52 protein-coding genes (2 of these 52 running past the window's edge) are annotated in these 56,921 nt (G+C 59.6%); 18 read left to right on the top strand and 34 right to left on the bottom strand.

The genetic code is table 11. From position 1 onward, the window contains the following. Nucleotides 1–21, bottom strand: the 5' end (the start) of a protein-coding gene (locus tag ACRRSD_RS03225; protein ID WP_435037092.1) for a sensor domain-containing diguanylate cyclase. The gene continues 1,566 nt to the left of window position 1, outside the view; only the first 21 of its 1,587 coding nucleotides appear in the window; it begins with the start codon at nt 19–21; the stop codon falls past the left edge of the window. Nucleotides 22–232: 211 nt separating this feature from the next. On the opposite strand from ACRRSD_RS03225, the gene ycaC (ACRRSD_RS03220) reads away from it, so the two are divergent. Next, a complete protein-coding gene (gene ycaC, locus ACRRSD_RS03220; RefSeq protein ID WP_007915995.1) occupies nt 233–865 on the top strand; it encodes an isochorismate family cysteine hydrolase YcaC in 633 nt (210 codons plus the stop codon). Nucleotides 866–950: 85 nt separating this feature from the next. On the opposite strand, the gene ACRRSD_RS03215 is transcribed toward ycaC (ACRRSD_RS03220), so the two are convergent. Both ACRRSD_RS03215 and ACRRSD_RS03210 read right to left on the bottom strand, forming a co-directional pair. Further along, nucleotides 951–1,973: an alpha/beta hydrolase gene (locus ACRRSD_RS03215; protein WP_435037091.1), complete on the bottom strand. Its 1,023-nt coding sequence runs from the start codon at nt 1,971–1,973 to the stop codon at nt 951–953. 211 nt (nt 1,974–2,184) lie between these two features. Next, nucleotides 2,185–3,441 carry an MFS transporter gene (locus tag ACRRSD_RS03210; protein ID WP_435037090.1) on the bottom strand — a complete coding sequence of 419 codons (1,257 nt, stop codon included), beginning with the start codon at nt 3,439–3,441 and terminating at the stop codon, nt 2,185–2,187. A gap of 265 nt (nt 3,442–3,706) precedes the next feature. Here ACRRSD_RS03210 and ACRRSD_RS03205 point away from each other — a divergent pair, with 265 nt between their 5' ends. After that, nucleotides 3,707–5,254, top strand: a complete 1,548-nt coding sequence (locus ACRRSD_RS03205; protein ID WP_435037089.1) for a sensor domain-containing diguanylate cyclase — start codon at nt 3,707–3,709, stop codon at nt 5,252–5,254. Here the strand turns inward: ACRRSD_RS03205 and ACRRSD_RS03200 are convergent. The 4 genes from ACRRSD_RS03200 to ACRRSD_RS03185 all read right to left on the bottom strand — a co-directional run bounded on the left by ACRRSD_RS03200 (nt 5,216) and on the right by ACRRSD_RS03185 (nt 11,532). Next, nucleotides 5,216–7,678, bottom strand: a complete 2,463-nt coding sequence (locus tag ACRRSD_RS03200) for a PAS domain-containing protein (RefSeq protein ID WP_435037088.1) — start codon at nt 7,676–7,678, stop codon at nt 5,216–5,218. The genes ACRRSD_RS03205 and ACRRSD_RS03200 overlap by 39 nt on opposite strands. A gap of 128 nt (nt 7,679–7,806) precedes the next feature. Then, nucleotides 7,807–9,345, bottom strand: a complete 1,539-nt coding sequence (locus ACRRSD_RS03195; RefSeq protein ID WP_435037087.1) for a cryptochrome/photolyase family protein — start codon at nt 9,343–9,345, stop codon at nt 7,807–7,809. A 280-nt stretch (nt 9,346–9,625) separates the two neighbouring features. Beyond that, entirely contained in the window at nt 9,626–10,750 is a 1,125-nt protein-coding gene (locus ACRRSD_RS03190; RefSeq protein ID WP_435037086.1) for an alkene reductase, read from the bottom strand. Nucleotides 10,751–10,854: 104 nt separating this feature from the next. Next, a complete protein-coding gene (locus ACRRSD_RS03185) occupies nt 10,855–11,532 on the bottom strand; it encodes a type 1 glutamine amidotransferase domain-containing protein (protein WP_435037085.1) in 678 nt (225 codons plus the stop codon). A 212-nt stretch (nt 11,533–11,744) separates the two neighbouring features. Here ACRRSD_RS03185 and ACRRSD_RS03180 point away from each other — a divergent pair, with 212 nt between their 5' ends. After that, nucleotides 11,745–12,329 (top strand): TetR/AcrR family transcriptional regulator, encoded by a 585-nt coding sequence (locus tag ACRRSD_RS03180; RefSeq protein WP_435037084.1) that lies wholly within the window; start codon nt 11,745–11,747, stop codon nt 12,327–12,329. 25 nt (nt 12,330–12,354) lie between these two features. Here ACRRSD_RS03180 and ACRRSD_RS03175 read toward each other — a convergent pair whose 3' ends face one another. After that, nucleotides 12,355–12,675 (bottom strand): hypothetical protein, encoded by a 321-nt coding sequence (locus tag ACRRSD_RS03175; protein WP_435037083.1) that lies wholly within the window; start codon nt 12,673–12,675, stop codon nt 12,355–12,357. Nucleotides 12,676–12,713: 38 nt separating this feature from the next. Between ACRRSD_RS03175 and ACRRSD_RS03170 the strand changes: the two genes are divergently transcribed. After that, nucleotides 12,714–12,968 (top strand): carboxymuconolactone decarboxylase family protein, encoded by a 255-nt coding sequence (locus tag ACRRSD_RS03170; RefSeq protein WP_435037082.1) that lies wholly within the window; start codon nt 12,714–12,716, stop codon nt 12,966–12,968. Nucleotides 12,969–12,980: 12 nt separating this feature from the next. Here the strand turns inward: ACRRSD_RS03170 and paoC are convergent, their stop codons facing one another. Next, a complete protein-coding gene (gene paoC / locus ACRRSD_RS03165) occupies nt 12,981–15,191 on the bottom strand; it encodes an aldehyde oxidoreductase molybdenum-binding subunit PaoC (protein ID WP_435037081.1) in 2,211 nt (736 codons plus the stop codon). A 265-nt stretch (nt 15,192–15,456) separates the two neighbouring features. Here paoC and ACRRSD_RS03160 point away from each other — a divergent pair, with 265 nt between their 5' ends. After that, nucleotides 15,457–17,592, top strand: coding sequence for a TonB-dependent siderophore receptor (locus tag ACRRSD_RS03160; RefSeq protein WP_435037080.1), 2,136 nt, complete (start codon nt 15,457–15,459; stop codon nt 17,590–17,592). 724 nt (nt 17,593–18,316) lie between these two features. Here the strand turns inward: ACRRSD_RS03160 and ACRRSD_RS03155 are convergent. From ACRRSD_RS03155 to ACRRSD_RS03140, 4 genes are all read right to left on the bottom strand, one after another. Next, on the bottom strand, nt 18,317–19,273 hold the full coding sequence (locus ACRRSD_RS03155; protein WP_435037079.1) for a 2-hydroxyacid dehydrogenase: 957 nt from the start codon (nt 19,271–19,273) through the stop codon (nt 18,317–18,319). Nucleotides 19,274–19,305: 32 nt separating this feature from the next. Next, complete coding sequence (locus tag ACRRSD_RS03150; protein WP_435038472.1) at nt 19,306–20,064, bottom strand: SDR family oxidoreductase; 759 nt, start codon at nt 20,062–20,064, stop codon at nt 19,306–19,308. Nucleotides 20,065–20,105: 41 nt separating this feature from the next. Next, nucleotides 20,106–20,798, bottom strand: coding sequence for a fumarylacetoacetate hydrolase family protein (locus ACRRSD_RS03145; protein WP_435037078.1), 693 nt, complete (start codon nt 20,796–20,798; stop codon nt 20,106–20,108). A 99-nt stretch (nt 20,799–20,897) separates the two neighbouring features. Next, entirely contained in the window at nt 20,898–22,247 is a 1,350-nt protein-coding gene (locus ACRRSD_RS03140; RefSeq protein ID WP_123376762.1) for an MFS transporter, read from the bottom strand. Between the two features lie 568 nt (nt 22,248–22,815). On the opposite strand from ACRRSD_RS03140, the gene ACRRSD_RS03135 reads away from it, so the two are divergent. Continuing rightward, nucleotides 22,816–23,748 (top strand): helix-turn-helix transcriptional regulator, encoded by a 933-nt coding sequence (locus ACRRSD_RS03135; protein ID WP_095111883.1) that lies wholly within the window; start codon nt 22,816–22,818, stop codon nt 23,746–23,748. Nucleotides 23,749–23,947: 199 nt separating this feature from the next. Here ACRRSD_RS03135 and ACRRSD_RS03130 read toward each other — a convergent pair whose 3' ends face one another. The 4 genes from ACRRSD_RS03130 to ACRRSD_RS03115 form a co-directional block, all read right to left on the bottom strand. Next, the gene (locus tag ACRRSD_RS03130; protein WP_435037077.1) at nt 23,948–24,946 is read right to left on the bottom strand and encodes an NADP-dependent oxidoreductase; all 999 of its coding nucleotides are present in this window, start codon (nt 24,944–24,946) and stop codon (nt 23,948–23,950) included. A gap of 55 nt (nt 24,947–25,001) precedes the next feature. Further along, nucleotides 25,002–25,832 (bottom strand): alpha/beta fold hydrolase, encoded by an 831-nt coding sequence (locus tag ACRRSD_RS03125; protein WP_435037076.1) that lies wholly within the window; start codon nt 25,830–25,832, stop codon nt 25,002–25,004. A 14-nt stretch (nt 25,833–25,846) separates the two neighbouring features. Continuing rightward, nucleotides 25,847–26,629 carry an SDR family NAD(P)-dependent oxidoreductase gene (locus tag ACRRSD_RS03120; RefSeq protein ID WP_435037075.1) on the bottom strand — a complete coding sequence of 261 codons (783 nt, stop codon included), beginning with the start codon at nt 26,627–26,629 and terminating at the stop codon, nt 25,847–25,849. Nucleotides 26,630–26,690: 61 nt separating this feature from the next. Beyond that, entirely contained in the window at nt 26,691–27,791 is a 1,101-nt protein-coding gene (locus ACRRSD_RS03115) for an alkene reductase (RefSeq protein ID WP_435037074.1), read from the bottom strand. Nucleotides 27,792–27,931: 140 nt separating this feature from the next. Between ACRRSD_RS03115 and ACRRSD_RS03110 the strand changes: the two genes are divergently transcribed. After that, nucleotides 27,932–28,528: a TetR family transcriptional regulator gene (locus ACRRSD_RS03110; protein ID WP_435037073.1), complete on the top strand. Its 597-nt coding sequence runs from the start codon at nt 27,932–27,934 to the stop codon at nt 28,526–28,528. Between the two features lie 128 nt (nt 28,529–28,656). Next, the gene (gene ycaC / locus ACRRSD_RS03105) at nt 28,657–29,289 is read left to right on the top strand and encodes an isochorismate family cysteine hydrolase YcaC (RefSeq protein ID WP_007916011.1); all 633 of its coding nucleotides are present in this window, start codon (nt 28,657–28,659) and stop codon (nt 29,287–29,289) included. Nucleotides 29,290–29,373: 84 nt separating this feature from the next. On the opposite strand, the gene ACRRSD_RS03100 is transcribed toward ycaC (ACRRSD_RS03105), so the two are convergent. From ACRRSD_RS03100 to ACRRSD_RS03090, 3 genes are read right to left on the bottom strand one after another with little or no spacing between them, the layout of a single operon-like run. Further along, nucleotides 29,374–30,612 carry a nucleoside permease gene (locus tag ACRRSD_RS03100; RefSeq protein WP_435037072.1) on the bottom strand — a complete coding sequence of 413 codons (1,239 nt, stop codon included), beginning with the start codon at nt 30,610–30,612 and terminating at the stop codon, nt 29,374–29,376. A gap of 42 nt (nt 30,613–30,654) precedes the next feature. Then, a complete protein-coding gene (locus ACRRSD_RS03095) occupies nt 30,655–31,737 on the bottom strand; it encodes a sugar phosphate isomerase/epimerase family protein (RefSeq protein WP_435037071.1) in 1,083 nt (360 codons plus the stop codon). Then, complete coding sequence (locus ACRRSD_RS03090; RefSeq protein WP_435037070.1) at nt 31,727–32,917, bottom strand: Gfo/Idh/MocA family protein; 1,191 nt, start codon at nt 32,915–32,917, stop codon at nt 31,727–31,729. Before ACRRSD_RS03090 ends, ACRRSD_RS03095 begins: the two co-directional genes overlap by 11 nt. A 177-nt stretch (nt 32,918–33,094) precedes the next feature. Here ACRRSD_RS03090 and ACRRSD_RS03085 point away from each other — a divergent pair, with 177 nt between their 5' ends. Together ACRRSD_RS03085 and ycaC (ACRRSD_RS03080) are read left to right on the top strand one after the other, a co-directional pair. Beyond that, nucleotides 33,095–34,105 carry a LacI family DNA-binding transcriptional regulator gene (locus ACRRSD_RS03085; protein ID WP_435037069.1) on the top strand — a complete coding sequence of 337 codons (1,011 nt, stop codon included), beginning with the start codon at nt 33,095–33,097 and terminating at the stop codon, nt 34,103–34,105. A 171-nt stretch (nt 34,106–34,276) separates the two neighbouring features. Further along, the gene (gene ycaC / locus ACRRSD_RS03080) at nt 34,277–34,909 is read left to right on the top strand and encodes an isochorismate family cysteine hydrolase YcaC (protein ID WP_007916011.1); all 633 of its coding nucleotides are present in this window, start codon (nt 34,277–34,279) and stop codon (nt 34,907–34,909) included. 67 nt (nt 34,910–34,976) lie between these two features. Here ycaC (ACRRSD_RS03080) and ACRRSD_RS03075 read toward each other — a convergent pair whose 3' ends face one another. The 6 genes from ACRRSD_RS03075 to ACRRSD_RS03050 all read right to left on the bottom strand — a co-directional run bounded on the left by ACRRSD_RS03075 (nt 34,977) and on the right by ACRRSD_RS03050 (nt 39,669). Then, nucleotides 34,977–35,897 (bottom strand): LysR family transcriptional regulator, encoded by a 921-nt coding sequence (locus ACRRSD_RS03075; RefSeq protein WP_435037068.1) that lies wholly within the window; start codon nt 35,895–35,897, stop codon nt 34,977–34,979. Nucleotides 35,898–35,990: 93 nt separating this feature from the next. Continuing rightward, a complete protein-coding gene (locus ACRRSD_RS03070) occupies nt 35,991–36,701 on the bottom strand; it encodes an SDR family NAD(P)-dependent oxidoreductase (protein WP_122844663.1) in 711 nt (236 codons plus the stop codon). Between the two features lie 49 nt (nt 36,702–36,750). Further along, nucleotides 36,751–37,407 carry a DsbA family oxidoreductase gene (locus ACRRSD_RS03065; protein WP_435037067.1) on the bottom strand — a complete coding sequence of 219 codons (657 nt, stop codon included), beginning with the start codon at nt 37,405–37,407 and terminating at the stop codon, nt 36,751–36,753. Further along, entirely contained in the window at nt 37,404–37,619 is a 216-nt protein-coding gene (locus ACRRSD_RS03060; RefSeq protein WP_435037066.1) for a tautomerase family protein, read from the bottom strand. The genes ACRRSD_RS03065 and ACRRSD_RS03060 overlap by 4 nt, the downstream gene beginning before the upstream one ends. 181 nt (nt 37,620–37,800) lie before the next feature. Continuing rightward, entirely contained in the window at nt 37,801–38,496 is a 696-nt protein-coding gene (locus ACRRSD_RS03055) for a tRNA (adenine(22)-N(1))-methyltransferase (protein ID WP_435038471.1), read from the bottom strand. Between the two features lie 123 nt (nt 38,497–38,619). Next, nucleotides 38,620–39,669, bottom strand: a complete 1,050-nt coding sequence (locus tag ACRRSD_RS03050) for an NAD(P)-dependent alcohol dehydrogenase (protein WP_435037065.1) — start codon at nt 39,667–39,669, stop codon at nt 38,620–38,622. 188 nt (nt 39,670–39,857) lie between these two features. Between ACRRSD_RS03050 and ACRRSD_RS03045 the strand changes: the two genes are divergently transcribed. Next, a complete protein-coding gene (locus ACRRSD_RS03045; protein ID WP_435037064.1) occupies nt 39,858–40,784 on the top strand; it encodes a Gfo/Idh/MocA family protein in 927 nt (308 codons plus the stop codon). 111 nt (nt 40,785–40,895) lie between these two features. On the opposite strand, the gene ACRRSD_RS03040 is transcribed toward ACRRSD_RS03045, so the two are convergent. Then, nucleotides 40,896–41,822, bottom strand: a complete 927-nt coding sequence (locus ACRRSD_RS03040) for an alpha/beta hydrolase (RefSeq protein ID WP_435037063.1) — start codon at nt 41,820–41,822, stop codon at nt 40,896–40,898. Between the two features lie 120 nt (nt 41,823–41,942). Here ACRRSD_RS03040 and ACRRSD_RS03035 point away from each other — a divergent pair, with 120 nt between their 5' ends. Further along, on the top strand, nt 41,943–42,881 hold the full coding sequence (locus ACRRSD_RS03035) for a LysR family transcriptional regulator (RefSeq protein WP_435037062.1): 939 nt from the start codon (nt 41,943–41,945) through the stop codon (nt 42,879–42,881). A gap of 117 nt (nt 42,882–42,998) precedes the next feature. On the opposite strand, the gene ACRRSD_RS03030 is transcribed toward ACRRSD_RS03035, so the two are convergent. From ACRRSD_RS03030 to ACRRSD_RS03010, 5 genes are all read right to left on the bottom strand, one after another. Then, nucleotides 42,999–44,264 carry an NAD(P)/FAD-dependent oxidoreductase gene (locus ACRRSD_RS03030; RefSeq protein WP_435037061.1) on the bottom strand — a complete coding sequence of 422 codons (1,266 nt, stop codon included), beginning with the start codon at nt 44,262–44,264 and terminating at the stop codon, nt 42,999–43,001. Beyond that, nucleotides 44,254–45,846, bottom strand: a complete 1,593-nt coding sequence (locus ACRRSD_RS03025; RefSeq protein ID WP_435037060.1) for an aldehyde dehydrogenase (NADP(+)) — start codon at nt 45,844–45,846, stop codon at nt 44,254–44,256. The genes ACRRSD_RS03030 and ACRRSD_RS03025 overlap by 11 nt, the downstream gene beginning before the upstream one ends. 70 nt (nt 45,847–45,916) lie before the next feature. Beyond that, the gene (locus ACRRSD_RS03020) at nt 45,917–46,864 is read right to left on the bottom strand and encodes a dihydrodipicolinate synthase family protein (RefSeq protein ID WP_435037059.1); all 948 of its coding nucleotides are present in this window, start codon (nt 46,862–46,864) and stop codon (nt 45,917–45,919) included. Nucleotides 46,865–46,919: 55 nt separating this feature from the next. After that, the gene (locus tag ACRRSD_RS03015) at nt 46,920–47,846 is read right to left on the bottom strand and encodes a 4-hydroxyproline epimerase (protein ID WP_435037058.1); all 927 of its coding nucleotides are present in this window, start codon (nt 47,844–47,846) and stop codon (nt 46,920–46,922) included. Nucleotides 47,847–47,868: 22 nt separating this feature from the next. After that, entirely contained in the window at nt 47,869–49,494 is a 1,626-nt protein-coding gene (locus ACRRSD_RS03010; protein ID WP_435037057.1) for an APC family permease, read from the bottom strand. A 231-nt stretch (nt 49,495–49,725) separates the two neighbouring features. Between ACRRSD_RS03010 and ACRRSD_RS03005 the strand changes: the two genes are divergently transcribed. Beyond that, nucleotides 49,726–50,496, top strand: coding sequence for a helix-turn-helix domain-containing protein (locus ACRRSD_RS03005; RefSeq protein WP_435037056.1), 771 nt, complete (start codon nt 49,726–49,728; stop codon nt 50,494–50,496). A gap of 112 nt (nt 50,497–50,608) precedes the next feature. Here the strand turns inward: ACRRSD_RS03005 and ACRRSD_RS03000 are convergent, their stop codons facing one another. Then, on the bottom strand, nt 50,609–51,205 hold the full coding sequence (locus ACRRSD_RS03000) for a LysE family translocator (protein WP_435037055.1): 597 nt from the start codon (nt 51,203–51,205) through the stop codon (nt 50,609–50,611). A 55-nt stretch (nt 51,206–51,260) separates the two neighbouring features. Beyond that, nucleotides 51,261–52,097: an AraC family transcriptional regulator gene (locus tag ACRRSD_RS02995; protein WP_435037054.1), complete on the bottom strand. Its 837-nt coding sequence runs from the start codon at nt 52,095–52,097 to the stop codon at nt 51,261–51,263. A 137-nt stretch (nt 52,098–52,234) separates the two neighbouring features. On the opposite strand from ACRRSD_RS02995, the gene ACRRSD_RS02990 reads away from it, so the two are divergent. The 5 genes from ACRRSD_RS02990 to benB form a co-directional block, all read left to right on the top strand. Beyond that, entirely contained in the window at nt 52,235–52,510 is a 276-nt protein-coding gene (locus ACRRSD_RS02990) for a hypothetical protein (RefSeq protein ID WP_435037053.1), read from the top strand. 67 nt (nt 52,511–52,577) lie between these two features. Further along, nucleotides 52,578–53,501 (top strand): bifunctional helix-turn-helix transcriptional regulator/GNAT family N-acetyltransferase, encoded by a 924-nt coding sequence (locus tag ACRRSD_RS02985; protein ID WP_435037052.1) that lies wholly within the window; start codon nt 52,578–52,580, stop codon nt 53,499–53,501. Between the two features lie 875 nt (nt 53,502–54,376). After that, the gene (locus ACRRSD_RS02980) at nt 54,377–55,333 is read left to right on the top strand and encodes an AraC family transcriptional regulator (protein ID WP_435037051.1); all 957 of its coding nucleotides are present in this window, start codon (nt 54,377–54,379) and stop codon (nt 55,331–55,333) included. Between the two features lie 151 nt (nt 55,334–55,484). After that, complete coding sequence (benA, locus tag ACRRSD_RS02975; protein WP_435037050.1) at nt 55,485–56,840, top strand: benzoate 1,2-dioxygenase large subunit; 1,356 nt, start codon at nt 55,485–55,487, stop codon at nt 56,838–56,840. Beyond that, a protein-coding gene (gene benB / locus ACRRSD_RS02970; protein ID WP_435037049.1) for a benzoate 1,2-dioxygenase small subunit crosses the window boundary here: on the top strand, nt 56,840–56,921 show its 5' end (the start). Its footprint extends 407 nt past the window's final position; the window shows 82 of its 489 coding nt (coding positions 1–82); it begins with the start codon at nt 56,840–56,842; its stop codon lies beyond the right edge, outside the window. Before benA ends, benB begins: the two co-directional genes overlap by 1 nt.

The raw sequence follows: 56,921 nt of genomic DNA, 5'->3' as shown, positions 1-56,921 counted from the left end.
TGGCGGACGGCGTCCGAGCATGAACCTCTCCTTTTTTCATACGTAATGCATCGCAACAGTATGACAAGGATCGCCAGAAAGTTCGGAGCGCAGCGTTCTTTATTGCCTGATTGTCCTGTTCGAGTTGACGGTGAAACACTTTTCAGCCGATTTATCCCGTCCCTGTGCGTCAGTAATCTGTACCCAACTTGAACGCAACAACAACTTCTAAAACTCAAAAGGGAAGCAGACCATGACCACACCAACCTACAACCGCCTGAACAAAGACGACGCCATCGTGCTGCTGGTCGACCACCAGACCGGCCTGATTTCTCTGGTGCAGGACTTCTCGCCAAACGAATTCAAGAACAACGTGCTCGCTCTGGCAGATCTGGCCAAGTTCTTCGAACTGCCGACCATCCTCACCACCAGTTTCGAACAAGGCCCGAACGGCCCGCTGGTGCCGGAATTGAAAGAGATGTTCCCGGACGCGCCGTACATCGCTCGTCCTGGTCAGATCAACGCTTGGGACAACGAAGACTTCGTGAAGGCGATCAAGGCCACCGGCCGTAAGCAGATCATCATTGCCGGTGTAGTAACGGATGTCTGCGTAGCGTTCCCGACCTTGTCGGCGCTGGCAGAAGGGTTTGAGGTGTTTGTGGTGACCGATGCGTCCGGCACCTTCAACACCACTGTGCAACAAGCCGCGTGGAGCCGCATGACGCAGGCCGGCGCACAGATGATGAACTGGTTTTCGGTGGCGTGTGAGCTGCACCGCGACTGGCGCAACGACATTGAAGGCTTGGGTAACTTGCTGTCGCAGCGTATCCCCAACTACCGCAATCTGATGAACAGCTACTCGGCGCTCACCGCTCAGCAAAAGTAAGCGAACGCGACCTGACAAAAGCCTGCCCTCAAAGCAGGCTTTTGTCGTGTCTGCGCTTTAAAGCGCTGGCAGCGTTGCGATGGCGTTACTTCAGGTTATGGCTGAAGAACTCGGTCAATTTGGCGAAGGGAATCAGTTTGACCCGGTCGTACAAGTCGACATGGCCGGCCCCTGGAATGATCAGCAACTCTTTGGGCTCGGCCGCGCGCTGGTACGCGTCTTCACTGAATTCGCGGGAGTGCGCCTGAGCACCGGCAATGAACAGCAGCGGACGCGGGGAGATGCTCTCGATGTCATTGAACGGGTAGAAGTTCATGAACTTCACATTGCTGACCAGCGTCGGCATGGTGGTGGTCTGCGGCGAAGCGCCGGTCGGCGTGACCTGACCACGCGGTGTGCGGTAGAAGTCGTAGAACTCGTCACCCACCGCGTTGCCGGTGAGTTTCAGCGGTGTGCCGCCGGTGTAGCGGATCGGGCCGCCCCAGAACTGCGCGTTACGCTGCTGCGCCGCCTGTTCAATGATGGATTGGCGTTGCGCTAGCGTGAGCGAATGTTTGAGGCCGTTACGGTTGGCAGCACCCATGTCGTACATGCTGACGGTGGCAATCGCCTTCAAACGTGGGTCGATCTTGGCGGCACTGATGGCGAAGCTGCCGCTGCCGCAAATACCGATAACGCCGATACGCTCGCGATCGACCAGTGGGCGAGTGCCGAGAAAGTCCACCGCCGCGCTGAAGTCTTCGGCATAAATGTCCGGCGCAACCGACTGGCGTGGCAGGCCCTCGCTTTCGCCCCAGAAGGACAAGTCGAACGACAGCGTGACAAAGCCTTGTTCGGCCATTTTGGTCGCGTAGAGATTGGCACTTTGCTCCTTCACTGCGCCCATCGGGTGGCCGACGATGATCGCGGCATTTTTTGACTGTGGATCAAGGTTCTTCAGGCTGAACAGATTGCCTGCGACCTTCATCCCGTACTGGTTCTTGAAGGTGACCTTTTCCACGGTCACTTTATCGCTGGTGTAGAAGTTGTCTGCGCCGTTCGACATATCGGCTCCCATGGCTGAAAAAGTACTGAAGAGCAGCCCGAAGGCCAAGCAAAAACCTTTCACTGGAATGTCCTTGCGATTGAGGGTTTATTCGTCTGAGCCTGTGCCCGAACATTCTCTCGATCAGCTCCTCAGCGCCGTAGTGCATTCCTCTGGATTGCTTGCCTGATCCACTGAATCTGGATTTTCAACGCCACGCGCATCCGCCGCGGCCGTTTGGCGCAGCGCGCAGAGTAGAAATGGCGGCAATGAGAGGGCAGGGAAGGGATATGGATTACGCAGAGGATTCAGTGCTGGCCTCGACCAATCCGCTTTCAGCCTGACGACCGTTGCGCTGGGTTTCCGGAACCCCGATCGCGAGCAGGACAACCGCCACCGCCGCAATACCGGCCAAGGTCAGAAACGCCGCGCTGTAACCAGCCTCCTGCACAACGAACCCGGCGAGGCCGTTGCTCAGTGCCGCGCCCAGTCCAAAGGCGGTTGTCAGTGCGCCGAGGCTGATGTTGAAGTGGCCGGTGCCCTGTGTGAGGTCTTTGACCATGATCGGAAACAAGGCACCGAACAGGCCGGCGCCGACACCGTCGAGCATCTGCACCGCGACCAGCCAGTAAGCATCGCCCGACAGCGTATAGAGCACACCGCGCAACGGCAGGATCAGAAAACCGGCCAGCAGCAGCGGTTTGCGCCCCCACACATCGGCTTTCGCCCCGACCAGTAATGCCGCCGGCACCATGACCAACTGCGCCGCGACGATGCAGGCGGAGGTCAGTGGGGTGGCCATCTGCAAATTGGCTTGCGCGAGTTTTTGGCTCACCAGCGGCAACATCGCCGCATTGGCGAGATGGAACAGCGCACAGCAAATGGCGAACAGCAACAGCGAGCGATTACCCAGCAGCACGGATAACCCGGAAGGCTGGCGCTGGTCAGCATTGGCCGGATCCAGTCCGCGGGCCTGATCATGATCGATCGCTTCTGGCGACACGCAGGCAATGGCGATGACACTGGCCAGGGCCATGGCCGCCATCAGATAGAACACCGCCACCGGGCCGAACAGATACGCGAATACGCCGGCGAGGAGGGCGGCGCAGGCATTGCCGGCATGATTGAAGGTTTCATTGCGCCCGGTTCGACGGGTAAATGCTCGTGGTCCGGTCATGCCCAAGGTAATAGCGCAGATGGCCGGGGCGAATATCGAGGCGGCCATTGCACTCAGGGTTTGCGTCAACGCCACCCAAGTGAAGGACGTCACGAACGGCAGCAGCAGGCAACTGCCCGTCACCAGCAGCGCGGCGATCGCAATCAACGCACGTTTGCGCCGGCTGTTGTCGACCCAGGCGCCGGCTGGCGTCTGGGTGATCAGCGCGGCGACCCCGGCGATGGTCATCACCAGACCAATGCTGGCCGGCTCCCAGTGATGCACCGCCAACAGGTAAATGGCCAGATAAGGGCCAAGACCGTCGCGCACGTCGGCGAGGAAAAAGTTCAGGCTGTCCAGTGACAGGTTATTGCGGCGATCGAGGTCAGCGGCCACGGCAGTGTCTTCAATAGTCGAGGTCTGCGGATGGATTCAACCTCAGCAAGCCTAATGACCTGCGCCCGTGAATATAAGTTGCAGGCCGCTGTCGTGTCGTTGCGAAACAACGCCAAGGGGCTGAAAACGACGTTCCGTCACGCCGTTGCTGCGCGTTCAACGCGCTACTTGTATCCTTGCGCCGGTCGAGGACATACGACCGCTGTTATTGCCTTGAATCAGTAACGGCCGGAACGGGAAACCGGACTTTCCATAAGGTGCTTTCGTGAAGCGTGATACCCACCTCGTCATTCTCTTGCTGCTGGTCATCGGCTGCTCTCTGGCGTCGCTGACCATCTGGAAAGTGCTGTCCTCGCGCGATCGCGCGCTGGAGGAAGTCAACGTGCACGGGTTGAACCTGACCCAGGCACTCGAGACCTATTCCGAAGGCATTGTCCGGCAAAGTTCGCTGCTGCTGCTCGGCCTGGTCGAACGCCTGGAAACCGAAGGCAGTGGCCCCACGCAGATCCAGCGCCTGAGTGCGCTGATCAACCGCCAGCAGCCGTTGATGCCACAAATGAGCGGGATCACCATCTATGACCGTCAGGGCCATTGGCTGATGTCGTCGAATCGACCGATACCGGCGGGGGCCAACAGTAGTGATCGGGCCTACTTCATTCATCATCGCGACGACCCGAGCCGCGAACCCTTTATCGGGCCACCCATCCGTAGCCGTTCCAATCAGGAATGGGTGATCACCGTCAGCCGCCGTTTCAACGATGATCGCGGCGAGTTTGCCGGGGTCGTCGCCGTGACCCTGGGCGTGGAAAACTTTCTGCGCCTGTTCGGCAAACTCGACATCGGTCAGGAGGGCGCCATCGGTTTGTCGTATACCGACGGCACGTTGCTGGTGCGCTACCCCTTCCGCGAACAGGACATGGGCCGCAATTTTTCCAAGTCGCCGATCTACGCCAAGTACCTGGTCGATCAATCGGTCGGCACCGCGTCGTATACCTCCAGCCTGGATGGCGTCGAGCGTCTCTACGCCTTTCGCAAAAGCGAGAAATTGCCGCTGATCACCACGGTCGCCATCGGCAAGCGTGAAGCCCTCGCAGCCTGGCGAACCGAGGCGCTGCTATCGGCGGTGGTGGTGGCGGGGTTGTTGGGGCTTACCGGTCTGATCGGTTGGTTCCTGATTCTCGACATCCGCCGTCGAACCCAGGTGGAAGGTGAACTGCGCATCGCGCAACAGCAGTTGCTCGGCTCCAATCGGCAACTGGAGCTGTTGGCGATGAAGGATGCGCTGACCGGCCTGGCGAATCGGCGTTGCTTCGACGAAACCCTGGCCACCGAGGCGCGGCGGGCACAGCGCGACGGGACGTCGCTGGCGTTGCTGATGATCGATATCGACTATTTCAAGCGCTTCAATGATGCGTTCGGGCACGTTGCCGGTGATGCCTGCCTGCAAGCTGTCGGTCATGTGCTGGATGAGTGTGTGCGGCGACCGTCGGACCTGGTGGCGCGCTACGGTGGCGAAGAGTTTGCCGTGATCATGCCCGACACGGACATTGACGGCGCAGCAGTGGTTGCGCAGCTGATGATTGAGCGCTTGCAGCAAACCAACATCGCTCACCCGACCAGTCCGTTGGCCCGGGTGAGCCTGAGCATCGGTATTGCCGCTGCGCGTGGTCCGTGCCTGGAGCCGGTGAACGCGCTGATCGAGAGCGCCGATCAGGCGCTGTATCAAGCGAAAACGGCAGGGCGCAACAGGTTGATGAAATCCGCTGCGCAACCCTCACTCGACGTCGATGGACAGCAGGCCACCCACCCGTGACACCAACGTGTCGACGGCAAAAGGTTTGGTCAGCACCTGCATGCCCGGGCCGAGCTGACCGTTACCGATCACCGAGTTTTCCGCATACCCGGTAATGAACAAAGTCTTCAGCTTCGGCCTGATTTGCCTGCCCGCATCGGCCATCTGCCGGCCGTTCATGCCGCCCGGCAAGCCGACATCGGTGATGAGCAAATCGATGTGCGCGCTGGAGCGCAGTGTCTCCAGCCCTTCAACGCTGTCGGCCGCTTCGAGCAGGTTATAGCCGAGGTCGTTCAGCACGTCTTTGAGCAGCGTGCGAACGGTGGGTTCGTCGTCGACAATCAGGATAGTCTCGCCGGCCTTGGCATGCGGCGTTGCCGAGCTTTGCGTGTCATCGTGATTGCGCTGTGTTTCGCCGAGATAGCGCGGCAGGTAGACGCACATGGTGGTGCCTTGGCCAACGGTCGATTGCACCCGCACCTGCCCGCCGGATTGTTTGGTAAAACCGTAAATCATCGACAGCCCAAGGCCCGTGCCCTGGCCCAACGGTTTGGTGGTGAAAAACGGGTCGAAGGCCTTGGCCATCACTTCAGCGCTCATACCGGTACCGGTGTCCGCAACCGACAGGCACAGGTATTGCCCTTCGGGCATTTCCCGTACGCGCGCTGATTCAGCATCCAGGGTTCGATTGGCGGTTTCGACGGTGATGCTGCCGCCATCGGGCATCGCATCGCGGGCGTTGATGCATAGGTTGAGCAGGGCGTTTTCCAGTTGGCTGGCATCGACCAGCGCCGGCCACAAATCGGCCGCGACGACCGTCTTCAGGCGAATGCTCGGGCCGACGGTGCGCTGGATCAGTTCGGTCATGCCGGCAATCAGTGCGTTGACTTCGGTCGGCCGTGGATCGAGGGTCTGCCGCCGGGAGAAGGCCAGCAGGCGATGGGTCAGGGCGGTGGCGCGTTTGGCCGCGTCCTGAGCGATCAGCATGTATTTGTCGATGTCGTTGAGACGGCCTTGGGCGATGCGTTTTTCCATCAGCTCAAGGGAGGCGCAAATGCCTGCCAGCAGGTTGTTGAAGTCATGGGCCAGGCCGCCGGTGAGTTGCCCGACCGCTTCCATTTTCTGCGATTGCCGCAGCTTCTCTTCGGCCTGCATCAGTTCTGCGGTGCGCGCCGAGACTCGTTGTTCCAGTGTGTCGTTGAGCGTCTTTAACGCGGCGGTGACCCGGTCGCGCTCGGCTTCGACATTGCGCCGGTCTTCGACATCGATGAGCACGCCGGGAAAGCGTACAGGTGTGCCGTCTTCGGCACATTCGACGCGTCCGTTGGCTTCAATCCAGGTGTATTTGCCATCCGCACCGCGCACTCGATATTGGTGCGAATAGGCACCTCCACGGGCAATGACTTCGTTGATGGCGGTTGTGAGTCCGACCCTGTCGTCCGGGTGAACGGTCTGCACCACTTGCTCCAGGCTCAGACCGTCGAGACCCCAGGCCGGATCGAGGTCGAACACCCGCGCGAAGGCCTCATCGACGCTGAAACGATCGCTGGGCAAATGCCAGTGCCAGGTGCCGATAATGGCGCCGGCGGCCAGGGCCAGCTGCACACGTTCGACGTTTTCCCGGGCGACGGCCTCGCTGATGCGCAAGCGTTCTTGCGCGTCGCGGCGCTCGGTGACATCGCTGAAGAAAATCGCAATCTGCCGATCGGCCGGGTCGCCGACACGCACAGCGCGCACATCGAACCAGCGTTCGAAGGTATTGGCGTAGTTCTCGAAGTTGGCGGGCTCGCCGGTCTTGGCCACATGGCCGTAGGTCTCGAACCAGAATTTCTCCAGGTTGGGCGCAAACTCGGTGACCCACTTGCCGCGCAGGTTGACCCCGGCCTGTCGTTCGAACGCCGGGTTGGCTTCGACAAAGTAGTAATCGATGGGGTGGTCGTCGGCGTCGAATTTGACTTTGACGATGGCGAACGCCGCCTCGATGGTTTCCAGAATGGTGCTGAAGCGCTCTTCACTCTGGCGCAGTGCGGTTTCGGCGCTGCGTGAGCGGGTCAGGTCGAGCATCGCCCCGATCATGCGTTCGGCCTTGCCATCGGCATTGCGGATCAGGTGTCCGCGATCAAGCACTTCGGCGTATGAACCATCGTGGCAGAGGAAGCGGTACTCAGCGCTCCAGGTCGTGCCAGAGCCGTCAATTGCCGAGCGAATCGAGGTTGTCACGCGCGAACGGTCCTGTGTGTGAATCTGCGCAAACCGCCAGTCACACGTCGGCTCGATGGCTGCTGACGCGTAGCCATACGCCTGTTGCAGCGAGTCGTTCCAGATGACCTGATTGGTTTTCAGATCCCAGTCCCAGACGGCGTCGCAGGTCGCCTTGACGGCCAGACGCAGGCGCGTGACCTCAGACTCAAGCTCCTCGCGAGTAAGCTGTTTCAGGATGTTCACCCTTCATGCGTTGATTGTGGATCTGCGTTCAATTGGCGTGTTTGAAGCCATCGGGTTCGCAAGCTTTGTGAGCCATTGACCCGGCGCTTCATGGTTAAGTTGCACGCCGACCCAGGGCCCAGGCGTTTTCATAGCGATTCGCTGTGATCCAGTCTGTCGAGCAGGCTTTGTCCGCGTTGCCATAGTGCCTGCTGTTTTTCCGGCGGCATGCGATCAAGGTTTTTGTACATCATGCCCATGCGCTGATTGCCGCGCAGAAGGTCACCGTGGCGCATCAGAAAATGCCAGTACAACGCGTTGAACGGGCAAGCGTTGTCAGCCGTGGTTTCGTGCACCGAGTAAGCACAGTCGCGACAGTAGTCGGACATCCGGTTGATGTACTGGCCGCTGGCGCAATAAGGTTTGGAACCGAGGTAACCGCCGTCGGCGTGCATGACCATGCCGAGGGTGTTGGGCAGCTCGACCCAGTCGAAAGCGTCCATGTAAATCGCCAGGTACCACTCACAAATCTGGCTCGGCGCGATGCCGGCGAGCAGGGCGAAATTGCCGGTGACCATCAGGCGCTGAATGTGATGGGCGTAGGCGTGTTTCAGGCTTTGGCCGATGGCCTGGCGCATGCAGTTCATCTGCGTGTCACCGGTCCAGTAAAACTCTGGCAGGCGCCGCGTGTTACCGAAGGCATTACCCTCGGCGTACTCCGGCATGTGCAGCCAGTAAACGCCACGGACATATTCGCGCCAGCCGATCAGTTGGCGGATGAAGCCTTCGGCGGCATTCAGGGCAATGTTGCCTGACCAATAGGCCGACTCCACATCGGCGCAGAGTTGGCGCAGATCGAGCAAACCAATGTTCAGCGCGGCGCTGATGCGCGCATGGAACAGAAACGGTTCGTCGCTGGCCATGGCGTCCTGATAATCGCCGAACCCGGCCAGGCCGTAATCGAGAAACCAGTCCCAGAGCGCCTGGGCATCGGCATGGGTCACCGGATAGTTGAAATCATCCAGGCTGCCGTAGTGACTGGCGAAGCGCTTCTTGACCAGTGCGAGGACTTCAACGGTGATGGCGTCGTTGGTAAATCCAGTCGGGTAGGGCGCCTTGACGGATTTGGGCAAGGCTTTGCGATTGTCTGTGTCAAAGTTCCACGCGCCGCCGACGGGCGTGCCGTCACCGTTGAGCAGCAGGCGACTTTTGCGGCGCATCTCGCGATAGAAGAACTCCATGCGCAGCTGCTTTTTGCCCGCGGCCCACGCGCGGAATTCGTCGCGGCTGCACAGGAAGCGGTTGTCGGTATGCCAGTGGATCGGTAAGCCACAATCTTTCAGTGATTGCTCCAGACGCCAGTCGCCGCATTCGGTCAGGTGCACCTCGTTCGCTTGCAGCAGCGCCTGCCAGCGCTTTAATTCGCCGGGTACCGAACCGCTGTTCTGCGGATCGTCGAGGGTCACGTAATGCACCTGGAAGCCCTGGTTCTCCAGCGCCTGAGCGAAGTGACGCATGGCGCTGAAGATCAAGGCGATCTTTTGCGGATGATGAGCAACGTGGCTGGCTTCTTCCATGACCTCGACCAGCAGCACACGATCCTGTTTGCGATCCAGACCTGCCAATGAAGCCAGATCAAACGATAACTGGTCACCCAGAACGAGGCACAGCCGGTGGGTTTTGTTCATTTCACGGATTCAGCGTAGTGAGCAGCGAGCTGCCGAATGGACGTTTACATGTTAAGTCCAGATAGTTGTACAGATTGTAGTCTGTGTATAGGTTTTTGTGCGGTGAATGTTCACATCCCACCTGTGGGAGCGAGCCTGCTCGCGAAGGCGTCGTCACATTCAACATTGTGAGTGACTGACACGCCGCTTTCGCGAGCAGGCTCGCTCCCACAAGGGCTTGTACTCCGACTCGGATAAACGCTCCCGATATTTCGGGAGCGTTTACTGTGTCTTGAAAGGATTAGCCGGGATAAACGGGGTAGTCGGTGTAGCCCTCAGCGGTGCCGCCATACACCGTCGCCGGGTTCAACGCATTCAACGGCCAGTCGTTGGCAATGCGCGCCGGCAGATCGGGGTTGGCCATGAACGGGCGGCCAAATGCGACCAAGTCTGCCAGCCCGGAATCGAGCAGTTGCGCACCGGATTCTGCGGTATAACGCCCGGCATAAATGATCGCGCCGCTGAAGGTGTCGCGCACCGCCTGACGAAACGTTTGTGGCATCGCAGGCGCGTTGTCCCAGTCGGCTTCGGCGATCGACAGATAAGCAATGCCCACGTCCTGCAGCACTTTGATCGCTTCAATGTAAGTGGCATGCGGATCTTCCTCGACCATGCCCAGGTAAGTGCGCGCTTCATCGGTGGTGGTGAACAGCGGGGCGAAACGTACGCCGACTTTTTCCTTGCCGATGCACTCGGCGACGCCGGCGACCACTTCCTTGAGAAAGCGCAGGCGGTTGTGCAGCGAGCCGCCGAACTGATCGTCGCGCAGATTGCTGTGGGCGGAGATGAACTGGTTCACCAGATAACCGTTGGCGCAGTGCAACTCGATGCCGTCGAAGCCGGCGTCCATGGCATTGCGAGCGGCCTGGATGTACAGCTGAACCAGTTCCTGCACTTCATCGGTGCTCAGCGCACGAGGTGCCGACGGCGGCACCAGTTCACCGGCGCCGGGCGCGGTTTCGATAAACACGCTGACCCGATCGGTGGCCACGGCGGAGGCGGAAACCGGCGCCGCGCCGTTAGGTTGCAACGCGGTGTGGGAGACACGGCCGACGTGCCACAACTGGGCGAAAATCACCCCGTCCACGGCATGCACGGCCTCGGTGACTTTGCGCCAACCGGCGATTTGTTCAGGCGTATGAATGCCCGGCGTCCACGCATAACCCTGGCCACGGGGTTCGATCTGTGTGCCTTCGGTGACCAGCAGACCGGCGCCGGCACGTTGTTGGTAATACTCGGCCATCAGCTCATTGGCGATATTGCCCGGCTGGGTGCTGCGCTGGCGGGTGAGGGGCGGCAGGACGATACGGTTTTTCAGGGTGTGATGGCCGAGTTTGGCGGGGGTGAAGAACGGGCTGCTATTCATGGGTTACCTTGTTCGTGCCTTATTAGACCAGTCGACTAATGATTGGGTGAAAAAATAACGCCGGGCAAGACGCACCCGGCGTTTGGGAGGTTGGACGCGAGGTTTTAGCCCAACATCTCCAGCAGTTTTTTTGCGACAGCGGCAGAACTGGCCGGATTCTGGCCAGTGACCAGTTGTCCGTCGGCGACCACGTGAACCTGCCAGTCAGCGACTTTCGAGTAATAACCGCCAAGACGCTGGAACTCGTCCTCGATCAGGAACGGCACCACTTCCGTCAGGCCAACGGCCTCCTCTTCGGAGTTGGTGAAACCGGTGACCTGGCGATGCTGGACCAGCGGTTTGCCGTCAGCGGAGAGGACGTGACGCAATACACCGGGCGCATGGCAGACAAAGCCGTGTGGCTTGTTAGCGCGGTCAAACGCTTCGATCAACGCGATCGACTGCTTGTCTTCGGCCAGGTCCCACAGCGGGCCGTGGCCGCCCGGGTAAAACACCGCATCGAAATCATCGGCGCTGACGTCGGCCAGGCGACCGGTATTGGCGAGTGCCTGCTTTGCGGCCGGGTCCTTACGGAAGCGATCGGTCTCGGCCGTCTGGGCATCAGGCTCATCGCTTTTCGGGTCCAGCGGCGGTTGGCCACCGGCCGGCGAGACCAGCGTGACCTCGGCGCCGGCATCCTTGAAGGCGTAGTAGGGCGCGGCGAACTCTTCCAGCCAGAAGCCGGTTTTCTTGCCGGTGTTGCCGAGTTGATCGTGGGAAGTCAAAACCATCAGGATTTTCATAGAGCACCTTGAGTCGATCAGGTGTCTTCGATTGAGCGAAGGATTCGCACATCGGCCACACCGGTCAGAAAACGTTTGTCGGGGCGCAGCATAGATTCCTATTAGACCAGTCGTCTAGTAATTTTTTCTCCAAGGGTTTTTCATCGACAGGTATGGCAAACTTCCGTTCCTACGAAAATACGACTGGTCTATTGCCTGGTAATTTGCGCCCGATGAAACCGACCTACGACGACACCCGCCAACACTTGCTCGACACCGGCCACCGGATGATGGCCGAGAAGGGCTTCACCAGTGTCGGCCTCAATGAAATCCTGCAAACCGCCGGTGTGCCCAAGGGTTCGTTCTATCACTACTTCAAATCCAAAGAGTTGTACGGCCAGGCGTTGTTGGCGGATTACTTCGTCGACTATCTCGCCGACATGGAGCGGCGCCTGACGCTGCCGGGGCTGAGCGCCTATGAGCGGCTGATGGATTACTGGCAGGGCTGGCAGAACCGCTGCACACTCGAAGGGCACGGTGACGAATGTCTGGTGGTGAAGCTCAGTGCCGAAGTCGCCGACTTGTCGGAGTCGATGCGCCTCACTTTGCGCGACGGCGCCGAGCAAGTGGTGGCGCGCATTGCGCTTTGCATCGAACAGGGTCAAGCCGAAAACAGCCTGCCCCAGGGTGACGCCCGGCATCTGGCGGAAACCCTGTATCAGCTGTGGCTGGGCGCCAGTTTGTTGAACAAGTTGCAGCGCACCGGGCAATCCCTGCAGACATCGATGGCGATGACCCGACAACTGCTGGCGGTATGAGCGGTGGCCGTTGTGGGCCGAGGCATCATTGCCCGGCGATCAATTCTCGATACCACTCGGCGTAAGGTGTGTTGCTGACTTTATACCGGTTGTAGTCCGGGCTGCCGTCATCCCACCAGACCGGGCCCCGTTCGCCCAAGGCTACTTTGGCCTTCAGCACCTCGGCTCGCGCTGACTTCAGCGCGTCGGCATCGTCATTGTGCTTCGCCTCTTTGACCGCGCGCCGCGCTGTCATCAGTTCGCTGACCAGGTGCTGACGCTCGGCGGGCAGCAGCGCCGGATTGCTGCAGCGCCAGAGCTGCTGCCTGACCACAAAATAGCGCCCGTCCGGCGTCGTCGGATACATGACTCAACACACCTCGTTGTGATTGTTGCACCAATGCCATGTTGTTTGGCGAAGTCTGGAAACGCCCGGGTCTGGCGCCCCGTGATCGCAGCCTGAGCACGGTCAGTTCGTTGGTGGCCAACGGGCAGACAGGCCAGGTCGGTTATCACCTGGGTCGGGCGATGGACAACGGTTTGACCCAGACCGAAGCGGCGGAAATGATCACCCAACTGGCGTTCTATGCCGGATGGCCGAATGCGTTTTCCGCCGTGCCGGTGTTCAAGGAACTGTTCAGCCCGCGCGCGCCGGGCTGACTGAACAGCGCTTCAAATCTGTTCCGGCAAGTGCGCGATGAGTTTGTCCAGCGTGATCGGGTAGTCGCGCACACGCACGCCGGTGGCGTTGTAAATTGCGTTGGCGATGGCCGCTGCGGCGCCACTGATGCCCAACTCGCCGACGCCTTTGGCCTTGAGCGGCGTGGCGTAGGGATCAACCTCATCGAGGAAAATCACCTGCTGATGGGGAATGTCGGCGTGCACCGGCACTTCGTAACCGGCGAGGTCATGGTTGACGAAAAAACCAAGGCGCCTGTCGACCTGCAGTTCTTCCATCAGTGCGGCCCCGGCGCCCATGGTCATGCCGCCGATGATTTGGCTGCGCGCGGTCTTCGGATTGAGAATCCGCCCTGCTGCGCAGACCGCCAATTGCCGACGCAGGCGAATCTCGCCGGTCGCCGCGTTGACCGCCACCTCAGCGAAATGTGCGCCGAAGGTCTGCTGGGCAAAGCGCTGGGCCAGATCGCCGAATTCCATGCGATCTTCGCCAACCAGGTCGCCCGCGGCGGCTGCTTGAGCCAAAGGAAAATGCCGCGTGCCATCGTGAACTTCGCCGTGGGCAAATTCGGCCGTTTGCGGATCCAGTCCGACGGCGCGGGCAGCGGCTTCGCGCAACTTGACGCAAGCGGCATAGACCCCGGCGGAAGACGACGCCGCACCCCATTGCCCACCCGATCCCGACGACTCTGGAAAGCGCGAGTCGCCAAGACGAACTTCGACCCGGTCCAGTTCAACCCCCATCATCTCGGCGGCGGTCTGCGCAATGATCGTGTAGCTGCCGGTGCCTATGTCAGTCATGTCGGTTTCGACGGTGATTCTTCCGTGTCGATCGAGGCGCACACGGGCCGCCGATGCGGTAGTTGGCGCCCCACGTATGGCCGACGCCAGCCCGATGCCGATCAGCCAGCCATTCTCCAGACGCTGGCCGGCGCTTGCGTTGCGCTGGTGCCAGCCGAAGTGCTTGGCGCCGGTTTGTAAGCACTCGACAAGTTGCCGTGTGGAGAACGGGCGCGATGGCTGTTCGGGATCGACCTGAGTGTCGTTGACCAGGCGCAATTGCAACGGGTCGATACCGAGTTTTTCCGCCAGTTCGTCCATGGCAATTTCCAGCGCCATCATGCCCGGTGCTTCCCCCGGCGCGCGCATGGCCGAGCCTTCGGCCAGGTCCAGCACGGCAAGATTCAGACGGGTCATGCGGTTGGCCCCAGCGTAGAGCAACCGTGTCGAGGCCGTCGCGGCTTCGGCCCGCCCCCCGGGCAGATTGCCTGACCAACTCTCATGGCCGATGGCAGTGATCAAGCCGTCGCGGCTGGCACCGATGCGAATGCGTTGAAGGGTCGCGGGGCGATGAGTCAGGTTGTTGAACATCAGCGGACGCGGCAGCGCGACTTTCACCGGGCGCCCGGCGTGTCGTGCCGCCAGCGCCGCCAGCACCGCGTCACACAGGATCGTGCCTTTGCCGCCGAAACCGCCGCCGATGTAGGGCGATATCAAACGAATATCTTCTTTGCGTATGCCGAGTGTCCTGGCCAGATCGCGCACGCCCCAGTTGATCTGCTGGATCGACGTCCACAACGTCAGTGAGTTGCCGTTCCACTGGGCGATGGTGGCGTGGGGTTCCATCATCGCGTGCGCCTGATCCGGCGTGCTGTAGTGCTGGTCGATCTGGATCGGTGCGGCGCTGAAGTCGCCTTCGAAATCTCCGGTCTGCGTCTGCGGCGGAGGGCCGAAACCAGCGGGTGGCGGCGGGGTTGCCGAATCCTTGGCGGCAGCCAGATCGAACGCGCCGGGTTCGGCGACATAGGTGATTTCCAGCAGGTTGGCGGCGCTGCGGGCCTCTTCAAATGTCTGCGCGACGACGATCGCGACAGCCTGGTGATAGTGGTCCACCTGCGGGCCAGCCAAGGCGCGCGCGACATAGAACTCGCCCTTGGCCAAAGGCCCGGCATTCTCGTAGGTGACGATAGCGATCACGCCGGAACTGTTGCTCGCCTGCGTCGAGTCGATCGAGGCAATTCGTCCCTTGCCGATCCCGGCACCGATAACATAGCCATAGGCCGGATTGGGCACTGCGGCATGTTGCTCATACGCGTAAGGCGCGGTCCCGGTGGTTTTCAACTTGCCATCGATGCGGTCGGCGGGCTTGCCGATGACGTTCAATTGATCGATCGGATTGGTGCCGGCCGGTGTGTCGAATTTCATCGGGATATTCTCCTCAGACGGGTTGGCGGACAACGCCGGGCGCCTCGGCACCAGCGTTACAGGCCATATCGCCTACGAGCCTAGGCCATTGAAACACTTCTGATAATAGGCCTTGAAAGGATGAAGTCATGAGTCCGGCTCACGAATCCTGACCAACATGACAAATAAGAATAAGTTTCAATTACATGATCTCTGGTATACCATCCGCGCCGCTGTTCTGGCGGTTTTACCCTTCGTTCTGGCCTATTCACAAGGTTTTCATTTCATGCGTCGAACCCTGCTTTCCGTGTGTGTGCTGCAAGCGTTGTCTTCTTCCTCGTGGGCCGAACCGGCCGAACCGGCCGATTCGACCTCTTCAGCGCTTGAGCTGGAGGCGACCGACGTAGTCGGTACCGCGGATTACGAACGGGCCGACGGCCCGGTGCAGGGTTATCGCGCGACGCGTTCTGCCAGTGCTACGCGTACCGATACCGCCATCCATGAAACCCCGCAATCGATCAGCGTCGTGACCAAGGATGCGGTCGAAGACATTGGCGCCACGCGTTTGCAAGACGCACTCGACTACGCTGGCGGCGTGGGCCGGGCGAACAATTTCGGCGGGCAGGGGCTGACCACATTCACCGTGCGCGGTTTCACCACGGGCGAGTTCTACCGCAACGGCTTCCCGATCAATCGCGGCTACCCGAACATGCCCGACGCCAACACCATCGAGCGTCTGGAAGTGCTGCGCGGGCCGGCGACGATGCTCTACGGTCGTGGCGATCCCGGCGGTACTTTCAATGTGGTCTCCAAGCAGCCGCTGGCCGAGCGCACAGTCACCTTGGGCAGTCAGTTAAATGATCAAGGCATGAAGCGCGGCACCCTGGACGCCTCCGGCCCACTGGACGAAGAAGGGCGCCTGGCCTATCGATTGAACGTCGTGGGCGAGGGCGGCGATACCTTCCGCGATCACGTCGAGACCGAGCGCTACGGCGTGACGCCAGTGCTGACCTGGCAGGCCAGCGATACCACCCGAGTGATCTTCGAGGGTGATTTCATGCGCAACAATCACCCGCTGGATCGCGGCGTGACGCGTTACGCCAAGCAGATCGGCACCGCCTCGCGGGATACGTTTTTCGGCGAAAAAGACGCCGGCAAATTGCACAACGACAACAACATGGCGCAACTGCGCTTCGAACATCTGCTCAATGATGACTGGACGCTGGGCGGTGGCTTCCAGTGGCTCGACGGCTCGCTTGAGGGCAATGCCATCGAAGCCAACGGCATTGCTGATGACGGTCGAACCCTGGGGCGTAACTTCAACTACCGCAAACTGGAGTGGACCGACAAGGACACCCAGCTCAATCTGACCGGGCATTTCAGCATCGGTGGCCTGCAGCACACCTTGCTGACCGGCATCGAATACGAAGACTACGATTACAAGTCGATCATTCAGCGCTCCAGCGGCGCGGTCGGCGCCTACCCGATCGACATCTTCGATCCGGTCTACGGCCAGCCACGCCCGGCATTGACCCGCACACCGACCCACGACAAGGAAAACCTCAAGACCTACGCCGCGTTCGTGCAGGATCAGGTGGCGCTGACCGAGCGTCTGAAGGTCTTGGCCGGGGCGCGTTTCGAGCGTTTCGAACACGACTATGAAACCTACGTGCCGGGCGGCAAAAACTGGCAGGCCAGCGACAACGCTGTGACCCCGCGCCTCGGCGTGACCTACGACCTGACCGAGACTCTGGCGATCTACGCCGACACTGCGCGCTCGTTCAAGCCCAACACTGGCGCGAGCCGCGTGGGCGGAGGCTTCGCACCGGAGAAAGGCAAGTCTTATGAAATGGGCATCAAGTGGGAGGCGCTGGATCAGCAGTTGAGCGTCGACGCGGCGATCTATCAGATCGAAAAGCGCAACGTGCTGACCACCGACCCGGTGGACTCGACCTTCAGTGTGGCGGCCGGGGAAGTGCGTAGCCGTGGTTTTGACCTGAACGTCGCCGGCAACCTGACACCCGAATGGCGCGTTATCGGCGGCTACGCCTACGTGGATGCCGAAGTGACCAAGGACAATGTGATCCGTTCGGGCACACGTCTGATGAACATTCCGCGAAACAGCTTTAGCCTGCTCAACGTTTACGAGTTTCAGGACGGAGCGCTTAAAGGTTTGGGCCTGGGTACCGGACTCAAATACGTTGACGAACGCGCTGGGCAAACCGCTAATACCGCGTTCTCGATGGGCAGTTACAGCGTTGTCGATTTGCTCGGCTTCTATAAGGTTAACGAGAAAGTACGGCTCAATCTTGACGTGAAGAATCTGTTTGACCGGGATTACGAAGAGGGCGCGTTTGGTAATGTCTACGCCTATCCCGGCGCGCCGAGAACGGTGCAGGTGGGGATTTCCTACACCTTGTAAGCCGAGCTCGACGCTGCAACGGCTGCCCCTCACCCCAGCCCTCTCCCGGGGGAGAGGGAGCCGACCGAGGTGTCTGGCGTTATGCATCGACCTGAAACAACGCGTCGATTATGGATTCATCGGTAATGCCTGACGGCATTGGATTCACAGACGCTATTGCATGTCGGCGCACATCGCCAATATCCCCCAATCGGTCCGCTCTCCTGGGGGAGAGGGAGCCGACCGAGGTGTCTGGCGTTATGCATCGACCTGAAACAACGCGTCGATTATGGATTCATCGGTAATGCCTGACGGCATTGGATTCACAGACGCTATTGCACGTCGGCGCACATCGCCAATATCCCCCAATCGGTCCCCTCTCCTGGGGGAGAGGGAGCCGACCGAGGTGTCTGGCGTTATGCATCGACCTGAAACAACGCGTCGATTATGGATTCATCGGTAATGTCTGACGGCATTGGATTCACAGACGCTATTGCATGTCGGCGCACATCGCCAATATCCCCCAATCGGTCCCCTCTCCTGGGGGAGAGGGAGCCGACCGAGGTGTCTGGCGTTATGCATCGACCTGAAACAACGCGTCGATTATGGATTCATCGGTAATGCCTGACGGCATTGGATTCACAGACGCTATTGCATGTCGGCGCACATCGCCAATATCCCCCAATCGGTCCCCTCTCCTGGGGGAGAGGGCTAGGGTGAGGGCAGCTGTTTCAGCACCCGCCACTTAGCCAGTGACACAACCCTGCGGCGTTTTCCCGGCAAAACTGTCCAGCAGACTCGCCACCACCATTTCTCCCATGCGTGTGCGCGTCTGCAATGTCGCGCTGGCGCGGTGCGGCTGCAGCACCACTTGCTCATTGCCGAACAGGGCTTCTGGCACATTCGGTTCATCGACAAACACATCCAGCCCCGCACCGGCGATCTCGCCGGCATTCAGCGCCGCCACCAAATCAGCCTCGTTGACCAGTTTGCCCCGTGCCACGTTGATCAGATAACCGTCCTTGCCCAAGGCCTGTAGCACGGAAGCATCGATGATGGCTTCGGCCTTGTCGGCAGCGGCGGCGAGAATCAGCGCATCGCTGTCGCGGGCCAATTGCTTGAGGTCGGCGACGAAAGTGTGGGTGACATCGCTCATCGGTTGCAGGTCGGTGTAACTGATCGGACAGCCGAAGGCCGCCGCTCGGCTGGCCACCGCGCGGCCAACCCGGCCCATGCCGACAATGCCGATACGCATGCCGGACACCTGCCGGGCCAACGGTAGCGGCGCCAGCGGTGTGGCGCTGTGCGGCCATTGGCCCGAGCGCACATAGCGATCACTGGTACACAGCCCGCGACACACTGAAATCAGCAAGCCGATGGCGAGGTCGGCGACGTCTTCGGTCAACGCGCCAATGGTCGCGGTCACGCGGATGCCGCGATCACGGGCGTAAGCCAGGTCAACCGCATCGGTGCCGACGCCGTTGACCGCGACCACCTCAAGGTTTGGCAGTTGCGCCATCAGTGCTTGGGTAATGCCTGTGTGCCCGCCGGTGATCACCCCACGAATATTGGCGCCGTGCTCCTGCACATAGGCGGGTTTGTCTGCCTGCTGGAAGTAGCGTCTGACCGTGAACAGTTGGTCGAGACGCGCATTGATTTCAGGAATCAGGATCGGGCTGAGCTGCAAGACTTCTGGCTTCATGTAAACCTCTCTAACCGAATAAAAAGGCCGGCTCAACCGCGGCCGGCAAACGGCATGGCGGTGGCCATGACGGTCATGTTCAGAACGTTGGCCGACAGCGGCAGGCCGGCGATGTAGCGCACGGCATCGGCGACATGCTTGACGTCAACCATCGGCTCCACGGCGATGCTGCCGTTGGCCTGACGTACACCTTTGGTCATGCGTACCGACATTTCGGTCAGGGCGTTGCCGATGTCGATCTGGCTGCAGGCGATGTTGAATTCGCGACCGTCCAGCGCCAGGGATTTGGTCAGGCCCAGTACCGCATGTTTGCTGGCGGTGTAGGCGCTGCTGAATGGACGTGGTGTGTGTGCCGAAATCGAACCGTTATTGATGATGCGTCCGCCCTGAGGCTGTTGCCGGCGCATCAGTGCGAAGGCACCACGAGCACAGAGGAAAACCCCGTTGAGGTTGGTGTCGATGACGTTGCGCCACTGCTCGAATGTCAGTTCATCGAGTGGCACGGCGGGGGCATTGACCCCGGCATTATTGAACACCACATCCAGACGTCCGTAGACCTCGGCAATGGTTGCGAACAGCGCATCGACACTGACCGGGTCACGCACATCGGTGGGCACCGCGAGGGCTTCGTGCCCTTCGCTCACCGCCAGTTCGACCAGCGCTTGCAAAGGTTCCGGCCGCCGACCGGCAAGCACCAGGGTGTAACCGTCGGCCAGCAGGCCAAGCGCTACGGAGCGGCCGATTCCGCTACCGGCGCCGGTGACCAGCGCGACTTTCAAAGGATGATTGATGGACATTTTGTTGTTCTCCTGTCTTCAAATCACTGCGGCGTTCAGGCCCGTGGGCCGACGCGCATTTGCAGTTGGCCGATACCGTCGATGCCGGCGTTGATCACATCGCCGGGCTGCAGCCCGTCGACGCCGGCCGGGCTGCCGGTCATGATCAAGTCGCCGGCCCTCAGCGCCACTGACCGGGAGATCCGGCTGATCACTTCAGCCACCGACCAGATCTGGCTGTCGAGACTGTCGCGCTGACGCTCCTCGCCGTTGACGTTCAACCACAGCTCACCTTCGGGATGTCCGGCACGGCTCACCGGGACAATCGCCGTCATCGGTGCGGCGCCGTCGAACACCTTGGCACCTTCCCACGGCAAACCGTTGCTCTTGGCGGCGCGCTGAACATCACGACGGGTCAGGTCGAGGCCGGCGGCGTAACCCCAGACATAAGCCAGCGCCTCGCTTTCGGGAATATTCGCGCCACCTTCACCGATGGCCACCACCAGTTCGATTTCGTGGGCGAAATCCTCGGTCAGCGAAGGGAATGCCACTTCACCGACGGCGTCGACAACGGTGCTCGCCGGTTTCATGAAAAACACCGGCGGCTGGCGCGACTGGCCGACGGCGTCTGGCCACGGGTAGTTGCGGCCGACACAAAACACCCGGCCAACGGGAAAGCGTTGCTCACTGCCGACAACGGGCAAGGTCACGGGCAGATCCGGCGTGAAGACGTATTCGGTCATGTTCATCCTGTTATGAGTCCAGTTGGTAGCTTCAGCGTACGGCGGCAGTCGTTGAGGAAGTTGGACGAAAACCGCCTGCAGTTGGAGAAAACGGTGCTGTTGGCGTCAGCGCACCTTCAATTCGATGCGGTACAAGCGGCCGAGCAGCAGTGAGTAGGAGAGGGTGCCAATCAGCGCCACGCCGCCAATGAACCAGAAGGCCCAGGCGAATGAGCCGGTGGCGTGAACAATCGCGCCAATCACGATCGGCGTGACGATGCCACCAATGTTGGCGGCCAGGCTGGTGATCCCGCCGGTCAAGCCGATCAGCTCCTTGGGCGCCACTTCCGATACGGCCGCCCACGAAGACGAGGCGATGCCTTGCGCAAAGAACGCGATGGTCAGCACGGCGATGCAGATCGTGTTCGAATCGGTGAAATTCACCAGCACGATGGACATCCCCAGCATTGACCCAATCACCAGCGGCAACTTGCGGGCGAAGGACATCGAGTAGCCACGACGGATCAACAAGTCCGACACGATGCCGGCGAGAAGGATGCCAACCGTCGCGCCGACAAAGGGCAGAACTGCGAAGATTCCGGCCTTGATCATGGTCAGCTGGCGTTCTTCGATCAGGTAGGTGGGGAACCAGGTCAGAAAGAAGTACAGCGCCGAGGTGCTGGCGAACTTGCCGATGCAAATCGCCCATATTTGCCGGTAGCTGAACAGCTCGGCGATTTGTCGCCAGTTGAAGCGGGTACGTTCCTGACTGCTTTTGACCAGACCGCCGCCGGCTTCGATGTATTTCAACTCTTCTTTGCTGACCTTTTTACAGTTCAACGGATCGCGATACAGGTACAACCACAGCACGCCGAAGACGATGCCGAGCACGCCGGTACTGTAGAACACGTGACGCCAGTCAAATGTGGTCGCCAGCCAGAGCAGCGCGCCGGTAAACAGCGCCGTGCCCAGGTATTGCCCGCACACGTAGATGCTGCTGGCCAGACCGCGCTCCCGCGCCGGGAACCACACCGTCACCGCGCGACTGTTGGCCGGGAACGCCGGTGCTTCCATGGCACCAACTGCCAGACGCAAACCGAACAATGACGCAAAACCTGTGGCAAAACCCTGACACACGGTCACCGTCGACCAACTGATCAGCGACACCCCGTAAGTAAAGCGCGAACCGAAGCGGTCAGCGATAAACCCGGCAGGAACCAGAGCCAGAGCATACGTCCAGGCAAATGCCGAGAAAATCAGGCCCATTTCGATCTTGTCCAGACCCAGGTCTTTGGCCATGAATGGCGCGGCAATCGAGATATTGACCCGGTCGATGTAATTGATGATCGTCGCAATCAGCAGCAGCGAGAGCATGAACCAGCGTCGCCGCGAGGGCAGGCGTTGTGGCAGGACGGCGTCCCGGGCGCCGTCTATCACCGGCGGCACGGTGGCTTGGGAAGCGTGTGAATTCGACATGGAGAGACCTCGTTATTGTTAGAAGAATCGAGATGGTTTCGCGCAGCCGAAGGCGTTGCCCGCGATGGTCGGGGCATGCCAAACGATACTGGAACGAACGGTGCGAGCAGCCAGCGTCAGACGTTCAGAAACGTCTTCCAGTCGGCATGATCGGGACAATGTCGGGAGGGGCGGCGAGGGGGAGTTGCAGAATCATGACGTGCACACCTGTGATTGTTTTTGGAAGAGGTTGGGCTGCGTCGGCTAACAGTGGTCGTACAACATCGGTAAATCAACCGAGAGGTTAGAACGTTTTTTTTCTATGGAGGCGGCATTGCTAAACCTGTCCAAGAACCAAATTGGTTGGTTTCTTCATAATGTTTTTAGATATATCAGTTAATTAATTGATTATTAACAATAAAAAAACTCGAATCGTTCTCACCGTTTTTGGACAGGCTAAATGCCATGTCGGAGATGAAAAATCTCTTGGGGAGGCAGGTCGTCGTATGACTTCTTGCGTGTACGGCGTGCTTGTCTGCAAGATGAAGGTCGCCAGTTCACTGCAAAACCTGTCGAGGATTCCGCGCAGATGTCGTCACTCAGTCGTATTCCCACCTATGTCATGCAGCAGCGCAGCGAATTGACCGACTTCTACATTCGCGACAAAAAGGGCCGGCGCGCCGAGACCAGTCCCCATCGGCACGAGTATTTCCAGATCCAGATCAACCTCGGTGGCGACACCGTGCAGCACATCGGCAACGTCGAGCGTCCATTCCCGCGCAACACCCTGGCCTTCATCCTGCCGCACCGAGTGCATGTGATCCCGCATCCAGCGGACAGCAATTTCATGGTGATCAATTTTTCCCAGACCTTTCTCTTGCCGCATTTGCAGTGCGACCCGATGGATCTGGAAGAAGTGTCGATCCTGCTGGCGCCGGAGTTATCGCCATTCCGCTTTCAGGAGCATCTGGATTTCATTCTTGGGGATGAGGACTTCGCCAAGGTCTGTGCCTTGATCGAGCAGATGCGCACGCTGGACGAGAACCGTCAGTTTGGGACGCGCGAGATGCTCAAGGGCTTGTTGCTGCAACTGATTGGCAGCGTGTGTTTCCTTTACGCCGAGCCACTCAAGCGTCTGGCCGAAGAGAATGCGGCCGAGGTCAGCCGCCGGGATGCGCTGGGCCGCATGTTCGAATATCTGCGCAAGAACATTGCCGACCCTGATCTCAATCTGATCAAGGTGGCTGCGGCGACATACCTGTCGCCTACCTACCTGACGCACTGGTTGCGCAAGGAGATCGGCAAGACCTTCACCGAACTGGTGCTCGAACGCAGGATGCACGCGGCGCGCAATTTTCTGCTCAACAGCACGCGCTCGGTGGGCGAGGTGGCGCGGTTGTGCGGCTTCGCTGACGAAGCCTATTTTTCGCGACGCTTTCGGCAGATTCACGGTCAGCCGCCGGGACAGTTTCGCCGCCGGCAACTCAATCCGGATACACCGCAATCGCCGTTGAACACTTAGGGCTCAAGCATCAAGGGCCGCCAGACGATCGGAGCAACGCCAAGTATTGCGTTGTGCTGCTTGGGGTCGGGCGTTTCGTGGTTCGCTGGTTCAGGTGGGTGTTTGTTTTCCGTGTCTTGGCGTTCGTTGGTGGGGGGCTTTTCGGTGTCGCAGGCAACGTTATCCATGGGTCTTTCGCCAGATGATTACAGGCAGGCAACTATTTGATCTGCACGATTACCTTGCCTTTTGCACGGCCCTGTTCGACGTAAGTCAGGGCTTCGCCCGCAGACTCGAAGGCGAAGATGCGGTCAAGCACAGGACTTATTTCGCCGGCTTCAATCAGGGTGGTGATTTCGTGCAGTTGTGTACCGTTGGCCCGCATAAACAGGAAGCTGTAACGGACATCCTGCTTGCGCGCCTTGCGCCGAATGCTCAGGCTCAACAAGCGCATGACCTGCCGCAGCGGCCAGGCCAGGCCCTGCGCCCTGGCGAACTCGGCAGTTGGCGGGCCTGATATGGAAATCAGCTGACCGCCCGGCTTGAGTACCTTGAGCGAGTTTTCCAGAACGTCGGTGCCGAGGCTGTTCAGCACCACGTCGTAGTCGCGCAGTTCCTGCTCGAAGTGCTGCTGTTTGTAATCAATCACCACGTCTGCGCCCAACGCTTTAACCCACTCGACATTCGCGCTGCTGGTGGTGGTCGCGACAACAGCGCCGAGGTGCTTGGCCAGTTGAATGGCGATGGTTCCGACACCGCCGGAACCGGCGTGAATCAAGACCTTCTGACCCTTTTGCAAATGGGCGATGTCGACCAGCGCTTGCCAGGCTGTCAGTGCAACCAAGGGAATGGCGGCGGCTTGTTCCATACTGAGGTTGGCGGGCTTCAATGCTACGGCGTTTTGGTCGACGGCGATTCGCTCGGCGAACGTGCCGATTCGCTGTTCGGGCACGCGCGCATACACCGCGTCGCCGGGCTTGAAACCCTTGACCGCCGCGCCAACCTCAATCACCACGCCGGCACAATCGTTGCCCAGCACCAAGGGCAATGAGTACGGCAGAATCAGTTTGAATTCGCCGCTGCGAATCTTTGAATCGAGTACGTTGACGCTGGCAGCATGGACTTCAATCAGCACGTCATGGGCGCCCGGCAAAGGCTCGGGAACGTCGCCAATACACCCGTTCTGCTTGCCGTAGCGATCGATAAAATAAGCTTTCATGGTGGATACGGCTCTCACTGTTTGGGGAAGGGCTGCGTTGCCTGAGCGGATTGCTTCAGTGGTCGAGAAACGCCTGCGCTTTGCCGACAAAGTCAGCGTAGTTCTGGAAAATCGCGCCGTGTCCGGCGTCTTCATAAATGATCAATTGCGCGTAGGGAATCCGGTTCACCAGGTCAATCGAGTTGACCGTGGGCACCATGATGTCGCTGTCACCGTTGACCACCAGCGTCGGAATTCGCAGGTCGCCAAGGTGCTGCGGCGTCTGTCTTCCCCATGCCTTGATGGCTTTCAACTGCCGCAGAAAAGCGCTGGGTGTCGGGCGCTTGTCGCGATCTTTGCGGCGCTCTTTCAAACGTTGCAGGAAGTCGGTCGCGGCCCGCCGTCCGTTGGCAGTTGTGGTGAAAAACAGGTAGAACTTGGGATCGCGCAGGGTCAACAAACCCTTGAACATCAGTGGCCAGGAAACCGCGCCGACCTTGGCGATACCGACTCCGCCAGCCGGTCCGGTGCCGGTCAGAATCAGGCGCCGCACCAAGGCGGGATCTTTGAGCGCGATGTCCTGAGCAACGAATCCGCCGAGGGAAAAACCCAGCAGATCGACGCTGGTGAATTTCAGCGCTGCGATCAGGCTGATGACGTCGTCGGCCATCTGCGCGACGGTCAGGGGCGCTGTGCCGGCTGAGCCACCGACACCGCGATAGTCAATGGCGATCACGCGCCGGGTTCGCGCCAGACCATCGACGATTCGCGGGTCGAAGTCGTCAAGTGCCGCGCCCCAATGATTGAGCAGGATCAGCGGCACCGCCGATTTCGGGCCGAGGTCTCGATAGGCGAACGCCGTGCCGCCAACCAAAATCGATTGGTTGGCGGCGTTGACGAAAGGCATGTGTTCCACTGCAATCACGCCAGATAGCGCTGGGCGACTGCCGACTGGCGGATCTGCGCCAGCAGGCCCTGCCGCGCGGTCTGCAAGGCATCCCAGCGCTCACTTTCATGCAGCGGCGGAATGGTCACCGGCTCGCGACGATCGAAACCGACCAGTGCCGCATCGACCAGATCGGTGACTTCCATGATCTCGCTCAAGGTGTTGATGTCGATGCCCGCGCGATCCCAGATCTCCGTGCGGGTAGCAGCTGGCAGCACGGCTTGCACGTAAACGCCCAGTGGCGACAGTTCCAGGCTCAGCCCCTGGGACAGGAACAGGACAAACGCCTTGGTCGCGCCGTAGACCGACATGCCGAACTCCGGGGCCAGACCGACCACCGAGCCGATGTTGATAATGGCGCCGTCACCGGCCTTCGCCAGACGGGGAGCGATGGCACTGGCGAGTCGCACCAGTGCCGTGGTGTTGAGGGCGACCAGATTGGCCACTTTGTCGGTGCTCTGCTCGATGAAGTTGCCGGACTGCGCGGCACCCGCGTTATTGACGAGGATGCCAATGCGCGCATCGTCGCGCAGGCGCGATTCGACGGTGGTCAGGTCTTTGAGTTGGGTCAGGTCGGCCTGAAGCACATCCACGGTGACGCTGTGTTCGCTCCGCAGTTTCGCGGCGAGTGTTTCCAAGCGCTCGAGATCGCGGGCGACCAGCACCAGATCGTGCCCGCGTTGAGCGAAGCGTTTGGCGTAGACCGCGCCGATGCCGGTAGAGGCGCCAGTGATCAGAACAGCAGGGTGGGCGTTCATAGGGTCATCTCTTTTCAATAACATCGATTAAGGAGAGGCAGTAAATGCGCTGAAGCTCGGCTTACTGAGCAGCAGTGCTCCATTCAGCCAGGGTCGGGTAGTCGATGTAGCCTTCCGCACCGCCGCCATACAGGGTGGCGGGGTTGAAACCGGCCAACGGTGCACCGGCCGCCAGGCGCTCGACCAGATCGGGATTGCCAATGAACGGGCGACCGAAGGCGATCAGGTCGGCCTGGTCCTCGGCAATCCGCGCGTTCGCCAGGTCGAGGTCATAGCCGTTGTTGGCGATGTAGGTGTTTTTGAAACGCTGACGCAGAGCGCCGAAATCGAACGGCGCGACATCGCGCGGCCCACCGGTTGCGCCTTCGACCACATGCAGATAAACGATGCCCAGCGCATCGAGTTGCTCGACGATGTAATCGAATTGCCCTTGCGGGTCGCTGCTCGAAACCCCGTTGGCCGGCGACACCGGCGAGAGGCGAATGCCGGTGCGATCTGCGCCAATCTCGGCAACGACCGCGGCCGTCACTTCCAGCAACAAGCGCGCACGATTTTCAATCGAGCCGCCGTAGGCATCGGTGCGCACGTTGGCGCCATCCTTGATGAATTGATCGAGCAAATAACCGTTGGCGCCGTGGATTTCCACACCATCAAACCCAGCGGCGATAGCGTTGACCGCTGCCTGGCGGAAATCGTTGACGATCCCCGCAAGTTCGCTGATGTCCAGTGCTCGCGGCGGGGAAACGTCTTCAAAACGGTTGTTGACGAACACTTTGGTCGCCGGGCGTATCGCGGAGGGGGCTACAGGTGCGGCGCCGTTTTCTTGAAGATCAACGTGTGAAACACGACCGACATGCCACAGTTGCAGAAAGATCTTCGCGCCTTTTTCGTGCACCGCGGCGGTCACCTTGCGCCAACCATCGATCTGCGCCTGCGTGTAAATCCCCGGGGTGTCCTGATAGCCCTGGCCCTGTCGGGAGATCTGCGTCGCTTCAGAAATCAGCAGGCCAGCGGAGGCGCGTTGACTGTAGTAGGTGGCCGCGAATTCACTGGGCACAAAGCCTTCGCCCGCTCGATTGCGGGTCAGCGGCGCGAGCACAATTCGATTCGCCAGCGTCAGGGAGCCAAGCGTGTACGGCGTGAAAAGATTTTGATCGGTCATGGGGTTTGATCCGTGCCTGTGGATGAGCAGCGATGATGTCTGTAATTAGGATGATGATCGAAATCTAAACTGTCAACGGTTTTGATTATGGCTGACATCTATGTATCATCGGCGCATGAATTTCAGCGGAGGTATTGCACGTGAGAGTCACCAAAGCCCAGGCGCAGGCAAACCGCGAGCACATCGTCGAGACTGCATCGGTGTTGTTTCGTGAGCGAGGTTTTGACGGCGTCGGCGTCGCGGACCTCATGGCTGCGGCCGGATTCACCCACGGCGGCTTCTACAAGCACTTCGGCTCGAAGGCTGACCTGATGTCCGAAGCCTCGGCCAACAGCCTCGCGCGCTCGTTGGTCAGTGCCGAAACGCTTGATGTTCAGGGCTTCATCGACGCTTATGTGTCGAAAGACCATCGGGACGGGCGGGGCAGTGGCTGCACCATGGCGGCGTTGTGCGGCGACGCCGCGCGTCAGTCTGACGAAGTGAAAACAGCGTTTGCCGACGGCATCGAGCGCACGCTGCAGACGCTCGGCGACAAGTATCCGACAGGGCCGGACGCGGCGCCTGACGCGGGGCGAGTGAAAATGATCGACATGCTGGCGCGGGCGGTGGGCGCGATTATTCTGTCGCGTGCTTGCCCGGATGACTCAGCGCTGGCCGATGAAATACTTGCGGTATGCCACGCTGAAATGACCGCGTCATTGCTGATATCTGCCGACAGTGCAGAAGTGGCTGGTTAATCGGTATTGTCCTTTTTGAGTTGACGGTGAAACGCTTTTCAACCGATTTATCCCGTCTCTGTGCGTCAGTAATCTGTACCCAACTTGAACGCAACAACAACTTCTAAAACTCAAAAGGGAAGCAGACCATGACCACTCCAACCTACAACCGCCTGAACAAAGACGACGCCATCGTGCTGCTGGTCGACCACCAGACCGGCCTGATTTCTCTGGTGCAGGACTTCTCGCCAAATGAATTCAAGAACAACGTGTTGGCCTTGGCCGATCTGGCCAAATTCTTCGAACTGCCGACCATCCTCACCACCAGTTTCGAACAAGGCCCGAACGGCCCGCTGGTACCCGAGTTGAAAGAGATGTTCCCGGACGCGCCGTACATCGCTCGTCCTGGTCAGATCAACGCTTGGGACAACGAAGACTTCGTCAAGGCAATCAAAGCCACCGGTCGCAAGCAGATCATCATTGCCGGTGTAGTGACGGATGTGTGCGTAGCGTTCCCGACCTTGTCGGCGCTGGCGGAAGGGTTTGATGTGTTTGTGGTCACCGACGCGTCCGGCACCTTCAACACCACCGTGCAACAAGCCGCATGGAGCCGCATGACCCAGGCTGGTGCGCAGATGATGAACTGGTTCTCGGTGGCGTGTGAGCTGCACCGCGACTGGCGCAACGACATTGAAGGGCTGGGCAATCTGCTGTCGCAGCGCATCCCCAACTACCGCAACCTGATGAACAGCTACTCGGCGCTGACCGCTCAGCAAAAGTAAGCCTGCGCGCTGCAAACGAAAAGCCTGCCCTGAAAAGCAGGCTTTTTCTGTTTTTCTGCCGCAGTGCCTATCAGAGCGACGTCTCTAGACGGTCGACGGCATCCCTTCTTTTTCGCCGCTTCGGCCCTTGAACGCCAGTGCGAAACACAGCAGAACCATCACCGAAAATCCTGCCGGAAACAGCCATATACTTCTCCAGTCGTGGCCGTTTTGCGCGGTAAAGTGGTCAGTGATCTGACCCGCCACCCAGAATCCGATCAGCATACCCACACCGTAAGTGGCCAAGGTGATCAGGCCCTGAGCTGAGCTGCGGAAGCGCTCGGGGGCTTTGGCATCGGTATAGATCTGCCCACAGACGAAGAAAAAGTCATAACACACGCCGTGCAGAGCAATACCGATCAGCAGCATGAACGCTTGGTCGCCATTGTTGCCGTAGGCAAACAACACATAGCGCAAGGCCCAGGCCAGCATCCCGACCAGTAAGGCAATCTTGATGCCGAAACGCTGGATGAACAGGGGTAGCAGAAGCATGAACAGCACTTCGGAGACCTGACCCAGAGCCATCTTCGCGGTGGGGTTGGTGACACCGATTTCGGCCAGAAACGGATTGGCATTCTGGTAATAGAACGCCAGAGGAATGCAGATCAGGATGGATGCAAGAAAGAACACCAGATAGCTGCGATCCTTGAGCAAGCCCAATGCGTCCACCCCCAGCATCTGCTTGATGCCTGGTGAATCGCCCGTCGACTTCAGCGGCGCCGTGTTCGGCAGGCTGAAACAGTAGAGGCCCAACACCAGCGAGGCCACGGCAGACATCAGGAACGTGTTGCGCAAACCGCCCGCAGCAATCGCCTGTTGAGCGTCCCAGGCAAAGCCGAAACTGATCACGATGCCGGCGACGATCCAGCCAACGGTGCCCCATACGCGGATGCGGGAAAACTCCCGGGCCGGGTCTTTGATCTGTCGGAAGGCTACGGCGTTGACCAAGGCCAGCGTCGGCATGTAGACCAGCATATACGCCAGCACGTAGGGATAAAACGCACTGAAATCAGTTGCCCGATAAAGCTGAAAGAGCAGCACGGCGCCCAGCAGGTGCAACACCGCCAGGATACGTTCGGCATTGAAAAAACGATCTGCAACAAGCCCAACGACAAAAGGCGCAATGATCGCGCCCCACGACTGCGTGGAGAACGCCATTCCCACCTGGCCGCCGCTTGCTGCCAGTGTCGTAGTTAGGAAAGTGCCGAGGGTGACGAACCAGCCGCCCCAGATAAAAAACTGCAAAAACATCATGACGCTGAGTCGCGCATTCATTACGTTCATTTCAATCACCGTATTATTTTTATGTCGGTAACAGCGTTGTCATCAGGGTTCGCCAAGGCCCAGCAGACGCCGGTTGGATTGCTCGTCAGCGCTGACACCGGCGAAATCGTCGAATGCCTTGCGGGTTCGGGTGATCATGTGTCGTTCGATGAAGGCCGCCCCTTCGGCAGCGCCTTGCGCAGCGTCTTTCAGGCAGCATTCCCACTCCAGCACGGCCCAGCCGTCGAAGTCGTATTGAGTCAGTTTGCTGAAGATCGCCTTGAAGTCGATCTGGCCATCGCCCAGTGAGCGAAACCGACCCGGACGATCAACCCAACTCTGATAGCCGCCGTATACGCCGGATCGAGCGTCGGCGCGAAACTCCGCGTCCTTGACGTGAAACATGCGGATGCGCGCGTGGTAGCGATCGATGAAGCCCAGGTAGTCCATTTGCTGCAGCAACAGATGGCTCGGGTCATACAGAATCGCCGCGCGTGGATGGTGATTCACCGCTTCGAGGAATTGCTCGAAAGAGGCGCCATCGTGCAAGTCTTCGCCGGGGTGGATCTCGTAGCAGAGGTCGACACCGGCCTCATCGAAGCACTCAAGGATCGGCAACCAGCGTTTCGCCAATTCGGCAAAGCCCTGTTCCACCAGACCGGCAGGGCGTTGCGGCCACGGGTAGACGTACGGCCAGAGCAGGGCGCCGGAAAAGGTCGCGTGGGCGGTCAGCCCCAAGCGCTGACTGGCGCGCGCCGCGAGTTTCAACTGGTTGATTGCCCATTCGGTGCGTGCTTGCGGATTGCCACGCAGCGCGGCCGGGGCAAAGTCGTCGAAGAGAGCGTCGAACGCCGGATGCACCGCGACCAACTGGCCCTGCAGGTGCGTCGACAGCTCGCTGATCACCACGCCGGCCTTGGCGCATACGGCGATGAGTTCGTCGCAGTAATCCTGACTCTCGGCGGCGCGTTCAAGGTCGATGAAGCGCGTGCCGAGGGTCGGCAATTGAATGGCTTTGTAGCCTTGGGAAGCGGCCCACTGGGCGATGTTGGTCAAGGTATCGAAAGGTGCTTCGTCGGCGATGAATTGGGCGAGAAAAATCCCTGGCCCGCGCATCCCGCTCGGGGGCTGTTGATCAACGCTCATTGGCGGGTGCTCCATTCGCAAGGTCGGGTATTTGAGTCCATTTGGCTTCTCCACGATGGTTGGCGATAGCGGTCTCGATAAAGGCCATACCGCGCAGCCCGGTGGCAATGCCTGGAACGCCGGGTGCGTCAGGGCCGCTCGCACCCTGGAAAATGGCTTGCGCGAGGTCGCCGTAGAGATTGGCCATCGCCTCGAGGTAGCCTTCCGGGTGCCCGGCGGGCAAGCGCATGCGCCGGGTGGCGGCTTCGCACAGCCAAGGTTGGCCAAGGCCCGAGCGCAGCACGCGCATCGGTTCATTCAAGGGTCGATGGATCAGACTGGCGGGCTCTTCCTGACGCCATTCCAGCCCGCCCTTGTCGCCATACAGGCGAATCTTCAGCGGATTCTCTTCGCCCGCGCACACTTGGCTGGCGATCAATACGCCGCTGGCGCCGTCGGCCATTTTGAACAGCATCGAGGCGTCGTCATCCAGCTGGCGACTGCTCAAATGTGAGCCGAGCATCGCGCTGATGAACTGGATGGATTGACCGGCGACAAACTCCGCGAGGGAAAATGCGTGCGTGCCGATGTCACTGATGCAACCACCGATGCCGGATTGTTCAGGATTGTCGCGCCAGCCCGCCTGTTTGTTGCCTTGGCCAGCCACGTCGCTGCTGAGCCAGCCTTGGGGGTATTCGACGAGGACTTTGCGCAGACGCCCGATTTCACCGTTGGCGACCATCTCGCGTGCCTGCCAGACCATCGCATACCCCAGGTAGGTGTGCGCCAGGGCGTAGATCCGCTGGCTGTTGTTGACCACGCTGGCCAGGTCCTGCACTTGCGCCAGATTAAGCGCAGCAGGCTTTTCACTGAACACATGGAAACCCGCGCTCAGTGCTGCACTGGCGATAGGGGCGTGCAGGTGATTGGGCGTGACGATGACCAGCAGTTCCATGCGCTGATCGGCCGGCAGTGCTTGTTCGGCGGCCAGCATGTCTTGCCAGGCGTCATAGCAGCGTTGCGCAGGCAGCCCAAGCGCCGCACCACTGCGTTGATTGTTGTGGACGTCGCGGCTGAACGCACCGCAGACCAGTTCAAAGTGTCCATCGAGGCCGGCGGCTTGCCGGTGTGCCTGGGCGATGAAGGCGCCTTCACCACCGCCGACGAAGCCCATTCTTATTTTTCGACCTGCAGCAGTCATGGCAATTGTCTCAGTGGATTCATGCGGAATATCGACGATGTAACCGGTTACATCGTTGGCGAAATCTAGGCCTGAAATCAGCGGGTGTCAAACCGTGTCTGACGAATGCCAACGTTTCGGCGCGTGCGGCTGTACGGTAAGCTCGACGGCCGATTTGATTGAAAGAGCGAGGCAGTCTTGTCCAATATCCGCGAAGTGGCACGGCTGGCGGGTGTCTCGGTGGCAACGGTGTCGAGAACATTGAAATCCCCCGAGCGGGTGCTGCCCGATACCCGCGAGCGGGTTATGGCTGCCGTCCAGCAAGCCGGCTATCGACCGAATTTGATGGCGGTACAGTTTCGCTCGCGTAGAACGGGCAACCTGGTGATTCTGGTCCCGACCATTGCCAACACCTTTTTCGCCAGAGTGATCAGCGGCGCACAAAAAGCCGCGCAGGCCGCCGGTTACCGGTTGCTGTTGTGCGACACCCAGGGCCAGGCATCACTTGAGCGCCAGTTCGCTCATCTGGTGTACGCCCATCAAGCCGATGGCGTCATTCAGTTGCGCGCCTATGATCCCTTCGATGATTCCGCCGCCGAGCCGGTACTGACTCCGATCGTCAATGCCTGCGAAGTCATCCGGCACGGACGGCACCCGACCATCAGCCTGGACAACGTTGCGGCGGCCAAAGCCATGACCGAACACCTGATCGCGCTGGGGCATCAGCGCATCGGACTGATCAAAGGACCCAAAGGCAGCCCGCTCACGCGTGATCGTCTGGCGGGGTATGAAGCGGCCCTGCGCGACGCCGGTCTCGCGCTGGACCACACGCTTATCTGTCACGGCGACTTCACGCTGGAAGCGGGCTACTCGGGCGCCGGGAAACTGCTCGCACTCAACAACCGACCGAGCGCGCTGTTTTGTGAAAATGACGAAATGGCCATCGGCGCGCTCAAGCGAATCAAAGAGCAGGGGCTGCGCGTGCCGGAGGATATTTCGCTCGCGGGATTTGACGATATTCCAATGGCCGCGTACTGCGATCCACCGCTGACGACCATTGCCCAGCCCGCCGAAATGTTTGGTGAGAAAGCTGTGGAAATGCTGATTGCGCTGATCGAGAAACAGCCGTTGCCGCAACGGCATGTGGTATTGCCGTTCGCGTTGACGAGGCGTGACAGCACGGCGCGGGTTGATGAAGCAGGTAGATGAACCTCTGAATTTCCCGCGGCGGTTTTTAGCCTTCACGCTAACCCGGGAATTGTCCTGCCTGAGTTGACGGTGAAACGCTTTTCAACCGATTTATCCCGTCTCTGTGCGTCAGTAATCTGTACCCAACTTGAACGCAACAACAACTTCTAAAACTCAAAAGGGAAGCAGACCATGACCACTCCAACCTACAACCGCCTCAACAAAGACGACGCCATCGTGCTGCTGGTCGACCACCAGACCGGCCTGATTTCCCTGGTGCAGGACTTCTCGCCAAACGAATTCAAGAACAACGTGCTGGCCCTGGCTGATCTGGCCAAGTTCTTCGAACTGCCGACCATCCTCACCACCAGTTTCGAACAAGGCCCGAACGGCCCGCTGGTGCCAGAGTTGAAAGAGATGTTCCCGGACGCGCCATACATCGCTCGCCCTGGCCAGATCAACGCGTGGGACAACGAAGACTTCGTCAAGGCGATCAAGGCTACCGGCCGCAAGCAGATCATCATTGCCGGTGTGGTGACGGATGTCTGCGTAGCGTTCCCGACCTTGTCGGCGCTGGCGGAAGGGTTTGATGTGTTTGTGGTCACCGACGCGTCCGGCACTTTCAACACCACCGTGCAACAAGCCGCATGGAGCCGCATGACTCAGGCCGGCGCACAGATGATGAACTGGTTCTCGGTGGCGTGTGAGCTGCACCGCGACTGGCGCAACGATATTGAAGGGCTGGGTAATCTGCTGTCGCAGCGCATCCCGAACTACCGCAACCTGATGAACAGCTACTCGGCGCTGACCGCTCAGCAGAAGTAAGCCTGCGCGAGCAAACAAAAGCCTGCCATGAAAAGCAGGCTTTTGTGTTGCGCCGATTCAATCAGCGTCAACCGGTCCACTCATCACGAAACTGCAACAGAAAATCGACAAACGCCCGCACCCGTTGCGGCACATACCGGCCGTGCGGGTAGAGCAACGTGTAAGGTCGCGAGCGCCCGGCGTACGGCTGGAGAACCTCGACCAGGCTGCCGTCGGCCAGCTCTTTTTCGACAATGAACTTGTAGGTCTGGAAGATTCCGGCATCGTGTTTGGCCAGGGTGACACCGCCGAGCACGTCATCGGAGCAGGAGTAACCGCCGTCGGAAAACACTTCACGATCGTGGCCATTTTCCTGAAACAGCCAGGAAATCCGCCGTCCGCTGCTGGGCAGTTCGAACTGAATGCATTCGTGTTGCACCAGATCCTCAAGTGTCTTCGGTGTGCCAGCCTTTTTCAGATAGTCGGGGGAGGCGACCACCACCAGTTTTGCATCCTCCAGCAGCCGCGCGACCATGGTCGAATCCGGTTGGGCACGAACACGTATCGCCAGATCGTAGCCTTCGCCGACAAAGTCGATATTGCGGTTGCCCAAGTGGATGTCGACGCTGACGTCGGGATACAGCGCGCGGAATTTGGGCAGCAGCGGCAGGATGCGGTGATGCCCGTACGTGGTCGGGAGGCTGATGCGCAACTGACCGGATGGAGACGTCTGCGCGCCCATGACTTCCTGTTGCGCTTCGACCAGTTGGGTCAGGGCCTGGCTGCACTGGACGAAGAAGTTTCTGCCGGCCTCGGTCAAGCGAATGCTGCGGGTGGTTCGGGCAAACAAGCGTGAACCCAATCTTTTTTCGAGGCGAAGAATCGACCGGCTCACCGCTGCGGGTGTCACCCCCGCGAGTTGCGCGGCGGCGGTGAAACTGCCTGCCTCGGCGGCGAGGCAGAAGAGTTCGATACTGCCCAATTGCAAGTCATCAAAGTGGCGCTTCATGTGAGTACACCGAGGATCAACTGACGGTTCATTCTCAGGCTTATCTCATGAAGCGGCACCGCCGGTACACACCGGCAGTGCTGCGGGGAGGTATCAATGACCAGCGCTTTGACCACCATCGACATGGAGGATTTCGCCGGTGACGAAGTTTGCGCCGTCCAGGTAGAGGATCGCCTGCACGATGTCATCAATCTCGCCCATATGACCCACCGGGTGCAGGCTGCCGAGGGCGGCGTGAGTCTCTTCGCCGTGCATCGGCGTTTTGATGATGCCCGGCGACACTGCGTTGACCCGAATACCACGCTTGGCGTACTCGATGGCCAGCGACTTGGTCGCTGCGTTGATGCCACCCTTGGTCAGCGACGCGAGCACTGACGGTACGCCATCAATCGCATGATCGACCAAACTGGTGGTGACGCTGACGATGTGGCCGCTGGCGTTTTTCTCCATTTCGGCAATCGCCAATTGCGAGATATGGAAGAAGCCGCTCATGTTGGTCGCCACTACTTGTGCGTAGTCTGCCTGGCTGTATTCGGTGAAAGGCTTGGCGACGAATATCCCGGCGTTATTCACCAGCGTGTCGATGCGTCCGAAACGTGCGACGGCTTCGCGAATCACGCGCTCGGCGGTCTGCGGGTCGGCGATGTCACCGGCGACGGCGAGAATATCCGGGTCAGTGGACGGTTTGATCGAACGGGAGGTCGCAACCACCTGATAGCCGCGCTCACGGAAACCCTTGACCAGGCCTGCGCCAATGCCTTGCGAAGCGCCGGTAATCACAACAACTTTCTTGGACGTGCTCATGATGTTTCCTCATGCAATATGGAAGGTTTGAATAATCGGATTTCGCAGGTCAGGCGCGAGCCGCAACCTGTGCTGCCTGACGTAATGCTTGCTCGTAATAAGCGACGGACTGGGAACCGGGGATGACCTGTTTGTCATCAAGGACCATGGCCGGAACCGAATCGATGCCGCGTTGCTGGTAAAACCGTTCAAGTTCGCGCACGGCCTGGCTGTACTCAACGTTGGCCAGCACCTCTTGCGCACGTTGGCTGTCGAGCCCGACTGCGCCTGCCAGCATCACCAGCGTGGCGTGGTCATTCGGGTTCATGCCGTCAGTGAAGTAGGCTTTGAGCAAGGCCTGCTTCAACTCACGCTGACGTCCTTGTGTGGCGGCCCAGAACAGCAGTCGATGGGCATCGAAGGTGTTGTGGAAATGGCTGCGTTTTTCCAGGTCGAAGTGAAAACCGATCTGCTCGCCGCGTTCGATGATCATCGCGTTGCGATCCGCCACTTGCTCAGCGCTGCGCCCGTATTTGCGCATCATGTGCTCGATAGCGTGCTCACCTTCGGCGGGCATGTCGGGGTTCAGCTCGAACGGTTTGTAGGTCAGTTCCACGTCGACTTCGCCCGCCAGATTCTTGATCGCTTGCTCCAGAGCGGTAGCGCCCAATGCGCACCAAGGGCAAACGACATCCGCGACGAAATCGATTTTCACGGCCCGGCTCATGACTGCGAATCCGCCAACTGTTGGCGATACTCGGTGGTGGTGATGCCGGCATAACCCCAGTTATCGGTGTCGACTTCCTCAATCACGATGTGGGTGAGTTTCGGGTCCTTGTGCAGCACCCGCTCCATCGTTTCGGTGATTTCCTCGATGACCTGGGCTTTCTGCTCCCGGGTCACGCCGTCACGGGTGATACGTACGCTGATGAAAGGCATTTGGGGTATCTCCAGTCGCTGGCCCATCGGAGTGATGGGCGGCTGTTGGAGAGGACTTTAAGAGGCAGGCGGGAATTGATAAATGGGGCTTGAGGTACATCATTTGTGATGTCGTGTATCAAATGAGGGCGCGTGAGCATTCATCCTGTGCACGCGTTTTCTCAGTGCGAAACGCTGGCGCTCAGGCCAGCAGTTCGGTAATCCAGCTTGTCTGTTGTTTGAGGTCTTGCAGCTTTTGCTCTGGCAGGCTTTGTTGCGCATGGGCGAGTTGGCTCAGCGTCTTCTGCTTATGGTGAAGCTTGTGCTGCCATTTGCGCAGAAACTCGGGGCTGCGGGCCTGCATCTGCAAGGGGCCGAAATACAGCTCCTTGTCGGTATAGGTCATCGGTTCAGCGCGTTCGGTCACGATGATTTCGTAATCGAAGCGGTTCTCCCGCAGCAGCTCTTCGCTGAGGATGCGGTAGCCGTTTTCCATCAGCCATTGGCGCAACGGTTGCTCGCCGCCGTTGGGTTGCAGGATCAGACGTTCCTCGCCGCTGAGGTGGGCCTTGCCGCTGTCGAGGATGTCACGGATGGTTTCACCGCCCATGCCGCAGATGCTGATGGCGGTGATGCCGTCGTCAGGTTTGATTGCTGCCAGACCATCGGCCCGGCGCACGCTGATCTGCTGCTGCAGATCGTTCTCGCGCACGGTGCGTTCAGCCGCGTGGAACGGCGTCAGCGCGACTTCGCCAGCTACGGCTGCACTGATCAGACCACGACGCATCAGCGCCACCGGCAGATAGCCGTGATCCGAGCCGATATCCGCCAGTCGCGCACCGGCAGGTACGTGGGCAGCCACCCGCTCGAGGCGCATGGACAATGTCTGTTCGTTCAACGGCAACCCCTTGATGTCAGGCAAAGGGGTGCGACTCTGGCGAGCAACGCCGGGCCTGTCAAATCCCGGCGACGGAATTCAACGGCCCATTGGCCGCGCTGAACGGCCAATGGGCGCTGAGGCTTATTCAGCCAACGTTGCGTTGTCGATCACGAAACGATACTTCACGTCACCCTTGAGCATGCGCTCGTAGGCGTCGTTGATCTGGTCGGCGCGGATCAGTTCGATGTCGGAGACGATGCCGTGCTCGGCGCAGAAGTCGAGCATTTCCTGAGTCTCAGGGATGCCGCCGATCATCGAGCCGGCAATCGTGCGACGCTTCATGATCAGGTTGAACACGTTCGGCGACGGGTGCGAGGTGGCTGGTGCACCGACCAGCGTCAACGCACCATCGCGCTTGAGCAGCACGAGGAATGCGTCAAGATCGTGCGGCGCGGCGACGGTGTTGAGGATCAGGTCGAAACTCTTGGCGTGGGCGGCCATTTCTTCGGCATTGCGCGACACCACCACTTCATCGGCGCCCAGCGCTTTGGCCGCTTCGCGTTTCGATTCGGAGGTAGTGAACGCGACAACGTGGGCGCCCAGGGCGTGGGCCAGTTTGATGCCCATGTGGCCGAGACCGCCGATGCCGACCACGCCGACTTTCTTGCCCGGTCCCGCATTCCAATGACGCAGTGGCGAGTAAGTGGTGATGCCCGCGCACAACAGCGGCGCGACGGCGGCCAGTTGCGCTTCGGGGTGGCGGATGCGCAGGACGTAGCGTTCATGCACGACGATGTTTTGCGAATAGCCGCCCAGCGTCCAGCCCGGGGCGTCCGGGGTCGGGAAGTTGTAGGTGCCGATCATGCCGTCGCAGTAGTTTTCCAGACCGCTTTCGCAGTCATCGCAATGTTTGCAGCTGTCGACGATGCAACCAACGCCGACCAGATCACCGACTTTGAAGTCCGCGACATGCGCGCCGACCGCCGATACGCGACCGACGATTTCGTGCCCCGGTACGCAAGGGAATTGCGTGCCGGCCCATTCGGCGCGCACCTGGTGCAGGTCGGAATGGCAGATGCCACAGAAAGCGATATCGATCTGCACATCATGGGCGGCCGGCGCGCGGCGCGTGATCTGCATTGGCTCAAGGGGTTTGTCGCCAGCGTGGGCACCGTAGGCTTGAACAAGCATGGGAACATCCTCAATCGGTTTGTCGTAAGGCATTGTTTCTGTTCCAGCGCTTCGGGCACTAGCGCATTCCTGTGCAATCCTTGCCTGATCCTGTGCGTCGTGGTGACATTGCGCGGACAGACGCTCGTGGCGTTTGCAGATAATCTCCCGGTTCACTGACGACAACAAAATCAAAACAGGAGTCATTGATGCAACCAATCCGTCTCGGTCTGGTGGGCTATGGCAAGATTGCCCAGGATCAACACGTCCCGGCGATCCTCGCCAATCCCGCTTTCCACTTGGTCTCCGTCGCTACCCAGGGCCAGCCTTGCGCAGGCATGGAAAACTTCCAATCCTTAAGTGAATTGCTGGAAAACGGTCCGCCGGTGGACGCGATCGCCTTCTGCACACCACCGCAAGGGCGCTTTGCGCTGGTGCAGCAAGCACTGGCCGCCGGCAAACACGTGCTGGTGGAGAAGCCACCGTGCGCCACATTGGGCGAAGCGCTGGCCTTGGTCGATCAGGCCGCTGAGCAGGGCGTCAGTGCTCTGTTTGCCTGGCATTCACGCTACGCGCCCGGCATCGAAGCCGCCCGCGACTGGCTCGCCTCGCGCACGCTGCAAAGCGTGCAGATCGACTGGAAAGAAGACGTGCGCAAATGGCACCCCGGACAGACCTGGATCTGGCAACCCGGCGGCCTCGGCGTATTTGATCCGGGCATCAATGCCTTGTCGATCGTCACCCACCTGCTGAAGCTTCCGCTGTTTGTCGAATCGGCTGAACTGCGTGTACCGAACAACTGCCAGTCGCCGATTGCTGCGTCGATCAAAATGTCTGACGCCCGTCGCCTCCATGTGCGCGCGGAGTTTGATTTTGACCATGGCCATGATGAGCTGTGGAGTATCGAGGTTTGCTGCGCTGAAGGCGTTTTGCGCCTGGATAACGGCGGTGCGCTGTTGAGCATCGACGGTGTGCACCAAGCCGTTTCGGAGGAGGGTGAGTACGCGGCGGTGTACCGACATTTCCAACAGTTGATTGGCGATAAGGCCAGTGATCTGGATGTGCAGCCGTTGCGGTTGGTGGCGGACAGTTTTTTTGTGGGGAGTCGGGTGTTGGTTGAGGCGTTTTACGATTAGTGCGGCGGGCAACGTAACCGAGCAATCGCTCTTTACTTGTTTTGCCTTGCCGACGCTCTATTGAAGGCAGAACTGCGGGAACTGAAAAGCTCCCGCAGTCTGAATTTCTACTCAGCGATTGGCTTCGGCCAGACCCGCCTCAATGAAACGTACTGAGCTCACCATTGCCTGTTGACCTTCTGGCAGCATGGCAGAGTAGAAGTGCCAGGCGTGGAACATGGCAGGCCATACCTCGAGATTGACCCGGACACGGTTGTCCGCCAGATGGGTGGCAAGCCGCATCGCGTCACTCAGCATCAGCTCGTTCTCGCCAATCTGTACCAGAATGGGTGGGAGTCCAGTGACGTCCGCGAAAACCGGCGATGCCAGAGGATGGTTGGCCAGTGTCTCGCCAAGGAATGTTCTGGCAAGAATATCCAGAACAGGCTTGGAATTCAGCGGATCCAGGCCCTCACGGTTGCTCATAGAGGCGCCGGTGTGTTCGAGGTTCGCCCAAGGCGAGATCGAAGAACCCACCGCAGGTAACGCAAGCCCTTTGGATTTGGCCGCCACCATCACGCTTACAACCATTGCTCCGCCAGCCGACTCGCCGGAAAACGCGATTTTTTCAGCCGGGATTTTCTGCTCAAGCAACCACTCGTAGGCGCGCAGTGTGTCGTCGATGGATGCGGGGAATTTGTGCTCCGGGGCCAGTCGGTAGTCAGGCATGTATACACGAGCACCCAGCATTTTCGCGTAGTTGCCACCAATGCCATGGTAGCCATCTGGACGGCCGACAATGTAAGCCCCGCCATGGATGTACATCACAACTGCGTCGGTCTTGACTTCATCGGGTGTCACCAGGGTTCCTGGAACACCGCCCATATCGACTGCTTCGAACCTGACACCGGTGGGCGCTGGATTTTGCGCGAGCATTCTTGCGTAGGCGTCGCGGATATCGCTCATTTTCGTGGTGGTATCAATGCCTTTGAGGACAGGTACCAAATCGCTCAGGCTGTTGGCCCAGGTTTGAACGGCTGCTTTTACTTTCGTATTCATCGTGATCTCGATTGAAGGAGGGTATTGAATTAGCTAATTGAGATACTATCCGCTTGATTGGGGAATAGGCTTCCCCATAGCGAGTGCCGTGGCGCCCGAACGTTGAGCGAGTGAGGAAGTATGGAAATTCATAACCTGAACGACATCGCGGCTTTTGTGAGTTCTGTAAATGCCGGAAGCTTTACCGCAGCTGCCAAGCAATTAGGTCTCACTCGTTCGGCAGTGGGTAAATCGATTGTCAGGCTGGAAGCTCGATTGCAAGTGCGGTTACTCAACCGCACAACCCGCAGTCTGAGCCTGACGGACGACGGTCAGGTTCTCTACGAGCGCTGTGTTGGCATCCTTCAAGATCTTGACGATGTCGAAGATGCACTGGCGTTTCGTCGCTCGACACCCAGTGGGCGATTGCGTATGAGTCTGCCGGTCGCGCTGGGTAGGCTTCACGTTCTCCCTCATATCGAATGCTGTCTGAAGGACTGGCCTTCGCTAAGTGTCGACGTTACGTTTTCCGACCGACTGGTAGACCTCATTGATGAGGGGTTTGATCTGGCCATGCGAATTGGCCCGCCCAAAGAGGATTCTCGATTGCTGACGCGCACGGTGGCGTACCAGCAAATGATCACCTGTGCTTCACCCCACTATCTGGCTGAGCATCCACGGCCACAAACTCCCGAAGCGTTGTCCGCGCACGAATGTCTGCATTTCGTCAGCGGGGGACGATTACTTCCATGGAATTTTCGAGTAGACGGCCAGGCGGTTGCCTTCACTCAAGGTGGGCGGCTACAGATGGACAGCGCGGAAGCGCTGCATGAGTGCGCGATGGCGGGCTTGGGTATTGCGACACTGCCGTCGTACGTAGTGAGCCACCAACTACGCAGCGGCAAGCTTGTTCAACTGCTCGAAGAATACGCTGAGGCCGCAGAACCCATCCGTATCATCTATCCCAGCAAACGACACCTTTCTCCCAAGATCCGCCTGTTCATCGATAAGCTTTTAGACGCGTGGTCTCCTTGTCCGCCGTGGGAACAATGTCTGGTTGATGATATTGGCGCTGTATGAAAAGGGGAGCTGATGCTCCCGGCGGAACGGCTAGTTGCAATGTTGTCAGGAGCGCTGATAGAAGCGTTACAACCGATCACTTGAGTGCAGACGCTCAATCGCATCGGCACCCGCCGATCAGAAACGATCGAGTCTGAAGAGTTCATCTGCCGTCAGATCAGTCACCTGATGCGTCGTTGCTGGCCGAGCCATCCGCACCACCATCTCCGCCGTCACCGCCGCCTGCGTCAGCCCCAGATGCTGATGCCCGAACGCAAGCAACACCTTGCCCTCACAGACCTGATCAATCACCGGCAGCGAATCCGGTAACGACGGTCGAAAGCCCATCCACGGCGTCGCTGCTTCAGCGCTCAGATCCTTGCGAAACATGCCCTGACTCAACCGGTGCAACTGCCACGCGCGCTCCATGCTCGGTGGCTTTTCCAGCCCGGCGAACTCGACGGTGCCGGCCAGGCGCAACCCTTCGGACATCGGCGTCATGATGAACTTGCGTTCCAGGGAGGTGACGGGGAAGGGCAGTCGATCGTGTTCCTGCGGCAGCATCAGGTGATAACCGCGCTCGGTGTCCAGCGGTACTTTTTTGCCGGTGAGGGCGGCGGTGAGTTTCGCTGAGTGCGCACCGCAGGCGATCAGCACGCGACTTGCAGTCAGAGCGCCATTGCCGGTGGTCAGCGTGACGCCATGCTCCTGCACGTAGCCGCCCTGAACCTGTTGCTGGACAAAACTCACGCCACTGGCGTTGGCCGCTTCGACCAGTTCACAGACCACGCGGTAGGGGTCGATGAAATGCCCGGTGCGCGGGAAGAACAAGCCGCCCTGAATCTGTTCGCTGAGTTGCGGCGCGGTCTCGCGTATGGCGCTGGATTGCCAGTAGTCGACTGGCACCTGTTGCTGATGCATTCGGGCCTGTAATGCCTGGATCGCCTGACGCGATTCGGACTGTTCGAACACCAGCAACGAGCCGTCGATCTTCAGCAAGTCGGGCCGCTGGATATCACCGAGCAGGCGCTGCCAGGCGTCAAGACTGCTTTCATTGAGCGCGCGCAAGCCTGCCACGGTGTTCTGAAACGGCGTCGGGCGCAGATTCAGCAGCAGGCGGGTGAACCATGGCAAGGCGCGTGGCAGGTATTTCCAGTCCAGTCGCAACGGCCCCATCGGGTCCATCAGCATGGCCGGCAGGCGCTTGAGGATGGACGCGTCGGCAATCGGAAACACCTGCTCGGTCGCCAGATGCCCGGCGTTACCGAACGAGGCGCCATGGCCGGGTTGCTGCTGATCGATGACGACCACGCGCAACCCTTGGCGAGCCAGACGCAGTGCACAGGCGACGCCGATGATGCCGGCGCCGACTACAGCGATGTCGTGGGAGACGTTATTGGCCATGTTGCTGCGCTTCCCTTTGCCCATTGAGCAGACGCCGCAATTGCAGCGGGTTGTCTTGTTTCAATACGTCAGGCAACAAGCTGTCGGGGAAGTCCTGATAGCAGACCGGGCGCAGGAAACGGAGGATCGCCGCCGTACCAACGGATGTTGTGCGCGAGTCGGACGTGGCCGGGAACGGCCCGCCGTGAACCATTGCGTCACACACCTCGACTCCAGTGGGCCAGCCATTGACCAGCAAGCGGCCGGCCTTGCGCTCCAGCGTCGGCAACAGGGCACGTGCCTGTTCCAGGTCTTGGTCATCAAGGTGCAGCGTGGCGGTCAACTGACCTTCCAGATGTTCGGCGACCTGGCGGATTTCAGCTTCACTTTCGCATTGCACGATCAGCGCCGCTGCACCGAAGGCTTCGGCTTGCAGGCGGTGATCGGCAAAGAAGTCGGCGGCCTCGGTCACAAATACACGGGCCTGACATTGGTTCGGGCCGTTGCCGCTCTGACCGATACCAGTAATGCGTGCAGCGGAATTCACAGCCAACGCATTCACGACCGATTCGTAAGCGCTGAAGATGCCCGGTGTCAGCATCGTCTGCGCCGGACTGCGTTGAATGAGTTCGGTGGTGGCGCCAATGAACCTGTCCAGCGCCGGTCCTTTCAAGGCAATGACCAGACCCGGATTGGTGCAGAACTGGCCAGCGCCCAATGTCAGCGAAGCCACAAACCCTTCAGCCAATGCCTGCGTGCGACTATCCAGCGCCGCTGGAAACAGCAGCACCGGATTGATCGAACTCATTTCCGCGTACACCGGAATCGGTTCGGGCCGCGCTTGGGCCGCTTGAATCAACGCCAGACCGCCGCTGCGCGAACCGGTGAAACCTACCGCTTTGATCCGTGGATCTGTGACCAGCGCAATGCCCACTTCGTGACCCGAGCCGTACAACAAGGAAAACACGCCTTCCGGCAAACCACAGGCTTTTACTGCCCGCGTCACCGCGTGACCAACCAGTTCGCTGGTGCCGGGATGCGCGCTGTGCGCCTTGACGATCACCGGGCACCCGGCGGCCAAGGCAGAAGCGGTGTCACCGCCCGCCACGGAAAATGCCAACGGAAAGTTGCTCGCGCCGAAGATCGCGACCGGCCCCAGGGCAATCTGCCGCTGACGCAAATCCGCACGCGGCAGCGGTTGGCGTTGCGGCTGCGCGCTATCGACGCGCACATCCAGCCATTCACCGGCGCGCACGGTGCGGGCGAACATTCTCAATTGTTGGCAAGTACGCCCGCGCTCACCTAGCAGACGAGCGTGCGGCAGACCGGTTTCGGCGTGTGCTCGCTCGATCAGTTCATCGCCGAGCCCTTCGATTTCTTCGGCAATGCTTTCCAGAAATTCGGCGCGGACATTCAGCGCTGTCTCGCGATAAATATCGAACGCGGCGCAGGCCAGCGCGCAGGCCTGTTCTACATGCTGCGTAGATCCTCCGGCATACCCCGGTTCCAGCGCTTCATTCGTGGTCGGATTGATCCCGCGAACAGCCTCGCGATTGCCCGCAATGGATTGCTGCCCGATCAGCATGTGGCCCGTCAGAGTCATGGTGTCTTCCTGATAAAAAGAGGGAGGCCTGCCGCGAGTCACAAGGCTTCGCGGCAGGTGAGAAGCCGTGTCAGGCGAAGTTCTGTTCCGCCGACCAGTTCTCGTACCAGTGACGGAACAGCGAATACTGCTTCTCGGCATAACGCCGTTGCGAGTCGCTCAATGCATCGGTTTCGTTGAAGTGCAGGGTGTATTCCTTGTCGCCGTTGAGCACCATCAAATGCTTGTAATACAGCACCAGATCGCAGCCTTCATCGAACGACGACAACACCGCCAGCGCCGATTCCAGTTCCCGCGCCTGGCGCCGGGCCTTGGCATCACCCTTGGCCGCTTGCTTGCTCAGCGCCACCAGTTGCAGCACTTCGCGGGGCAGGGCGTTGCCGATGCCGGTGATGGCGCCGGTGGCGTTGCAGTTGACGAAACCGTGCACCACTTGCGTATCGACGCCGACCATCAAGGTCACGTCATCGTCTTTGGAGGTGATGTTTTCGGCGGCGTAACGCAGGTCGGCACCACCGCCGAACTCTTTGAAACCGATCAGGTTCGGGTGCTCGCGACGCAGTTCGAAGAACAGGTCAGCGCGAGTGGCGAAGCCGTAGTAAGGGCTGTTGTAGATCACCGCCGACAGGTTCGGTGCGGCTTGCAGAATCGCTGCGAAGTGGGCTTTTTGCGCAGCTGGCGAAGCACCACGGGATAGCACACGCGGAATCACCATCAAACCCTGCGCGCCGACTTTTGCCGCGTGCGCCGCATGGGAAACCGCTTCACGGGAATTCACCGCGCCGGTTCCGACGATGGTTGGAATCCCGGCGGCCACCAGACGCGCCACGCCTTCCTGACGCTCGGCCTCGGTCAGCAGCGGCCAGTCGCCCATGGAACCGCAATAGACCACGGCGCTCATGCCGATATCGATCAGCTCGCGACCCTTGGCCACCAAGGCGTCGAAGTCCGGTTTGCGCTGGGCGGTGCACGGGGTCATCAGGGCCGGCATGCAACCGGTGAAGATGTTGTCGCTCATTGTTTTAACTCCTTGGCACATCATTCAAATTGAGGTGAAAAGTCAGCGCGTTGGCTCAAATGCCCCACGCGAACGGGTCTGCTTCGTCGATCAACAAAGTGCTGTCGGCGGTCATGTAAGCGCGGCCAGTGATGAACGGGCGCACTCGTTCGCCGTCCCATTCGAAGCGGCCTTCGAACTGGCTGCCGGTGATGCTCGCCTGCACCCAGGTTGCACCGGGTTGCAGCTTGTCGTCGGCGGCCAGACAAGCGAGTTTGGCGCTGGTGCCGGTGCCGCACGGGGAGCGGTCGTAGGCTTTGCCGGGGCACATGACAAAGTTGCGGCTGTCGGCCTGATCGTCATCGGCGAACAGTTCGACGTGATCGATTACTGCGCCGTCGTCGCCGTAAATGCCTTGCTCTTCGAGGGCTTTGAGCATCGCCCAGGTGTACGCCGTGAGGTGTTCGACGTTGTCCATCGTCAATGTCTGGCCGTGTTCGGAGACGAGGAAAAACCAGTTGCCGCCGTAAGCGATATCGCCGAATACGCGGCCGTAGCCCGGCACGTCAACCGGTACCTTTTTGCGATGGCGGTAGGCGGGTACGTTGCCCAAAGTGACCGATCCGTCGTCATGCAGCGTGGCGCTGACCGGGCCGACGGGCGTGTCGATCTTGTGTACGCCCGGTTCGATTCGCCCCAGGTAATGCAACGAATTGATCAGACCGATGGTGCCGTGGCCGCACATGCCCAGATAACCGGCGTTGTTGAAGAAGATCACCCCGCAGGTGGCGTCCGCCGATACCGGCTCGCAGTACAGCGCACCCACCAGCACATCGTTCCCGCGCGGTTCCAGCAGGCAGGCGCGGCGCCATTGGTCATGCTGAGTGCGCAGGGCATCGCGTTTTTCCACCATGGTGTTGCCGGGCAGCTCGGGGAAGCCGTTCATCACCAGGCGCGTCGGTTCACCGCCGGTGTGGGAATCAATGACGTGTAGTTCTTTCATGAATAGATCCCGTTGGGTGATTTCAGTAGGCGCCGGCAGGGCGCGCAGAAACGGTCGAGATAGGGGCAGCGACTTCGCTTTCCTCATCGTCGTCTTCCAGACGTAGCAGGTGCGCCGGCACACCGGTCGCTGCACCCCAGTAGTAAATGCCGGTGGCGCATGCGGCGACGACGATGGTGTCGAATGCATGAGCGAGGATGCCCAAGCCACCAAAGGTGCCGAGTTTCGACAGCACGATGGTCACCGCGTAGAAGGCGATCAGCCACGCCGAGGAACGCACCTGACAGGCCAGATTCAGGTGAGCGGTCGGCACAAAACGACCGCAGAGCAGGTAGACCACGAACATCAGGATTTGCAGGCCGAGCAACCACGACACGGTGTTCCAGCCCGACCAGTAGACAATCAGCGCAGCGATGATGAACGACACCGGTCCGAGCACGCCCATGCACTTGACCCGGAACGGGCGCGGCATGTCCGGCGCATTGCGGCGCAGCGCTGCCACCGACACCGGTGCCACTGCGTAGCTCAACACCAATGCGGCGGAGACCACATTGATCAGCGCCTCCCACGATGGGAACGGCAGGGTCCAGAACACCGACAGGGCAAAGGTCAGCCACAGCGCCGGTCGCGGAATGCCGGATTTTTCATCGATGTGGGTGAAGACTTTGAAGAAGGTACCGGTCTGCGCCCAGCCGTAGATCACACGCGGGGTGGCGTTCATGTAGATGTTGCCGCACCCGCTGGGCGAGATCACCGCATCGGCGACCACCAGATACGCTAACCAACCGACGCCCAGCGCCAGCGCGATGTCACGGTACGGCAGGGCGAATTCCTTGCTGATCCCGGCCCAGCCGTTGGCGAGCATTTCCGTCGGGATGCTGCCGAGAAAGGCCATTTGCAGCAGCACGTAAATCAGCGTCGACAGCAGCACTGAAAGGATCAGCGCGATGGGAATGGTGCGCTGCGGATTCTTCACTTCACTGGCCACCGAAATGATCGGTGTCAGGCCCAGATAAGCGAAAATGATGCCGCCCGCCGACACCGCCATCTCGACACCCGACAGACCGAACGGGGCGAAGCCTTGCACCTCGAAGTTGGCCGGTTTGAAGAAAGTGAACAGCACACCGATCACCAGCAACGGCACGATGAATTTGAATACGCTGACCACATTATTCGCCTTGGCGAAGGTCTTCACGCTGCGGTAGTTGAGCAGGAAAAACACGCACAACAGGCCGAACTGCACCAACCAGCCGAGAATCGTCGGGTCGCCAGTGCCGGCTTTGGTCAGACCGGGAAACCACGCCGCTGCGTATTGGCGCGAGGCAACCACTTCGATCGCCACAAGACTGGAAAACGCGATCAAGGTGATGAAGCCCATCAAGTAGCCGAGCAGCGGCCCGTGGGAGTACACCGGGTAACGCACCACGCCACCGGCACGCGGTAATGCCGCGCCCAGCTCGCAGTAAACGATGCCCAGCAACAACACGGCGAAGCCGCCCAGCAGCCAGGAAAAAATCCCCGCCGGCCCGGCAATCGCGGACACATGACTGGCCGCGAACAACCAGCCGGAACCGAAGATCGCCCCCAGCCCGATAAATGTGAGGTCGATCAGTGAAAGCTGTTTTTTGAACTTGCCTTGGCCTGACATGGCATCGCCTTCTTGTGAGTTATTGGATAGGCAGTTGTGTCACTGGGACGGCCAGACTTTGAACTTGTCGCCGGTGTAGCGATTGATGTTTTGCCGCGGCTTCGATGACGAAATCAGCACAATGGCGCAGACCCAACGTGGCCCTCGACACGCTTTGAACGATGCTGCAATCTGCACGCGAACGCCGCATGACGGGCGCGGGGTCGATCCACGTTACGAGAGGATTGTTGGATGCAGCAGGCGTTTTCGATCCTGGCTCAAGGCATGAATGGCCAGCGTCCGCAGACACTGGAGGAACTCTTGGGCGGCGCGGCGCTGTTGTTGCCGATGCTCGATGTGATCCCCAATGCGGCGATTTTCATCAAGGATGTGCAGGCTCGTTACGTGCTCGCCAACCGCACGCTGGTGCAGCGCTGTGGCTTGAAGGATTTACGCCCGTTGCTCGGCAAAACCAGTGCACAAGTGTTCCCGGCGCAACTCGGGCCGGGTTACACCGAGCAGGATCGCAAGGTGCTGGAGGAGGGCTTTGTGCTGGAGGATCAGCTCGAACTGCATCTGTATGGCAGTCGCGAACCGGGCTGGTGCCTGACGCACAAGCACCCGCTGTACAACCGTGACGGGATGATCATTGGCCTGGCGGGGATTTCGGTGGACTTGCAATCTGCCAGTGAAACGCACCCGGCATTCGAGCGGCTGGCGGCGGTCGATGAGCATATCCGCGCGAATTTCAATCGCCGCGTCACCCTCGGTGAACTGACCCGCATTGCCGGTATTTCCGTTGCGCAGCTGGAGCGTTACTGCAAACGGGTATTTCACCTGACGCCACGGCAGATGATCCAGAAAGTACGCCTCGAACACGCGCACCGGTTGTTGCATACCGATCTGCCGATTACCGATGTGGCGCTGCAATGCGGCTACACCGATCACAGCGCCTTCACTCGGCAGTTCAAGGCCTCGACCGGATTTACACCGCGCGAGTATCGGCAGGCCACCTCACCCTGATGAAATGGTATTGAAGCGCTATGTAGGAGCTGCCGAAGGCTGCGATCTTTTGATTCTGTTTTTTAAGATCAAGATCAACAGATCGCAGCCTTCGGCAGCTCCTACAGTGGAGTTATTTCAGGACAGTCAGCCATGCCGAAAGCAGCAGCAACAGTGCCAGTGCCGCATTCATCCGCTTGAACGCCTTTGGCGATCCCATCAACCGCGCACTGCCCACTCCCAGCAACGCCCAGAACGTCATGCACGGCAGCGACACCAACAGAAACGCCAGGGACAACACCAGCAGCCGCAGGGTTTTATCCCCACCGCCGACAAACACGCTGACCACCGCCACGGCCATCATCCACACCTTGGGATTGACCAGTTGCAGCATGGCGGCGCCCAGCACGCTGAAACCTTCCTCCTGTGTATCGTCCGGATTCAGCGATGGCGGTGCACTGCGAAAGATCTGCCACGCTAGCCAACTCAGCCAGAGCACACCGCCCCAGGCCATGGCTTGCTGCACGCGCGGGTAACGCAGCAACGTCTCGCCGGCACCAAGGCCAACCACCAGCACAATCAGCGCCGCCGCCGCACAGGCACCGAAAATGATTGGAAGAGTGGCGAGCAAGCCTTGGCGCGAACTGTGGCTCAACACCAGAATATTGGTCGGCCCCGGTGTGATCGAAGCGACGAAAGCAAACAGCAGAAAGGGCAGTAATGACGCCATGATCCGGATTTCCTGAAAATGAACACAGGCAGCCATGATCGCCAGTCGGTATGCGTCAGTCTGGAAGGTTTGAGCAGCGCTTGCGGTAGTCGGCAGGGGTGAGTTGGTAGGCGCGGCGGAACCAGCGGCCGAGGTGACTCTGATCAGCAAAGCCGAGCACGCTGGCGACCTGCGCCGGCGTTTCACCCCGGGCCAGCAACTGCCGCGCCTTGGCCAGACGCAGCTGGATCAGGTACGCGTGTGGGGCCAGGCCAAAGGCTGTCTTGAACGCGCGGCTCAGACGAAAGCGATCCACCCCGCAGACCCGTGCGAGGTCATCGAGACCGATATCTTCATAGGTATGCGCGTGCAGATAATCCCGCGCCATTTGCGCCACCAGCGGCAAGCGCGGATCGAAGTCCAGGCGCTTGCGCCAGGCGAGATGGCACGTGAGCGAACCCAGCAGAGCGTCGATGGCGGTCTGGCGGACGATGCGTAAATCACCGTCATGCAGCGCATGGAAAGCCTGATGGATCGCGGTAGCCAGACGCGAATCCTGGCTCAGCGTGTCGGCAAAACCGGGCTGGCTGTCGGACGGTGCGTCTTCGAACAGCGCATGCATTTCACGCTCCAGCCAGTGCGGATCGAGGTAGAGCATCGAATAGGTAAAACCTTCCTCGGTCGGCGCTTGCCCATCGTGGATTTCCCCCGGCTCCAGCAGGAACACATTGCCCGGCGTACTGCGATGGCGCACGCGGCGACAATTGAACTGCTGCACACCTTGCTCGGTGACGCCGACGAGGAAGCTGTCATGCCAGTGCGGATCGTAGGCATGCCCCTCAAAGTGAGCGCGAATCGATTCAATCCCGGTGTCGACATCCTGGGACAGTTCGATCCAGTTGCGTTTATCCACGAAGGCTCCAGAGTTCGCCATTGAAAGGTGCGGCCTCATAAAATACCGCGCAATGGTCATGCACGTTTAGAAGATTTGTGCAGGTGAGGGGGCTAGACTCTGAAGGTCACAACCCCTTTGGCGGCAGGTGAAATACGATGCTCAACCGATGCTCGCTCTGGGGCATGCTCACCCTGATCGGGCTTAGCCTGACGCTTGGCGCAGGCTGCTCCAGCCGAAAACACTATCCACCCTCGGGTGTTGGCGATGCCTGCTACGCCAAAGCCTTGCCGTCGGTCGGTGAGGGCGGTCTGGCCTGGGGCTCCAGTCTGAACATGGCCCGGCAGAAGTCGATGAACAACTGTATTCGTTATGCCGGGCGCTCCGGGGGGACGCCGGACACCTGTCAGGTGGTGTTGGCCAAGTGCCGATAGCTTTCTGTTGACATGGTTGCTTCAGGCAAATATATAGTTGCTTTAAGCAATTAACTGAGTATCTGCCATGTCCAGCAGCCATCTTCTCGAGCAAGCCGACGTTGTGCGCGGCTTCAACCGCTTCTACACCCATCAGATCGGCGTATTGCAGGAGCATCTGCTGCAAAGCGACTACTCGCTGACTGAGCTGCGCATTTTGTACGAGCTGGCCTCGCGCGGTGATCTGACCAGCGCCGATCTACGCCAGATGCTTGGGCTGGACGCCGGCTACATGAGCCGGATCATCAGCGGTTTCGAGAAGCGCGGCCTGATCCAGAAAGTCCCGTCGCCCACGGATGCTCGCGCTGCGCAATTACACCTTACTGACTTGGGCCGTGAAATCCTGATCCCGCTGGAAAAGGCTTCCCGCGAACAGATCGTTACCATGCTCGAGCGATTACCTGAACCGCAGCAGAAACAGCTGATCGGCGCGATGACGCTGATCCAGACGCTGCTGCAAGGCAACCAGGATTCAACCTACGTATTACGCGATCCGCAGCCCGGCGACATGGGCACGGTGATGCAACAACAAGCCGCGCTGTATAGCCGCGAATACGGCTGGAATTCAGAGTTCGAAACACTGGTGGCCGAGGTGGTCGCTAAGTACCTGCGTGATTACGACCCTACCTGTGAGCGCTGCTGGATCGCGGAAAAGGACGGCAAGGTCATCGGTTCCGTGTTCATCGTCCGCCAGGATCAAACGACCGCCAAACTGCGCATGCTTTATGTCGACGCCAGCGCGCGGGGCTTGGGGATTGGCAGTCGTCTGGTCGAAGAGTGCCTGCGCTTTGCCCGGCAGATTGGCTACAAGAACATGACCTTGTGGACGACCAGCAACCTGACGGCAGCGCGGAAGATTTATCAGCAGGCCGGGTTTGAACTGGTGGAGGAGGAGGCGGTTCACAGCTTTGGCAAGGATCTGGTGAGTCAGACGTGGGCGCGGGCGTTGTGATCTGATTTTCATCGGCGGGTGCAGTGAAAAGGCAGACGAAAAAAAACCACCTTAGCGGGGTGGTTTTTTAACCTCGGTTTGCGGCTGAGGTTTGTTGCTTCACTAGCTGCTTTAACGTTCGCTCATGGTAGGAGTCTTTGGGCCCCCTTGCAAGGTTAAAGTTCGTAAGAAACTGGTTGTTTGCGCTATTTCATTTCCAGAAAAAGCTGGCAGAAATAATGGTTAACAAAACAGAAAATTACTTTTCCTGAAAGCCTTCGAATGAAGGTTATGATGCGGGCGCTCACTTGTTCAAGCAGCGGTGCGGCCAGGCTGGTGACTAAACGGTTTCATGCCCTTTGACACGGTTTTGCACCCGTGCCGGAATGATGTTTCGGAGGGATTTCAACCGGCCGCCTCACTAGCTGCTTTAACGTGCAGGCTGAAGGCACGCAAGATCCGGTAAGCTTGCCGGAGGTTTGGCCCCCAGCCCTGGAGGCCAAAACGTATGAAGCTTTTGCTGCGTACGCTGAGCCTTGTATGGAGATTGTTTAAAGCCTTTCGCTTTTACGAGTTCCTGCGAGACCACTTTGACGACCTTAAGTAAGGGCCGTTGAGGTGGGAGAAGCCCGTTTCAGTTTCGACTGGAACGGGCTTTTTTTGTTTTTTAAAACTGTCATAAGTAGGATTTTTCTGTATCGGATTTTTTGGCGTGTAGGGCATTTCTTCGGCAAGTGTAGGCCTAATTCAAACCACCCCGTAATCCGCAAAAAACGTTCGATTATCGAGCACCCAAACCTTCGTCCAATTGCCCACCCCGACACTCCGGCGTACTGTGAGTCGTGATGCCTGAAAACCCGCGACCCCAAAATAACGACAACAACGAGCAATGCCCCATGGACAGCCATCTGCTGAGCGATCGCAGCAGCGTGTTCCGTCACGCTGACCCTTATGCCGTCTCCGATTACGTCAATCAGCACGTCGGCCAGCATTTCATCGGTCTGTCCAGAACCACCCACCCACAAGCCAGCCTCAACCACCGCAAACTCGCCGATCTCGACCTGGCCCGCATCAGTTATGGCGGCAGCGTGCGCGTGACCTCCGTTGCGCTGGAGACCGTGTACCACCTGCAAGTCTTGCTGCAAGGTAATTGCCTGTGGCGCGGGCACAAGCGCGAACAGCATCTGGTGCCGGGCGAGTTGCTGTTGATCAATCCGGATGATCCGGTCGATCTGACGTACTCCGACGACTGCGAGAAATTCATCCTCAAGGTGCCGGTCAGCGTGCTCGAATCGGTGTGCAACGAGCAGCGTTGGCAGCACCCCTCCAGCGGTATCCGTTTCCTGCGCAATCACTATCGGCTGGATGAGCTGGAAGGCTTCACCAACCTGCTGGCGATGATCTGCCAGGAAGCCGAGGCCAGCGATCCGTTGCTGCGGGTGCAGGAGCATTACGCGCAGATCATCGGCAGCAAACTGATCGCGCTGATGAACACCAACGTCAGCCGTGAATGCCTGAGCGCGCCGAATATCAGCTTCGAACGCATCGTCGATTACATCGAACGCAATCTGAAACTGGATTTGCCCGCCGAACATCTGGCCGCACAGGCGAGCATGAGTCTGCGCTCGCTGTACACCTTGTTCGAACGCCAACTGGGCGTCACGCCGATGCAATACATCCGGCATCGCAAGCTCGAACGCATCCACGCCTGCCTCAGCGACCCGAGTTGCCCGGTGCGCAATCTGACTGAACTGGCGCTGGATTACGGCTTCCTGCACCTGGGCCGTTTCTCCGAAAGCTATCGCCAGCAATTCGGCGAGCTGCCATCGCAGACCTTCAAACGCCGCCACTAAAACACCGCGCTAACCCCCTCCGAAACACGCTGAATCATCTGCCGCGCCATCCTGCACAAAACGGATAGCGATCTGCAGGATTCGGCTATTGCCCCGTGCATCGCCTCCCTAATCTGACCTGGCCTGAACAATAACAATGGAGGCCCCGGCCATGTCCCTGGGAATCGACTACCTCAATGCCATGCTTGAAGAAGACAAGGAGAAGGGCGCCTACCGCTGCAAGCGGGAGATGTTCACCGATCCGCGTCTGTTTGAACTGGAGATGGCGCACATCTTTGAAGGCAACTGGATTTACCTCGCCCACGAAAGCCAGATCCCCGACAACAACGATTTTCTCACCACCACTATGGGGCGCCAGCCGATCTTCATCGCGCGCAACAAGGACGGTGTGCTCAACGCGTTCCTCAATGCCTGCAGCCATCGTGGCGCCATGCTCTGTCGGCACAAGTCCGGCAATCGCTCCAGCTACACCTGCCCGTTTCACGGCTGGACGTTCAACAACAGCGGCAAACTGCTCAAGGTCAAAGACCCGAGCGAAGCCGGTTACCCGCAAGGCTTCAACTGCGAAGGCTCCCATGACCTGACCAAAGTCGCGCGTTTCGAGTCCTATCGCGGCTTTCTGTTCGGCAGCCTGAATGCCGATGTGAAATCTCTCACCGAACATCTGGGCGAGTCGGCAAAAATCATCGACATGATCGTCGACCAGTCGCCAGAAGGCCTGGAAGTGTTGCGCGGCTCCAGCTCTTACATTTACGAAGGCAACTGGAAACTCACCGCTGAAAATGGCGCCGACGGCTACCACGTCAGCTCCGTGCACTGGAACTACGCCGCCACCCAGAACCAGCGCCAACAGCGCGAAGCGGGCGAAGCGATCAAGACCATGAGCGCTGGCAGCTGGGCGAAGAAGGGCGGCGGTTTCTACTCGTTCGATCACGGCCATCTGCTGCTCTGGACCCGTTGGGCCAACCCTGAGGACCGTCCGGCCTACGAGCGCCGTGACGAGCTGGCCCGTGATTTCGGCCAGGCCCGCGCCGACTGGATGATCGAAAACTCGCGCAACCTGTGCCTGTACCCCAACGTGTACCTGATGGATCAGTTCAGTTCGCAGATCCGCATCGCCCGGCCGATCTCGGTCGACAAGACCGAAATCACCATTTACTGCATCGCCCCCAAAGGCGAGAGCGCCGAAGCCCGGGCCAAACGTATTCGTCAGTACGAAGATTTCTTCAACGTCAGCGGCATGGCCACGCCGGATGATCTGGAAGAGTTCCGCTCGTGCCAGACCGGTTATGGCGCTGGCCGTGGCTGGAACGACATGTCCCGAGGCGCCACTCACTGGGTCGAAGGTGCCGACGCCGCCGCCGAAGAAATCGACCTCAAACCACTGCTCTCCGGCATGCGCACCGAAGACGAAGGCCTGTTCGTACTGCAACACAAGTATTGGCAGGAAACCATGCTCAAAGCCGCCGCCACCGAGCCACAGTTGATCCCCGTGGAGGCCGTGTGATGAGCAACCTCTATGACGCCGTGCGCGATTTTCTCTTCCGCGAAGCGCGCTATCTCGATGACGGCCAGTGGGATCAATGGC

Source organism: Pseudomonas neuropathica, assembly GCF_051174785.1.
GTDB lineage: Bacteria > Pseudomonadota > Gammaproteobacteria > Pseudomonadales > Pseudomonadaceae > Aquipseudomonas > Aquipseudomonas neuropathica_A.
Note: the sequence above shows the minus strand (reverse complement) of the source record. Positions and strands in the feature narration are given on the sequence as shown.

What these genes read in the sequence shown, in the direction of transcription:
- ycaC (WP_007915995.1), top strand. Translation starts at nt 233, where the DNA reads ATGACCACACCAACCTACAACCGCCTGAACAAAGACGACGCCATCGTG.
- ACRRSD_RS03195 (WP_435037087.1), bottom strand. Translation starts at nt 9,345, where the DNA reads ATGAACAAAACCCACCGGCTGTGCCTCGTTCTGGGTGACCAGTTATCG.
- ACRRSD_RS03190 (WP_435037086.1), bottom strand. Translation starts at nt 10,750, where the DNA reads ATGAATAGCAGCCCGTTCTTCACCCCCGCCAAACTCGGCCATCACACC.
- ACRRSD_RS03185 (WP_435037085.1), bottom strand. Translation starts at nt 11,532, where the DNA reads ATGAAAATCCTGATGGTTTTGACTTCCCACGATCAACTCGGCAACACC.
- ACRRSD_RS03180 (WP_435037084.1), top strand. Translation starts at nt 11,745, where the DNA reads ATGAAACCGACCTACGACGACACCCGCCAACACTTGCTCGACACCGGC.
- ACRRSD_RS03175 (WP_435037083.1), bottom strand. Translation starts at nt 12,675, where the DNA reads ATGTATCCGACGACGCCGGACGGGCGCTATTTTGTGGTCAGGCAGCAG.
- ACRRSD_RS03170 (WP_435037082.1), top strand. Translation starts at nt 12,714, where the DNA reads ATGTTGTTTGGCGAAGTCTGGAAACGCCCGGGTCTGGCGCCCCGTGAT.
- paoC (WP_435037081.1), bottom strand. Translation starts at nt 15,191, where the DNA reads ATGAAATTCGACACACCGGCCGGCACCAATCCGATCGATCAATTGAAC.
- ACRRSD_RS03160 (WP_435037080.1), top strand. Translation starts at nt 15,457, where the DNA reads ATGCGTCGAACCCTGCTTTCCGTGTGTGTGCTGCAAGCGTTGTCTTCT.
- ACRRSD_RS03155 (WP_435037079.1), bottom strand. Translation starts at nt 19,273, where the DNA reads ATGAAGCCAGAAGTCTTGCAGCTCAGCCCGATCCTGATTCCTGAAATC.
- ACRRSD_RS03145 (WP_435037078.1), bottom strand. Translation starts at nt 20,798, where the DNA reads ATGAACATGACCGAATACGTCTTCACGCCGGATCTGCCCGTGACCTTG.
- ACRRSD_RS03140 (WP_123376762.1), bottom strand. Translation starts at nt 22,247, where the DNA reads ATGTCGAATTCACACGCTTCCCAAGCCACCGTGCCGCCGGTGATAGAC.
- ACRRSD_RS03135 (WP_095111883.1), top strand. Translation starts at nt 22,816, where the DNA reads ATGTCGTCACTCAGTCGTATTCCCACCTATGTCATGCAGCAGCGCAGC.
- ACRRSD_RS03130 (WP_435037077.1), bottom strand. Translation starts at nt 24,946, where the DNA reads ATGAAAGCTTATTTTATCGATCGCTACGGCAAGCAGAACGGGTGTATT.
- ACRRSD_RS03125 (WP_435037076.1), bottom strand. Translation starts at nt 25,832, where the DNA reads ATGCCTTTCGTCAACGCCGCCAACCAATCGATTTTGGTTGGCGGCACG.
- ACRRSD_RS03120 (WP_435037075.1), bottom strand. Translation starts at nt 26,629, where the DNA reads ATGAACGCCCACCCTGCTGTTCTGATCACTGGCGCCTCTACCGGCATC.
- ACRRSD_RS03115 (WP_435037074.1), bottom strand. Translation starts at nt 27,791, where the DNA reads ATGACCGATCAAAATCTTTTCACGCCGTACACGCTTGGCTCCCTGACG.
- ycaC (WP_007916011.1), top strand. Translation starts at nt 28,657, where the DNA reads ATGACCACTCCAACCTACAACCGCCTGAACAAAGACGACGCCATCGTG.
- ACRRSD_RS03100 (WP_435037072.1), bottom strand. Translation starts at nt 30,612, where the DNA reads ATGAACGTAATGAATGCGCGACTCAGCGTCATGATGTTTTTGCAGTTT.
- ACRRSD_RS03095 (WP_435037071.1), bottom strand. Translation starts at nt 31,737, where the DNA reads ATGAGCGTTGATCAACAGCCCCCGAGCGGGATGCGCGGGCCAGGGATT.
- ACRRSD_RS03090 (WP_435037070.1), bottom strand. Translation starts at nt 32,917, where the DNA reads ATGACTGCTGCAGGTCGAAAAATAAGAATGGGCTTCGTCGGCGGTGGT.
- ycaC (WP_007916011.1), top strand. Translation starts at nt 34,277, where the DNA reads ATGACCACTCCAACCTACAACCGCCTCAACAAAGACGACGCCATCGTG.
- ACRRSD_RS03075 (WP_435037068.1), bottom strand. Translation starts at nt 35,897, where the DNA reads ATGAAGCGCCACTTTGATGACTTGCAATTGGGCAGTATCGAACTCTTC.
- ACRRSD_RS03070 (WP_122844663.1), bottom strand. Translation starts at nt 36,701, where the DNA reads ATGAGCACGTCCAAGAAAGTTGTTGTGATTACCGGCGCTTCGCAAGGC.
- ACRRSD_RS03065 (WP_435037067.1), bottom strand. Translation starts at nt 37,407, where the DNA reads ATGAGCCGGGCCGTGAAAATCGATTTCGTCGCGGATGTCGTTTGCCCT.
- ACRRSD_RS03060 (WP_435037066.1), bottom strand. Translation starts at nt 37,619, where the DNA reads ATGCCTTTCATCAGCGTACGTATCACCCGTGACGGCGTGACCCGGGAG.
- ACRRSD_RS03050 (WP_435037065.1), bottom strand. Translation starts at nt 39,669, where the DNA reads ATGCTTGTTCAAGCCTACGGTGCCCACGCTGGCGACAAACCCCTTGAG.
- ACRRSD_RS03045 (WP_435037064.1), top strand. Translation starts at nt 39,858, where the DNA reads ATGCAACCAATCCGTCTCGGTCTGGTGGGCTATGGCAAGATTGCCCAG.
- ACRRSD_RS03040 (WP_435037063.1), bottom strand. Translation starts at nt 41,822, where the DNA reads ATGAATACGAAAGTAAAAGCAGCCGTTCAAACCTGGGCCAACAGCCTG.
- ACRRSD_RS03035 (WP_435037062.1), top strand. Translation starts at nt 41,943, where the DNA reads ATGGAAATTCATAACCTGAACGACATCGCGGCTTTTGTGAGTTCTGTA.
- ACRRSD_RS03030 (WP_435037061.1), bottom strand. Translation starts at nt 44,264, where the DNA reads ATGGCCAATAACGTCTCCCACGACATCGCTGTAGTCGGCGCCGGCATC.
- ACRRSD_RS03025 (WP_435037060.1), bottom strand. Translation starts at nt 45,846, where the DNA reads ATGACTCTGACGGGCCACATGCTGATCGGGCAGCAATCCATTGCGGGC.
- ACRRSD_RS03020 (WP_435037059.1), bottom strand. Translation starts at nt 46,864, where the DNA reads ATGAGCGACAACATCTTCACCGGTTGCATGCCGGCCCTGATGACCCCG.
- ACRRSD_RS03015 (WP_435037058.1), bottom strand. Translation starts at nt 47,846, where the DNA reads ATGAAAGAACTACACGTCATTGATTCCCACACCGGCGGTGAACCGACG.
- ACRRSD_RS03010 (WP_435037057.1), bottom strand. Translation starts at nt 49,494, where the DNA reads ATGTCAGGCCAAGGCAAGTTCAAAAAACAGCTTTCACTGATCGACCTC.
- ACRRSD_RS03005 (WP_435037056.1), top strand. Translation starts at nt 49,726, where the DNA reads ATGCAGCAGGCGTTTTCGATCCTGGCTCAAGGCATGAATGGCCAGCGT.
- ACRRSD_RS03000 (WP_435037055.1), bottom strand. Translation starts at nt 51,205, where the DNA reads ATGGCGTCATTACTGCCCTTTCTGCTGTTTGCTTTCGTCGCTTCGATC.
- ACRRSD_RS02990 (WP_435037053.1), top strand. Translation starts at nt 52,235, where the DNA reads ATGCTCAACCGATGCTCGCTCTGGGGCATGCTCACCCTGATCGGGCTT.
- ACRRSD_RS02985 (WP_435037052.1), top strand. Translation starts at nt 52,578, where the DNA reads ATGTCCAGCAGCCATCTTCTCGAGCAAGCCGACGTTGTGCGCGGCTTC.
- ACRRSD_RS02980 (WP_435037051.1), top strand. Translation starts at nt 54,377, where the DNA reads ATGGACAGCCATCTGCTGAGCGATCGCAGCAGCGTGTTCCGTCACGCT.
- benA (WP_435037050.1), top strand. Translation starts at nt 55,485, where the DNA reads ATGTCCCTGGGAATCGACTACCTCAATGCCATGCTTGAAGAAGACAAG.